The sequence below is a fragment of the Acinetobacter sp. NRRL B-65365 genome (genome assembly GCF_001605865.1).
In the GTDB taxonomy this organism is placed as follows: domain Bacteria; phylum Pseudomonadota; class Gammaproteobacteria; order Pseudomonadales; family Moraxellaceae; genus Acinetobacter; species Acinetobacter vivianii.
Window position 1 is genome coordinate 1 of the sequence record NZ_LRPD01000046.1, and the last position, 57,671, is coordinate 57,671.

54 protein-coding genes, 1 other RNA gene and 1 pseudogene (1 of these 56 running past the window's edge) are annotated in these 57,671 nt (G+C 40.9%); 28 read left to right on the plus strand and 28 right to left on the minus strand.

Translation table 11 applies throughout. The features are described 5' to 3' along the window. The first annotated feature begins 188 nt into the window (after positions 1 to 188). Positions 189 to 605 carry a hypothetical protein gene (locus AWW72_RS15460; protein WP_062847927.1) on the plus strand — a complete coding sequence of 139 codons (417 nt, stop codon included), beginning with the start codon at positions 189 to 191 and terminating at the stop codon, positions 603 to 605. A gap of 101 nt (positions 606 to 706) precedes the next feature. Here AWW72_RS15460 and AWW72_RS15465 read toward each other — a convergent pair whose 3' ends face one another. Then, positions 707 to 1,438, minus strand: coding sequence for a histidine phosphatase family protein (locus AWW72_RS15465; protein WP_004771683.1), 732 nt, complete (start codon positions 1,436 to 1,438; stop codon positions 707 to 709). A gap of 51 nt (positions 1,439 to 1,489) precedes the next feature. Next, a complete protein-coding gene (locus AWW72_RS15470) occupies positions 1,490 to 2,347 on the minus strand; it encodes a 3'(2'),5'-bisphosphate nucleotidase CysQ family protein (RefSeq protein ID WP_004771682.1) in 858 nt (285 codons plus the stop codon). 11 nt (positions 2,348 to 2,358) lie between these two features. Between AWW72_RS15470 and AWW72_RS15475 the strand changes: the two genes are divergently transcribed. The 4 genes from AWW72_RS15475 to AWW72_RS15490 all read left to right on the plus strand — a co-directional run bounded on the left by AWW72_RS15475 (position 2,359) and on the right by AWW72_RS15490 (position 5,210). Then, positions 2,359 to 3,063, plus strand: coding sequence for an HAD-IA family hydrolase (locus AWW72_RS15475; protein WP_062847928.1), 705 nt, complete (start codon positions 2,359 to 2,361; stop codon positions 3,061 to 3,063). Next, positions 3,047 to 3,475: an RNA-binding S4 domain-containing protein gene (locus tag AWW72_RS15480; protein ID WP_004771680.1), complete on the plus strand. Its 429-nt coding sequence runs from the start codon at positions 3,047 to 3,049 to the stop codon at positions 3,473 to 3,475. Before AWW72_RS15475 ends, AWW72_RS15480 begins: the two co-directional genes overlap by 17 nt. 159 nt (positions 3,476 to 3,634) lie before the next feature. Continuing rightward, positions 3,635 to 4,681 carry a recombinase RecA gene (gene recA / locus AWW72_RS15485; RefSeq protein ID WP_004771679.1) on the plus strand — a complete coding sequence of 349 codons (1,047 nt, stop codon included), beginning with the start codon at positions 3,635 to 3,637 and terminating at the stop codon, positions 4,679 to 4,681. 46 nt (positions 4,682 to 4,727) lie between these two features. Continuing rightward, complete coding sequence (locus AWW72_RS15490) at positions 4,728 to 5,210, plus strand: regulatory protein RecX (protein WP_004771678.1); 483 nt, start codon at positions 4,728 to 4,730, stop codon at positions 5,208 to 5,210. Positions 5,211 to 5,220: 10 nt separating this feature from the next. On the opposite strand, the gene ffs is transcribed toward AWW72_RS15490, so the two are convergent. After that, positions 5,221 to 5,317, minus strand: an RNA gene (gene ffs / locus AWW72_RS15495) — signal recognition particle sRNA small type. Positions 5,318 to 5,640: 323 nt separating this feature from the next. On the opposite strand from ffs, the gene AWW72_RS15500 reads away from it, so the two are divergent. Next, entirely contained in the window at positions 5,641 to 6,498 is an 858-nt protein-coding gene (locus AWW72_RS15500; protein ID WP_062847929.1) for a YbgF trimerization domain-containing protein, read from the plus strand. A gap of 67 nt (positions 6,499 to 6,565) precedes the next feature. On the opposite strand, the gene AWW72_RS15505 is transcribed toward AWW72_RS15500, so the two are convergent. From AWW72_RS15505 to AWW72_RS15515, 3 genes are all read right to left on the minus strand, one after another. Beyond that, positions 6,566 to 8,437, minus strand: a complete 1,872-nt coding sequence (locus AWW72_RS15505; RefSeq protein WP_062847930.1) for a SurA N-terminal domain-containing protein — start codon at positions 8,435 to 8,437, stop codon at positions 6,566 to 6,568. Positions 8,438 to 8,576: 139 nt separating this feature from the next. Next, complete coding sequence (gene hbs / locus AWW72_RS15510; protein WP_004639426.1) at positions 8,577 to 8,849, minus strand: non-specific DNA-binding protein Hbs; 273 nt, start codon at positions 8,847 to 8,849, stop codon at positions 8,577 to 8,579. Positions 8,850 to 9,017: 168 nt separating this feature from the next. Next, the gene (locus tag AWW72_RS15515) at positions 9,018 to 9,473 is read right to left on the minus strand and encodes a phasin family protein (protein WP_004771675.1); all 456 of its coding nucleotides are present in this window, start codon (positions 9,471 to 9,473) and stop codon (positions 9,018 to 9,020) included. A 209-nt stretch (positions 9,474 to 9,682) separates the two neighbouring features. On the opposite strand from AWW72_RS15515, the gene AWW72_RS15520 reads away from it, so the two are divergent. The 8 genes from AWW72_RS15520 to fdx all read left to right on the plus strand — a co-directional run bounded on the left by AWW72_RS15520 (position 9,683) and on the right by fdx (position 15,807). After that, the gene (locus AWW72_RS15520) at positions 9,683 to 10,321 is read left to right on the plus strand and encodes a hypothetical protein (RefSeq protein ID WP_004771674.1); all 639 of its coding nucleotides are present in this window, start codon (positions 9,683 to 9,685) and stop codon (positions 10,319 to 10,321) included. Positions 10,322 to 10,428: 107 nt separating this feature from the next. Next, entirely contained in the window at positions 10,429 to 10,902 is a 474-nt protein-coding gene (locus tag AWW72_RS15525; protein WP_004771673.1) for an Rrf2 family transcriptional regulator, read from the plus strand. 1 nt (position 10,903) lies between these two features. Beyond that, positions 10,904 to 12,121, plus strand: coding sequence for an IscS subfamily cysteine desulfurase (locus AWW72_RS15530; RefSeq protein WP_004771672.1), 1,218 nt, complete (start codon positions 10,904 to 10,906; stop codon positions 12,119 to 12,121). A 90-nt stretch (positions 12,122 to 12,211) separates the two neighbouring features. Next, on the plus strand, positions 12,212 to 12,598 hold the full coding sequence (gene iscU / locus AWW72_RS15535; protein WP_004639432.1) for a Fe-S cluster assembly scaffold IscU: 387 nt from the start codon (positions 12,212 to 12,214) through the stop codon (positions 12,596 to 12,598). A gap of 29 nt (positions 12,599 to 12,627) precedes the next feature. Then, positions 12,628 to 12,948 carry an iron-sulfur cluster assembly protein IscA gene (iscA, locus tag AWW72_RS15540; RefSeq protein ID WP_004661460.1) on the plus strand — a complete coding sequence of 107 codons (321 nt, stop codon included), beginning with the start codon at positions 12,628 to 12,630 and terminating at the stop codon, positions 12,946 to 12,948. A gap of 86 nt (positions 12,949 to 13,034) precedes the next feature. Then, positions 13,035 to 13,553 (plus strand): Fe-S protein assembly co-chaperone HscB, encoded by a 519-nt coding sequence (gene hscB, locus AWW72_RS15545; protein WP_004771671.1) that lies wholly within the window; start codon positions 13,035 to 13,037, stop codon positions 13,551 to 13,553. 38 nt (positions 13,554 to 13,591) lie between these two features. Beyond that, positions 13,592 to 15,451, plus strand: coding sequence for a Fe-S protein assembly chaperone HscA (gene hscA / locus AWW72_RS15550; RefSeq protein ID WP_005256993.1), 1,860 nt, complete (start codon positions 13,592 to 13,594; stop codon positions 15,449 to 15,451). Between the two features lie 17 nt (positions 15,452 to 15,468). Further along, positions 15,469 to 15,807, plus strand: a complete 339-nt coding sequence (gene fdx / locus AWW72_RS15555) for an ISC system 2Fe-2S type ferredoxin (RefSeq protein WP_004771669.1) — start codon at positions 15,469 to 15,471, stop codon at positions 15,805 to 15,807. Between the two features lie 59 nt (positions 15,808 to 15,866). Here the strand turns inward: fdx and AWW72_RS15560 are convergent, their stop codons facing one another. Then, positions 15,867 to 16,748 carry an NAD(P)/FAD-dependent oxidoreductase gene (locus tag AWW72_RS15560; protein ID WP_062847931.1) on the minus strand — a complete coding sequence of 294 codons (882 nt, stop codon included), beginning with the start codon at positions 16,746 to 16,748 and terminating at the stop codon, positions 15,867 to 15,869. A 113-nt stretch (positions 16,749 to 16,861) separates the two neighbouring features. On the opposite strand from AWW72_RS15560, the gene AWW72_RS15565 reads away from it, so the two are divergent. Further along, positions 16,862 to 17,317, plus strand: a complete 456-nt coding sequence (locus tag AWW72_RS15565) for an Rrf2 family transcriptional regulator (RefSeq protein WP_062847951.1) — start codon at positions 16,862 to 16,864, stop codon at positions 17,315 to 17,317. 12 nt (positions 17,318 to 17,329) lie between these two features. Here AWW72_RS15565 and AWW72_RS15570 read toward each other — a convergent pair whose 3' ends face one another. From AWW72_RS15570 to aceI, 5 genes are all read right to left on the minus strand, one after another. Then, a complete protein-coding gene (locus AWW72_RS15570; RefSeq protein WP_004771664.1) occupies positions 17,330 to 18,766 on the minus strand; it encodes an adenylate/guanylate cyclase domain-containing protein in 1,437 nt (478 codons plus the stop codon). Positions 18,767 to 18,818: 52 nt separating this feature from the next. After that, complete coding sequence (locus AWW72_RS15575) at positions 18,819 to 19,253, minus strand: HIT domain-containing protein (protein WP_004771663.1); 435 nt, start codon at positions 19,251 to 19,253, stop codon at positions 18,819 to 18,821. Positions 19,254 to 19,451: 198 nt separating this feature from the next. After that, positions 19,452 to 22,910, minus strand: a complete 3,459-nt coding sequence (gene mfd / locus AWW72_RS15580) for a transcription-repair coupling factor (protein ID WP_062847932.1) — start codon at positions 22,908 to 22,910, stop codon at positions 19,452 to 19,454. A 137-nt stretch (positions 22,911 to 23,047) separates the two neighbouring features. Then, entirely contained in the window at positions 23,048 to 23,551 is a 504-nt protein-coding gene (locus tag AWW72_RS15585) for a hypothetical protein (RefSeq protein WP_062847933.1), read from the minus strand. A gap of 218 nt (positions 23,552 to 23,769) precedes the next feature. Next, positions 23,770 to 24,198: a chlorhexidine efflux PACE transporter AceI gene (gene aceI / locus AWW72_RS15590; protein WP_004771659.1), complete on the minus strand. Its 429-nt coding sequence runs from the start codon at positions 24,196 to 24,198 to the stop codon at positions 23,770 to 23,772. Positions 24,199 to 24,286: 88 nt separating this feature from the next. On the opposite strand from aceI, the gene aceR reads away from it, so the two are divergent. From aceR to leuE, 3 genes are all read left to right on the plus strand, one after another. Then, positions 24,287 to 25,177, plus strand: a complete 891-nt coding sequence (aceR, locus tag AWW72_RS15595) for an HTH-type transcriptional regulator AceR (RefSeq protein WP_005256980.1) — start codon at positions 24,287 to 24,289, stop codon at positions 25,175 to 25,177. A 113-nt stretch (positions 25,178 to 25,290) separates the two neighbouring features. Continuing rightward, on the plus strand, positions 25,291 to 26,280 hold the full coding sequence (gene tal / locus AWW72_RS15600; protein ID WP_062847934.1) for a transaldolase: 990 nt from the start codon (positions 25,291 to 25,293) through the stop codon (positions 26,278 to 26,280). A 74-nt stretch (positions 26,281 to 26,354) separates the two neighbouring features. Further along, positions 26,355 to 27,005 carry a leucine efflux protein LeuE gene (leuE, locus tag AWW72_RS15605; protein ID WP_004771654.1) on the plus strand — a complete coding sequence of 217 codons (651 nt, stop codon included), beginning with the start codon at positions 26,355 to 26,357 and terminating at the stop codon, positions 27,003 to 27,005. Positions 27,006 to 27,110: 105 nt separating this feature from the next. Here leuE and AWW72_RS15610 read toward each other — a convergent pair whose 3' ends face one another. The 6 genes from AWW72_RS15610 to pepN all read right to left on the minus strand — a co-directional run bounded on the left by AWW72_RS15610 (position 27,111) and on the right by pepN (position 34,749). Beyond that, positions 27,111 to 28,943, minus strand: coding sequence for a monovalent cation:proton antiporter-2 (CPA2) family protein (locus AWW72_RS15610; protein WP_005256967.1), 1,833 nt, complete (start codon positions 28,941 to 28,943; stop codon positions 27,111 to 27,113). Between the two features lie 116 nt (positions 28,944 to 29,059). Next, entirely contained in the window at positions 29,060 to 29,779 is a 720-nt protein-coding gene (locus AWW72_RS15615) for an MgtC/SapB family protein (RefSeq protein WP_005256964.1), read from the minus strand. A gap of 56 nt (positions 29,780 to 29,835) precedes the next feature. After that, positions 29,836 to 30,531, minus strand: coding sequence for a PA4824 family protein (locus AWW72_RS15620; protein WP_062847935.1), 696 nt, complete (start codon positions 30,529 to 30,531; stop codon positions 29,836 to 29,838). Between the two features lie 309 nt (positions 30,532 to 30,840). After that, positions 30,841 to 31,278 carry an RDD family protein gene (locus tag AWW72_RS15625; RefSeq protein WP_062847936.1) on the minus strand — a complete coding sequence of 146 codons (438 nt, stop codon included), beginning with the start codon at positions 31,276 to 31,278 and terminating at the stop codon, positions 30,841 to 30,843. Positions 31,279 to 31,343: 65 nt separating this feature from the next. Continuing rightward, positions 31,344 to 32,030: a dienelactone hydrolase family protein gene (locus AWW72_RS15630; RefSeq protein WP_062847952.1), complete on the minus strand. Its 687-nt coding sequence runs from the start codon at positions 32,028 to 32,030 to the stop codon at positions 31,344 to 31,346. Positions 32,031 to 32,142: 112 nt separating this feature from the next. Continuing rightward, on the minus strand, positions 32,143 to 34,749 hold the full coding sequence (gene pepN, locus AWW72_RS15635; RefSeq protein ID WP_062847937.1) for an aminopeptidase N: 2,607 nt from the start codon (positions 34,747 to 34,749) through the stop codon (positions 32,143 to 32,145). A gap of 342 nt (positions 34,750 to 35,091) precedes the next feature. On the opposite strand from pepN, the gene AWW72_RS15640 reads away from it, so the two are divergent. After that, positions 35,092 to 35,349: a hypothetical protein gene (locus AWW72_RS15640; RefSeq protein ID WP_004652954.1), complete on the plus strand. Its 258-nt coding sequence runs from the start codon at positions 35,092 to 35,094 to the stop codon at positions 35,347 to 35,349. Between the two features lie 59 nt (positions 35,350 to 35,408). Here AWW72_RS15640 and AWW72_RS15645 read toward each other — a convergent pair whose 3' ends face one another. Then, positions 35,409 to 35,882, minus strand: coding sequence for a DUF2147 domain-containing protein (locus AWW72_RS15645; protein WP_004771644.1), 474 nt, complete (start codon positions 35,880 to 35,882; stop codon positions 35,409 to 35,411). A gap of 212 nt (positions 35,883 to 36,094) precedes the next feature. Then, positions 36,095 to 36,568 (minus strand): DUF2147 domain-containing protein, encoded by a 474-nt coding sequence (locus AWW72_RS15650; protein ID WP_005256950.1) that lies wholly within the window; start codon positions 36,566 to 36,568, stop codon positions 36,095 to 36,097. 348 nt (positions 36,569 to 36,916) lie between these two features. Between AWW72_RS15650 and AWW72_RS15655 the strand changes: the two genes are divergently transcribed. Beyond that, a complete protein-coding gene (locus tag AWW72_RS15655) occupies positions 36,917 to 38,077 on the plus strand; it encodes a hypothetical protein (protein WP_047432573.1) in 1,161 nt (386 codons plus the stop codon). A 33-nt stretch (positions 38,078 to 38,110) separates the two neighbouring features. Continuing rightward, complete coding sequence (gene thiM, locus AWW72_RS15660; protein WP_062847938.1) at positions 38,111 to 38,926, plus strand: hydroxyethylthiazole kinase; 816 nt, start codon at positions 38,111 to 38,113, stop codon at positions 38,924 to 38,926. Between the two features lie 57 nt (positions 38,927 to 38,983). Here thiM and AWW72_RS15665 read toward each other — a convergent pair. From AWW72_RS15665 to AWW72_RS15690, 6 genes and pseudogenes are all read right to left on the minus strand, one after another. Further along, positions 38,984 to 39,975: pseudogene (locus tag AWW72_RS15665) on the minus strand (hypothetical protein). 69 nt (positions 39,976 to 40,044) lie between these two features. After that, on the minus strand, positions 40,045 to 40,500 hold the full coding sequence (locus AWW72_RS15670) for a hypothetical protein (RefSeq protein WP_062847939.1): 456 nt from the start codon (positions 40,498 to 40,500) through the stop codon (positions 40,045 to 40,047). A gap of 15 nt (positions 40,501 to 40,515) precedes the next feature. Then, positions 40,516 to 41,244 carry a hypothetical protein gene (locus tag AWW72_RS15675; protein ID WP_047432563.1) on the minus strand — a complete coding sequence of 243 codons (729 nt, stop codon included), beginning with the start codon at positions 41,242 to 41,244 and terminating at the stop codon, positions 40,516 to 40,518. Then, on the minus strand, positions 41,237 to 44,011 hold the full coding sequence (locus tag AWW72_RS15680; RefSeq protein ID WP_062847940.1) for a type VI secretion system Vgr family protein: 2,775 nt from the start codon (positions 44,009 to 44,011) through the stop codon (positions 41,237 to 41,239). Before AWW72_RS15680 ends, AWW72_RS15675 begins: the two co-directional genes overlap by 8 nt. A gap of 228 nt (positions 44,012 to 44,239) precedes the next feature. Continuing rightward, on the minus strand, positions 44,240 to 44,602 hold the full coding sequence (locus tag AWW72_RS15685; protein ID WP_062847941.1) for a 5-carboxymethyl-2-hydroxymuconate Delta-isomerase: 363 nt from the start codon (positions 44,600 to 44,602) through the stop codon (positions 44,240 to 44,242). Between the two features lie 12 nt (positions 44,603 to 44,614). Further along, positions 44,615 to 46,327, minus strand: a complete 1,713-nt coding sequence (locus AWW72_RS15690; RefSeq protein WP_047432877.1) for a DEAD/DEAH box helicase — start codon at positions 46,325 to 46,327, stop codon at positions 44,615 to 44,617. A gap of 195 nt (positions 46,328 to 46,522) precedes the next feature. On the opposite strand from AWW72_RS15690, the gene AWW72_RS15695 reads away from it, so the two are divergent. Further along, entirely contained in the window at positions 46,523 to 47,488 is a 966-nt protein-coding gene (locus tag AWW72_RS15695; RefSeq protein WP_062847942.1) for an alpha/beta hydrolase, read from the plus strand. Positions 47,489 to 47,508: 20 nt separating this feature from the next. Here the strand turns inward: AWW72_RS15695 and AWW72_RS15700 are convergent, their stop codons facing one another. Beyond that, complete coding sequence (locus tag AWW72_RS15700) at positions 47,509 to 48,687, minus strand: sigma-54-dependent transcriptional regulator family protein (protein ID WP_005256917.1); 1,179 nt, start codon at positions 48,685 to 48,687, stop codon at positions 47,509 to 47,511. A gap of 122 nt (positions 48,688 to 48,809) precedes the next feature. On the opposite strand from AWW72_RS15700, the gene exaC reads away from it, so the two are divergent. From exaC to AWW72_RS15725, 5 genes are all read left to right on the plus strand, one after another. Continuing rightward, positions 48,810 to 50,321 (plus strand): acetaldehyde dehydrogenase ExaC, encoded by a 1,512-nt coding sequence (gene exaC / locus AWW72_RS15705; RefSeq protein ID WP_004771624.1) that lies wholly within the window; start codon positions 48,810 to 48,812, stop codon positions 50,319 to 50,321. A 263-nt stretch (positions 50,322 to 50,584) separates the two neighbouring features. Further along, positions 50,585 to 52,015 (plus strand): ethanolamine permease, encoded by a 1,431-nt coding sequence (eat, locus tag AWW72_RS15710; RefSeq protein ID WP_062847943.1) that lies wholly within the window; start codon positions 50,585 to 50,587, stop codon positions 52,013 to 52,015. Between the two features lie 23 nt (positions 52,016 to 52,038). Beyond that, complete coding sequence (locus tag AWW72_RS15715; RefSeq protein WP_062847944.1) at positions 52,039 to 53,424, plus strand: ethanolamine ammonia-lyase subunit EutB; 1,386 nt, start codon at positions 52,039 to 52,041, stop codon at positions 53,422 to 53,424. A gap of 9 nt (positions 53,425 to 53,433) precedes the next feature. After that, entirely contained in the window at positions 53,434 to 54,246 is an 813-nt protein-coding gene (gene eutC, locus AWW72_RS15720) for an ethanolamine ammonia-lyase subunit EutC (protein ID WP_062847945.1), read from the plus strand. Between the two features lie 118 nt (positions 54,247 to 54,364). Next, on the plus strand, positions 54,365 to 55,078 hold the full coding sequence (locus AWW72_RS15725) for a glutamine amidotransferase (RefSeq protein WP_062847946.1): 714 nt from the start codon (positions 54,365 to 54,367) through the stop codon (positions 55,076 to 55,078). A gap of 473 nt (positions 55,079 to 55,551) precedes the next feature. On the opposite strand, the gene AWW72_RS15730 is transcribed toward AWW72_RS15725, so the two are convergent. Further along, positions 55,552 to 57,279 carry a glutamine--tRNA ligase/YqeY domain fusion protein gene (locus AWW72_RS15730; protein WP_062847947.1) on the minus strand — a complete coding sequence of 576 codons (1,728 nt, stop codon included), beginning with the start codon at positions 57,277 to 57,279 and terminating at the stop codon, positions 55,552 to 55,554. 168 nt (positions 57,280 to 57,447) lie between these two features. Here AWW72_RS15730 and AWW72_RS15735 point away from each other — a divergent pair, with 168 nt between their 5' ends. Next, a protein-coding gene (locus AWW72_RS15735) for a peptidylprolyl isomerase (RefSeq protein ID WP_004771615.1) crosses the window boundary here: on the plus strand, positions 57,448 to 57,671 show its 5' end (the start). 286 nt of this gene lie beyond the right edge of the window; only the first 224 of its 510 coding nucleotides appear in the window; its start codon is at positions 57,448 to 57,450; its stop codon lies beyond the right edge, outside the window.

Genomic DNA, 57,671 nt, shown 5'->3' on the forward strand with positions numbered 1-57,671 from the left:
ATTGAAATAGTATGCTTAATTTATTGTAATTTTAAAATAATAAGCGCTGATACAGAATCAAAGCCACAACAATGCCAGACCGATGTACAACTACATTTTTATAACTCAAATAAGCTATTTTATGAAAATAAAATTAATTTAAATTGAAGTGTATATAAATAATTAAATAACGCATGCTGGAGAGCATCATGAATAAAATCTGGAAAGTTATCATTCCCATCAGCTTTGCTTTATGCAGCAGCCTTTCCTTTGCTGCAACATGTAATAGCGCCATCGATAACAATACGCTCAGCGATCTTACCATTCCAGCTGGCGCCACCTGTACTATGAATAACTCCTCCATTGAAGGAGATGTAAATATTCAGAAAGATGCCAGCCTGATTCTAAATAGCTCCTCCATTCAAGGTAGCATACAGGCCAACCAAGCCAAAGCAGTACGCTTAATTAATTCAAGCGTAAGTGGTGATGTCCATGCCGCACAGGCAGCAACCATGATTCATTTAGAAAAATCGGTTATTTCTGGTGATGTCCATTGCTCGGCATCAACTCGACTGCAAACAAATCAAAGTAGCATTGAAGGACAAAAAACTGGTAAATGTCGCTAATTCTTTGATCCTGCCAGATCATTTAAAACAAAACCCAAATAAAAATCTATTTGGGTTTTATTGAATACAATCATTGTTCGGGCATTTAATCTACTCGTACATTACTTGCCTAAAAACTGCTTTATATTCAAAACATTTTTCTCACCACGCCAAATCCATTTTAACTGGCTATCGGCAAAATCATCTCCCTCAAACCAGACAAATAAACCTTCCATCATTTCTGGCCAATCTGTTTGCTCAATTTGGTTTTTACCTGAAATCACGGCAATGATTGCAGCAAGAATCGTGTCATGACTGACCGCCAGACTCAGACCATTTTGTTGGGTTGGATGGGTATGGTAAAGCAGCTCCAATACATCAAATACACCTGTGATCGGATGTTTCATACCAGGCAGCGCATTATTCACAAAACTATTAATAAAGCCTAAAGCGCCCTGCTTACGAAAATAGGGAGCGGCCTGTTGAATATCCAGCACAAAACTGCCTGGCTCAACCAATAAGCGCTGTTCCACAATTTCAATACGATGCGTATTCACAGCCTTACGTGTCTGATCTGCACCTTCAATCATTAAGGCTGCGGTATCGACACAACGTTGAATTGGACTTGAAATACAATGCTGAATCGCCCGATCACTATGTTGGCTTAAGTATTCACCCCAAGCATAGGCCAGATCACGTCCTGGTTCTGTCAATTGCAGATCATAACCCGCCAAGCCCTGCCCATTCACCAGCTCACGTAGAGAATGTCGAGTAAACAAGGTTACAGGTGTTGAAGCATCAGGTAATAAATCAATTGCTTCAAGCATACTTTTCGGCAATAAATGCAGCGCCATATTCACACACAAGTTCGGATTTACCCCACTATAGCATGAGCTGAATGACTCTCAATCCAAAATGCCAGAAAGCGCCAAGGCCTCATAAGCAATTTTTTTGCAATGCTGATCTCGAAATGCGATAAAACCGCCATTTAAAACCGTTTCACGCTGATTATATAAAAAAGGTTTCTTATCCAAGGTCAACAAACCACCGCCAATGCTTTCCAGTAAAGCCTGCCCTGAACTGGTATCCCATTCTGAAGTAGGATGGAATCGAGGATAAATATCAATTTCACCTTCCAGCATCATACAAAATTTATAGGCGCTGCCCGCTTCGCGTCGCTCTATCGCACGATGTTGCAAGATCGGCTCAATAAAGTTTTTATATTTGGGATTTTTGCTGTTATGACTCAGACCAATTTGTAATGGTGCAGAAAAATCATGTTCTTCAATCTGGTACTGAAACCATTCTTGTCGACTAAAACTATATTTATAAGGCAGTTCCGAAGTATAGCCAATGTACATCACCTGCTCGCAAGGCACAGCAATGATCGCAAATGTGGTTCGATCACCCTCAATCAAGCTGAGATTAATCGTAAATTCATCTCGTTCATGAATAAACTCCTTGGTGCCATCCAAAGGATCCAACATCCAGCAACGCTGCCAAGCTGTTCGCGCAGAATAATCGCTCTCTTCCGACAACACCGGCAACTGCGGAGTGACAGTCGCTAAATGCTTCAATAAGAAATGGTTAACTTTGAGATCGGCCTGTGTTACTGGTGAATCATCACTTTTTTCCTGAATATTAAACTCGCACCCAGCACAATAACTTTGGTATTCTTCCAGCAATATTTGACTAGCCTGCGCCATGATGGGAACAAGTTGTGAAATTAACTGATCTTGTGGGGCAAGCGTTTTAATAAACATAGACCAACCTTATGTCATATTCAGATTTACAGCAGCAGCCGATTGCCATGTTCGACATGGATGGCACATTACTCGATTTAGCATTTGACGACTTTATCTGGAATCACTGTTTGCCTGAGCGGCACGCTCAAGTTCACCAATGCAGTCTGGAACAAAGCCAACAAACACTATTTCAATTTTACCAACAACATAAGCATACACTATCTTGGTATTCTTCGGCGCACTGGACGGCTAAAGTCGGAGTCGATGTATTAAAACTTCAGTACGAGCATCGCGACAAAATCGGCCCGCGTGCTGGCTGCCATCAATTGTTAGAACAACTTAAAGCCAAAGGTTATCGTTGCTGGTTACTGACCAATGCAGATCGTGCAGGCCTGCAATTGAAGCTTGAAAATGTGGAACTTAGCCCCTATTTTGAACTTATGATCAGTAGTGAAGAACTTGGGCACGCCAAAGAAGAAACTGCTTTTTGGCAAAAACTTCAGCAACTGCATCCATTTGATCCAGCACAGGCTGTATTTATTGACGATACCGTTGCCGTACTCAAAAGTGCAGAAGATTTCGGTATTACCCAGCTGTTTAGTATTTTACAGCCTTCAAGCAGTAAAGCTGCCAGAGCGGCAACCGAATTACCCTATCCTGCCCTTGATCACTTAACTGAACTTTTTGATTATCTTGAAACCAACCTACAGGTAACAGATGCCAAGACAGCATGAACCAGAAAGCATGGAAGCCATGCGTATTGATAAATGGCTTTGGGCTGCACGTTTTTTTAAAACACGCTCAATTGCCAAAGCTGCGATAGAAGGCGGTAAAGTCCACCACAATAATGATCGTGTTAAGGTCTCCAGAGACGTGCGTATTGGTATGGAACTGACCATCCAGCAAGGTTTTGAGAAAAAGACCGTGGTTGTGAAGGCGCTTTCAGCCGTACGTGGTGGTGCGCCAGCTGCACAACTTCTGTATGAAGAAACAGCTGAAAGTATTGCTCGTCGAGAGTTGCATGCATCACAACGAAAAATGCATAATCTAGCCCGACCAGATCATCGACCAAGCAAAAAAGATCGTCGTGATATCAATCGTTTTAAACAGGAAAATGTTCAATCATGGTCTTATCATGATGAATAAAATTTTCTAATTTTGGGTGCGTCATCTTGTGTCGCATAGACAGAGATCAGATGTAGAATAAACAATGAGAATCTGCCACTATACTCAAGTCCCAACAAGTTGAGATTCAATACATCCACTTGGGTTAGTCGTTAAGAAATAAAGTTTTGAGGTTTTGAGATGGATGATAATAAAAGCAAGGCGTTACAAGCTGCGTTAAGCCAGATTGAAAAACAATTTGGTAAAAATACAGTCATGCGCTTAGGTGATAACACTGTACAGGCAGTTGAAGCTGTTTCTACAGGTTCTTTAACACTAGATATCGCATTAGGGATTGGCGGATTACCTAAAGGCCGTATCATCGAGATTTACGGTCCAGAATCATCAGGTAAAACGACCATGACATTGCAAGCCATTGCGCAATGTCAGAAAAATGGCGGTACATGTGCATTTATCGATGCGGAACACGCATTAGATCCAGAATACGCACGTAAGCTTGGTGTGGATATTGATAACCTGTTGGTATCACAGCCCGATCACGGTGAACAAGCGCTAGAAATCGCAGATATGCTGGTACGCTCAGGTGCAATTGACCTGATCGTTGTCGACTCTGTTGCTGCGTTAACCCCTAAAGCCGAAATTGAAGGCGAAATGGGTGATTCACATATGGGTCTACAAGCACGTTTAATGAGTCAGGCATTACGTAAAATCACAGGTAATGCAAAGCGTTCTAACTGTATGGTGATCTTCATTAACCAGATCCGTATGAAGATTGGTGTGATGTTTGGTAGCCCAGAAACCACGACTGGTGGTAACGCACTTAAATTCTATGCGTCTGTACGTCTAGATATCCGTCGTATTGGTGCAGTGAAAGAAGGCGATGAGATTACTGGTAACGAAACTCGCGTTAAAGTCGTAAAAAATAAAATGGCACCTCCTTTTAAAGAAGCAGTGTTCCAGATTATGTACGGCAAAGGTACCAATCAGCTAGGTGAAGTGGTTGATCTTGCAGTTCAGCAAGATATCGTACAAAAAGCGGGTGCATGGTATTCATATCAAGGCAACAAAATTGGCCAAGGTAAAAACAATGTGATTCGTCATTTTGAAGAGAATCCAGCCATGGCTCAAGAGATTGAAAAACAGATTCGTGAGCAACTTCTAACTAAAAATAATGTTGAAGCTGCCCAAACTGAAGATGAAGAAGAACCAGACTTTTTAGAAAGTTAAGCTAAAACGCCCTTCGGGGCGTTTTTCTTTCATGAGGAAATCGATTTTGTTTAATAACGAAAAAACAGAGAAACCCAAAACCCTGACGGGAACAAGACTACGCTCTTATGCCTTTGCCCTGCTCACACGTCGTGACTATTCGCAGGCAGAACTGATTGCCAAGCTGAATCAATATGCGATCAATCCAGAAGAAGTCGATAAACTGGTAGAAGAACTAGCGCAGAACAACTATCAAAGTGACCAGCGTGTGGCTGAGCTAACTTTGGCGAGTCAACTAAGAAAAGGTAAAGGCCTACAACGCATTAAGCAGGCATTAAAAGCCAAGCAGCTAGATGCAGAATTGATTACAGAGGAATTACAAGAGGTCGACTGGCTTGATCAGGCTTATCAACTGAAAATAAAGAAATTTGGAGAAGAAGTCGCAACAGATCCGAAAATCAAGGCAAGACAAATCCGGTTTTTACAATACCGTGGCTTTGATATGGGTGTGATTATGAAAGCGATTGCTCGAACGAGCGGAGAAGAATAAATGGTGGCAGCCCTACCAGCATGACTTCGGCACATCATAGTTCTACTACCGTTGCTACCTTCCGGTCCTGGCGGGGTTCGTAGAGTACAATTGCGAAGCTACCAGCAGGGCTACCATTGCCTGACAAAGTATAGAGATTTTTGCCCGAGTTGCAAGACTTGTCTCTGTTTTTCAGTGAGTTTTTAGCTCAACTGCCTAATTCATCATCAACCAGTCTGTATTTGTTATCTTTTTACTTTCAATATGTGCAAACATTCAACAAGAACAGATTAATTTCTTCAAAAGTGCTTGAAGATTGTAAATGCTTATTGCATTTAAATGAGTTGCTGTTTTAATGGCTAAATCAAAAATCTATATCTGGTGTGTTGCAAGTAAACAGTGAAGACTTGTTCGGCCACAGCTTTATATTTCAACTTATGGATGAATTTTTATGCTAAAAAAGCATTCCGTACTTTTTATTGCCCTGCTGAGCAGTGCGCATTTATATGCCAATGTTCCCATTGAATCTCGCGCTTTAAGCCAACAACAAGCCAATAATGTTGTTGCAGGTACACCAAGCTTAAACTGGGAAATCATGCAAAAGAACCAGAAGCTTGAAGAGGAAATCCGCAAGTTACGTGGTCAGCTTGAAGAACATGACAATGCAATTGAGCAATTAAAAAAAGAACTGACCAACCGCTATACCGATCTGGATCAACGCTTAGAGCTACTTTCGCAAAAAATTGATCCGCCTGAGGATAATCCTGAAGCACAAGATGCCTCTGCTGCAACAGCATCAACAAATGCAGATACCAGCACTCCTGCGATCATCCCAGCTGCACCAGCACCGCAACAAACCACACCTGCAACCACTCAAGCCCCAGCTGCTCAACCGCAAACGAATACCGTAGCAACTAACAATGCGACCAATGATCAAATTGAGCTAGAAAAAGCGGCTTATACGGTTGCGCTTGATGCCTACAAACAAGGTGGTGCAAAAAAAGCGATTCAGCCAATGCAGAACTTTATTAAAAACCATCCAAATGGTATTTATATTGGTAATGCATACTTTTGGCTTGCCGAGTTTTATTTAGCGGTTGATCCTGTCGATTATAAATCTGCAAAGCAAAACTATAATATTGTGGCGACCCGCTACCCGAATTCAGCAAGAGCATCGCGTGCCGTATACCAGCTTTATAGCATTGCGAAAGAAGTTGATCGCAACGATGCTTTAGCAAATCAGTACAAAAGCAAACTGTTAAGCCAATACCCTCAATCTGAAGAAGCAAAATTTATTCAGAAAAAATAAGTTTTCTTCTCTCAATAAAAAAGCCAGTTGATATCAACTGGCTTTTTTTATGCTGGGATCAAATTAACTATTTGATCTTCGCCTTCGATTTTAAGTATTCAGTGTAGTCTTCAAGGATCTGTTGCCCACGGAACTGCTGGTAAAGCTGATTCAACTCGTGTACCTGTTCTGCTGGCAATGTACTTGCAACACTGCTGTTCACATTTGAAACTGCAACAATCACCAACTCATTTGGTAGTTTTGCAGTTGTGGCAGACCATAAGCCTTCTTTTGCTGGCGCTGGAATACTAAATGCAGCACGCTCAATCGGACGTTTTAACCCTTGAGAACGCGCAAATGTACCTGCATTTTCAAAGTTCACTTGAGATTTTGCAACCACTTGTGCCGCCGGTTGAGTTTTAAAATCAGTCAGGATTGTGGCAATTTTCGCTTGAGCTGCTTTATACGCCTTCGCTTCGATCACTTTTGCTTTTACTTCAGCAGTTGCTTGATCTAAAGGTTTAACGCCCGCCGCATGGTAGTTACGAACTTTAATCCAGATCGTATCGCCATTTGCCAACTGAATATTTGAAGACGCGTTACGGTCACCATTTTTCACATCATCATTAAATAATTTTGCTTTAACGCTTAAATCACTGAGATATGGGTTATCAGTTGCTAAAGTCACGCCATTTGCAGACTCAATACGCGCGCCCTTCACTTCCTCAGCAACAGCATCTAGAGAATCATTACCGACCACCATTTCATTTAAGCTGTTTACGGTATCGCTAAACTGGTTAGCCAGTTTGCTTTTCTCAACCTCAGCAGTTAAACGCGCTTTTTCCGCTTCAAATGAAGGTAATTTCACCATTGGAGATTCAGCTTGGATAATGTGATAACCATACTGAGTCTTAACTGGTTTAGAAATTTCACCATTCTTTAATGCATTCACTGCATTATCAAAATCAGCCGAGAAAACACCTGGCGCATAAGCATCCACTAAACCGCCTTGTGTTTTAGAGCTCGGATCTTCAGAGTATTGAGCTGCTGCCTGAGCAAATGACTCACCTGCCTGAATTTTTGCATAGACTTCATTGGCAAGCTTCTGAGCTGCCGCATCATCACGCGCATCAGTTGTAATGAGAATATGTTTAACCAGAGGTTTAATTGCTTTTTTCTTCTCATCAACAAAAGCCGTATAGGCTTGTTGAAGATCAGCCTCTGTAACCGCAAGGTTTGCTTTAGGCAGCAAAGCAGGTGTAAGCACGACATAATCAACGTCAACACTTGCAACTTGCTTAAATTCATTTTTATGCTTGTTGTAGTAGTCAGCAATTTCCTGATTAGAAGCCGTTACGCCTTTCTTATAGTCATCTAGCTTAATACTTGCCAAATGCAAAGTACGCTGTTCAGTCTGTAAATTTGCCAACTGCTGTACATCAGACTTGCTCACTAGAGCATAATCCATCAATGATGTTGAAATCATTTTCAGCGCATGATCTTGGCGTAAGCTGGTGATCAAGGCCTGATTGGTCATTCCCACAGAACGTAGATAGTTCTCATATAAGGTTTGAGAGAACTTGCCATTTTCCTGAAAACTCGGTTGTTGTGCCAACATTTGCTCAAGTTGTACATCGCTTAGCGTCATACCTAACTTTTCAGCTTGTTGTTGTAGCAATGAACGAGCAACAAGTGCATCCAATGCTTTTTCTTGAATAACAGGCAAATTCAAAAGTGATTCATCACCCTTCACCAGTGATAAATATTGATCTTTATAGTTTTTGGTTGCACTTTCTAATTCTTTATTAGAAATATCTTGACCGTTTACTGATTTTGCAACGTCTGCTTTATTGCTACCACTAAAATACCCTTCTATACCGACAAGTGCTAAAGGAGTCAAAAACAAAACTAACAGGACTTTGCCAAGCCAACCCTTAATGAGAGTACGAAACGATTCCATAAGAATTCCAATATTTTATTTCGGGGCAATTTTAACTGAAAAACAAAAGTGAATGAATGCAGAATAAGGATCAAATTAACTTTTTCATTCAATAAATAAAAAACGCACCCAAAATGGTGCGTTTATTGATTTAAAAAGATTACGCAACCGAATCTTTTAAACCCTTACCAGCTTTGAAGCTAGGTACTTTGCTTGCTTTGATTTGTAACTCTTCACCAGTTTTAGGATTACGACCAGTACGAGCAGCACGTTCTTTAACGCTGAAAGTACCGAACCCAACTAAAGTAACCGTATCACCCTTTTTAAGTGCTTCAGTGATTGATGCAATTGTCGCATCGAGTGCCTTACCAGCATCCGATTTTGACACGCCCCCTTTTTCAGCAATCGCATCAATTAATTCTGATTTATTCATGATAAAAAATATCCTCTTAATATCGTTTGTTAAGATCCAAGGCTATAGTTTAAAAGGCCATGACGCCTTTATAGCAATGCTTTAGGGGAGAACGCAATACTAGAAAGGCCTTTTAATTAAAATAAATACTGAAATACGACATAAACAGACGAGTTACCTGCATTTTTTTTACTTTTTATTCAATTTGGCCTTCAATTGATTATTTTCTTCGATCAACGCATCAACCTTGATATGGAGCTGTACAAGCAGCTGTTCGATGTGCTGAAGATCCTTCGGTGTCACCAGACCAATACGGTTAAGCGAGTGATTCACACTGGTATCTAAAATCTTCTCAACCTTGTCTTTAGTGTCGGTCACCGACTCTTTCGCTTTTTCTGTCACCTTGCCTACCGTGTTGTCGGCAAAATCAACCGTTTTTGATTCTAACTCTTCGCCCACCTTGACCAGTGAGTCAAACAATTTATTTCCTTCTTCTTCTGCACGAGAAAAAGCACCTAAGCCAGCCAGCCAGATTTGTTGTGTATATTTTTTGAAATCTAACGCAGATTTTTTAGAACTCTTTGATTTTGGCTTAGTTTTTACCTCAGCTTCCTCGTTGGGATTTTCTATATTTGAGTTATCCATTGACCATTACTCCTAAGCACTTTACAAACAGTATGTCGTATTCGACCATAAAAATGTTTTTATAATATCAAAGTTAAGACTTGATCGTTTTAAAAAACTGTTCTACAAAGCAAGAAAGTCCTGTAAATTATTTTTAACAATTGAGTAAGGATACTCAGGTTTACAGATTTTTTGTTTTTATTGATTGATTGGCAAGGAAAAAGAGACTTATGAGTGATACGCAACAAAGACATAAACATCCGCATTTGTTGCTCAACATTGTCATCATTGTTTTAGAGACTTTTTTCTCTTTCATCCTGACGCATGATGCGGGATTACGCCTGCAAGCCAAAAAGTTAATTGATCAAAAAATCACGATCCGTATTAACAGCTATATCCCTTTCTTCGACTTTTATATCCAGTTTACCGAAAAAGGTCTTTTGTTTGATATGAAAGCGCTGGATCGCACCATTGATCTGGAAATTAATAGCACATTGATCGATCTGATCAAGATTTTTGTGTTTAACAATCAGCGTAGCATTGCCAATATGCGCATTCTGGGTGATGCCACTCACACTGAAGAGTTTATGGATTTACTTCCACACCTCACCCTGTCGAGTATTCTGGCAAACTGGAAACAATGGTTTAGCGATGAAGCTGAAGCCGTTGCTTCACAACAGCGTATTGCCCCATTGCTCGATAAAATCGATCAGCAGCGTTCAGAAATAAATACTTTATTGGTTGAAGTTAAGCAGTATCAAAACCGCATTCACCGTCTGCAAAAACGCCAACGCCTAATCAATATCAGCTTTGCTGTTTTAAGCTTTATTTTCATCGCCTTTTTTGTTTATAATACGTGGATACAATAATTCCAATATATTTCACTTTTCACGCTCAGATTGGCAATTTAAAACTTGACTATTTTAGTCGGAATTCATAAAATTTAAACATCTAGTCTAACCATGTGTACCGAATCATGCGTCTTACAACTCGCGGTCGTTACGCAGTGACTGCTCTACTTGATTTAGCTTTGCAGCCAACTGAACAAACGATCACGCTTGCGGAAATAGCAGCACGCCAATCCATCTCAGTCGCTTATTTAGAACAGTTATTCGCGAAACTTAAACGTCATGGGTTAGTTTCAAGTGTACGCGGTGCAAATGGTGGTTATCACCTGGCGCGCAATGCAAGTGAAATTACTGTGCTAGAAATCATCGAAGCTGTAAATGAAACTGTTGATGCAACTCGTTGTGACCATAAGGGTAACTGCCAAAATGGTGCGATGTGTTTAACACATGACTTATGGCAAGAACTCTCCCACCATATTGCCGATTATCTCGCAAAAATCACCCTTGCTGATTTGATTGCGCGTGACAACGTTCAAACTGTTGCATTACGCCAGAATTCACCAAGTTTAGATTCAGCCCTTCTATCGGTTACAGGTATTTGACATGAAACGTCCAATTTATCTTGATTACGCAGCAACCACTCCAGTACTGCCAGAAGTTGCAGAACGCATGATGGAATGTTTAACGTTCGAGGGAACTTTTGGTAACCCTGCGTCACGTTCACATGCATATGGTTGGCAAGCCGAAGAAAAAGCTGAATATGCGCGTGAGCAAGTTGCAAATTTAATTAAAGCAGATCCACGCGAAATCGTTTGGACTTCTGGTGCAACCGAATCTGACAATCTGGCATTAAAAGGTATTGCTCAGTTCTACGGTTCAAAAGGCAAACACATCATTACAAGTAAAATCGAACACAAAGCTGTGTTAGATCCTTGCCGTGAACTCGAAGAACAAGGTTTTGAAATTACATATTTAGAGCCAGAACCACGCACTGGTTTAATTACACCAGAAATGGTTCAAGCGGCTTTACGTCCAGATACGATCCTTGTTTCACTTATGATGGTGAACAACGAAATCGGTACTGTGACAGATGTTGCTGCAATTGGTGAATTAACACGTGCGAACAAAACATTCTTCCACGTCGATGCAGCTCAAGCCGCTGGTAAAGTTGAAATTGACCTTTCAACAATGAAAATTGATTTGATGAGCTTCTCTGGTCATAAAGTTTATGGCCCTAAAGGTATCGGTGCCCTTTACGTTCGCCGTAGCCCACGTGTTCGCTTAAAAGCACAAATGCACGGTGGCGGCCATGAGCGCGGTATGCGTTCTGGTACTTTAGCGACTCATCAAATTGTGGGTATGGGCGAAGCTTTTGAAATTGCTGGCAAAACTATGCAAGCAGAACAAGAGCGCATTCGCAAGTTACGCGACAAGCTTTGGAATGGCTTACAAGACCTTGAACAAGTGTTCTTGAATGGTCACCCAACACAAAACGTTGCAAACTATCTAAATGTCAGCTTCAACTTCGTTGAAGGTGAGTCACTGATGATGGCATTGAAAGATGCAGCTGTTTCAAGTGGTTCAGCATGTACATCTGCAACTTTAGAGCCGTCATATGTATTACGTGCTTTAGGTTTATCTGACGAGTTGGCACATAGCTCTATCCGTTTCAGTTTTGGTAAATACACCACTGAAGCAGATATTGATTACGTGTTAACAATTACCAAAGCTGCTGTTGAGAAATTACGTGAACTTTCTCCGCTTTGGGATATGTACAAAGAAGGTATCGACCTTTCAACAGTTGAATGGGCTGAACACTAATCATAAAGTGCTCTTTTGAGCACTTCATTGAAAAGTATGTTTTAACCCTCATATTAATATTAGGCTGACCCCGAGGTTTGGAGAAGCGACATGGCTTATAGCGAAAAGGTAATTGATCATTACGAAAACCCTCGTAATGTTGGTGTTTTAGACAAGAATGCAGAAAATGTAGGTACAGGTATGGTCGGTGCACCTGCTTGTGGCGACGTAATGCGTTTACAAATTCAAGTCGATGACAATGGCGTAATTGAAGAAGCTCGCTTCAAAACTTACGGCTGTGGTTCTGCAATCGCATCAAGTTCACTTGTAACCGAATGGTTAAAAGGCAAAACACTTGATGAAGCTCAAGCGATCAAAAACATTGATATCGCAACTGAGCTTGCACTTCCACCAGTAAAAGTACACTGCTCTGTATTGGCTGAAGATGCAATCAAAGCTGCGATTGAAGACTATCGTGGTAAGAAAGCGAAAGCTTAATTGATGACCGAAATAACATTGGAGTTTTCATGATCCATTTAACTGAAAATGCTGCGACTCACATCAGCAATTACCTGCAAAACCGAGGTAAGGGTGAAGGCATTCGTATTGGTGTGAAAACTTCGGGTTGTTCCGGATTGGCTTATGTACTTGAGTTTGTTGATGATATTGACACACACGACCAAGTATTTGAACAACTCGGCGTTAAAGTCTTTGTAGACCCTAAAAGCTTGGTTTATCTCAATGGTTTAGAGATGGACTATGTTAAAAATGGTCTCAATGAAGGCTTTGAGTTTAACAACCCAAACCAAAAAGGTGAATGTGGTTGCGGTGAATCATTCACTGTTTAATCTCAACCACTACTCTCTTTCTTTTCGTCAAAACAGTGTGTTCCGCACTGTTTTAACGTATTTATCAATAGCGGAATCCATCTCCCATGAATCATTTTGAGTTGTTCCAATTACCAGAAGCACTCGATATAGATTTAGCAGCTTTAAAAAAACAGTTTTTAAGTTTGCAACAGCAATATCACCCAGATAAAGCAAGTGACAAGGATCAGGCGCTGATCAAGTCAAGCGAAATCAATCAGGCTTATAAAGTGTTATCACTGGTTGATAGTCGTGCTGCCTATCTGCTTGCCCTCAAAAAACAAGATCACCATCTTGATCAGTCCATCAACGATTTTGAGTTTTTGCAATCAGCACTCGAAATGCGTGAGCAACTTGACGAAGCTACCTCAACCGAGCAACTTCGCACCTTAAAAGTTGAAATTCAGCAATGGATTGATAGTTTAGTTCGCGAGTTCAAACTCGATTATGCGGATGAAGACTGGGCTGAGGCACGTGATACTGTTCGTAAGCTACGCTTTTTCCAACGTGTCATGAATGATATTGATAAAGCTGAAGATCGTATGCTGGACGAAGAAGATAGCTTCGATCTGGACGATGATTTTTAATCCGCTGTTACCGATTATTTTCAAGGGATACCGTACGCATGGCGCTTTTGCAAATTGCTGAACCAGGTCAATCTACCGCACCGCACGAACATCGTATTGCGATCGGGATTGACTTAGGGACAACCCACTCTTTAGTGGCGACAGTGCTATCGGGAAAACCGAAAGTTCTACATGATGACAAAGATCGAGTTCTACTCCCGTCTATTGTTCATTATGCAAAAGATTTGACAACGTTTGGTTATGAAGCCAAACCGTTTATGATGACTGACCCCAAAAACACGGTTGTTTCCGTGAAACGCTTTATGGGTCGTTCACAAGCTGATATTAAATTCCAGCACCCCTATACACTTGTTGGCGCAGAAAATGAAATGCCAGCATTTGAAACGGCTGCTGGACGTAAAACACCTGTCGAAATTTCTGCCGAGATCTTAAAACAATTAAAAGATCGTGCTGAAGCAAGTCTGAATAACCCTGTGAATGGCGCTGTGATTACCGTTCCTGCTTATTTCGATGAAGCACAACGTCAGGCAACACGTGATGCAGCACAGCTTGCTGGTCTTAATGTTTTACGCTTATTGAATGAGCCAACAGCCGCTGCGGTTGCATATGGTCTGGATCAAGAGACAAATCTCAGTACAGACCGCAACTATGTGATTTACGATTTAGGTGGTGGTACGTTTGACGTCTCAATCTTGCGTTTTTCACAAGGTGTATTTGAAGTCCTCGCTACAGGCGGACATACTGCACTGGGTGGTGATGACCTTGATCGCTTAATCGTAAAATGGGCTAAAAAGCAGCTCAATATTGAAACATTAAGCGATGAAGAATATGCGGTATTCGTTGTTGCTGCACGTCAAGCCAAAGAACATTTAACAGATCACGAATCTGCCGAATTAAAATTACTGGATGATCGCTTAACACTCGACCGCCCTACTTTTGAATCGATTATTCAAGTCGCACTCGACAAAACCATGAGTGTCTGCAAACGTGTATTACGCGATGCCAAACTTGAACTCGATGAAATTGAGCACGTGGTCCTTGTAGGTGGTTCAACACGTTCTTACGCCGTACAAAAAGCTGTACGTGACCTATTTGAACGTGAACCGCTATGTACCATTAACCCAGATGAAGTCGTTGCAATTGGCGCATCAATTACCGCCAACCAGCTCATTGGCAATAGTCAAGATGGTTCATTATTACTAGATGTGACTCCACTCTCTCTTGGTTTAGAGACTATGGGTGGTTTGGTTGAACGTCTGGTTTCACGTAATACAGCCATTCCTGTTGCACGCCGTCAAGAATTTACCACCTATCAAGATGGTCAAACTGCCATGTTGATCCATGTGGTTCAAGGTGAGCGTGATTTGGTTGAGCATTGCCGTTCATTAGGTCGCTTTGTCTTACATGGCATTCCACCAATGACTGCGGGTCAAGCGCGTATTGAAGTGACATTCCAAGTGGATGCCGATGGCTTACTAACTGTCTCTGCGAAAGAAACTACCTCTGGTGTGCAAGCCAAAATCGACATCAAACCGTCGTATGGCTTATCCGCATCAGATACTGAACGTTTACTGGTAGAAGGTTTCCAGCATGCGGAAGAAGACAAACAACTTCGCCACTTGCAAGAAACTAAAGTTGAAGCACAGCGTGAGCTAGAAGCGTTAGAGCAAGCTTTGAAAGCGGATACAGATTTACTTTCTCAGCAACAGGCTCGCGACTTGATTCTTGCCGCTGAAGCGTTAAAAGCTCGTCTTAAAACGGATGACCTTGCAGCGATTGAACATGCTGTTCAGCAACTTAAAATTCACAGCGATGCCTTTGCTGCGCTTCGCATGAACCGACATATTGACCATGCCTTAAAAGGTACGAAACTTGAAGATTGGTCAAACTCAAACTAAAGGTATAGGTGATCAATATGCCACGTATTAAAGTTCTTCCTCATGCACAAATTTGCCCTGAAGGTGCAGAATTTGAAGTCGAACAGAACGCCAATTTATGCCAAAGTTTATTAAAACAAGGCATCAAAATTGAACATGCTTGCGATATGTCTGCAGCATGTACGACCTGCCATGTGGTTGTTCGTAAAGGTTTTGACAGCTTAGATGAGATGAATGACGTTGAAGCAGACTTACTGGATCGTGCTTGGGGTTTAGAGCCTGACTCACGCTTGTCTTGCCAAGTGAAAATTGTAGATGAAGATTTAGAAATCGAGATTCCTAAATACACTATCAACCATGCTTCAGAAAATCATTAAGCTGAGTGGTTCATCCAAAACGCAAAAAAAGCTAGAGTAAATCTCTAGCTTTTTTATGGTTAAGCAAAAATTAAAGAACGATGCGCAGCGACGCCTGCCATAGTACCATCACCGACTGCTAAAGAGACTGAGCCGCCTAAACGTGCAACATCTCCACAGGCAAAAATTCCTGTCACAGATGTTTCCTTCATTGCATTGGTTTTAATGGCTCCTCCCATCGCACTCTGTTCAATTTCACAACCCAACTTAAAAATCCACTCTTGAGCAATGGTGCATTTGGTCGTTGCAAAAATACCCGCCAGTTGAATCACAGTGCCATCAGCAAGCAAAACATCACTCTGCCCCATAATTTCCTGAATCAGTCGCTGCTCAATGACAACGCCACGAACCTTTAATTGCTCAAGTAATTCAGCATCGACAGGATAATTATTCAAGAAAAGTGTAGTTTCGCCCCAATCTGGGAGCATCATCGCTAAATGAGCGGCATGTTCTGAGCTGGCAATGATGCCAATTTTACCTTGATTCAATTCATAACCATGACAATAAGGACAATGAAATACTGTCTTACCCCAGCGTTCCGCCAGACCAGCAATATCAGGCAATTGATCTGTAATACCAGCAGCAATGATCAGGCGCTTGGCCGTAATTGAATGTGTCGCATCGATACATACCGCAAAGCCCTCTTCAATTTTTTCTACGCGCTTTACATTGCCATTCTGCCAATCCACAGTCTTATAAGCCAAAACTTGCTGCTTCGCAATTTGCGCAATTTCACTTGCCTGCGTTCCATCCTGAGTTAGAAAACCATGTGAATACTCGGCAAAGCGATTTCTGCGTTGTCCAGCATCGATAATAACCACTTTTCTTCGTGCTCTCGCCAATGGCATTGCCGCAGCCAAGCCTGCATAACTTCCACCAATAATCGCAACATCATATTGCATAGGATTCACCACTTATATGTAACTTTTAAAGTTACATTAATACTTTTTATTTTAATTTGCAACTTTTGATGTTACATTTAAAACTATTCTCTTATTTTGTTTGGATTGATCAGATGCGTACTGACAGTAAACTTTCCCGAATGCTGCATGTGCTTTTACACATGGCCAGACAACATAAGACTTTTACCTCAGATGAAATCGCACAAATGCTATCAACCAATCCGGTCGTGGTCAGACGGACCATGTCGGGTTTAAAGAAAGCGGGATTTGTCCATTCAGAAAAAGGCGCTGGCGGTGGCTGGCAGCTAACTGGAGATTTAGAAAAAATTACCTTGTGGGATATTTATCAAGCTGTGGGTGAACCCACTATTTTTGCGATAGGCAATGAAAGAGAGAATCCAGAGTGCTTAGTTGAGCGTGTGGTAAACGCCGCTTTAGATCAGGCCATTCAGGATGCGCAGCACATTTTAACCCGACAGCTAAAATCCACCACGCTGGCAGCACTCGCTTTAGAATTTGATCATTTATATGAGTTACATGAACATCAGAATCGTCATACTCAACATTGAGTATTGAGTTGTCTATCTCACTTCATCATCTAAAGTGAGTTTAGGAATGCCCTGCGCATTGGTAATCTTTTGCTGGGTCTTGATACGTTGAACCATGTTTTCCAGAATCTCAACCAGTTCTGGGTATTCATAGTTTTGTACTTCTTCCAGGTTGAGAACCAAATGGAAGCCTTTATAATCAAAATCAAACCATTGTTGCGTATCAGATTTTTTGCCTGTGAATTTTTCCATCACCTGCCAGGTTTTCACTGGGCCTTGAATACCTTTTAAATAGATCGGCACTTTCGGCACACATAAAAACTCATTTTTAATCAGTTGATGTGTGTCATCGGCAATCAGGATTTCATCAACTTCAGCAGCAGACTGCAAACGTGCAGCCAAATTCACATCACGCCCGACAATGGTATATGCCATTCGATGTGAAGCGCCGTAGTTACCTACGTGACAATAACCCGTACTAATTCCCATGCGGATATGCAAGGCTGGATAGCCCATTTTCTTCCAGCGCTCACGCAACAATTTCATTTGTTGACGCATCGCAATCGCCATTTCCACACAAGATTTTGCATCTTGTTCAACGCCTTGCGAATTTGGATCACCAAAGAAAATAAGAATCGCATCGCCCATAAACTTATCGACTGTCGCTTCATACTGCTTGGCAATCTCAGTCATATGACTCAAGTAATCGTTCAGTAAGAAGGCTAAATCGTCTGGGATCAGGGTTTCTGAAAGCTCCGTGAAACCTTGAATATCAGAGAAGAAAATCGTGAGTTTTTTACGCTTATATTCAATTTTTGCTTCCGCTTCGCCACGCATAATCGATTGCCATAATTGCAGCGGCGCGTAACGACTGAGTTGGTTTGCAAAAGCAATATAGCGCGTCATCTGATTATGATAATGCTGGCGTTGCTGTCCGAGAATATTCAGGCGACGATGCTGGTAATAGTTACCTATCACTATAAACATCATCAAGCCGAGCAAACTGACAACGGTCAATTCAGGATTGGTCGGTTCAAAATACTCTTCTGTACCGAAAATAATATAGGTACTAAAGTAGAATGTAATTACACCAATCAATCCGATCAGACATGAGACAGGCAAGGAAATTTTATTGTTCAGACCGACATAGAGCAATGCAAATAAGATCGTAAATGTCGGCACTAAACTTAAATGTAATGCGGCAAGAACAAGCGCAATAATGATGGCTTCATTGGCAAATAGAACGTTTTTTTCTATTTTTTTATCAAATTTATATTGCAGCCATTTTTCCAAACGGGGACAAAATAGAAAATAAGCCAATAATAATGGAAGGAGATAGAGCTGATAGCTAGCACTGGTAGAGGTAAATGTATAAATTACCAAAATCAGTGACAGAATCGAGTATCCCATCAAACGATGGAAATAAGCGAACTGTCTAGGTTCTTTATCAATCAACCTATCTAGTGGCACTCTGTCCTCCTTTTCTTATTATAGAATACTGTTTTTTATTCTATTTTCTGGATCAGTCCATGCGCCAGTCAAATGGCATATCACCTTGACCGCGTAGCGCAAGCATCAATGTTTGACGCATATGCGCGAGTACATCATTACTGTATGGTACTGCTGGCGTTCCCCACACTGGTTTCGGCCATGCCACATCGTTTTGATAACGTACAACATGATGGAAATGAAGCTGAGGAACGACGTTCCCTAGTGCTGCCACATTCATCTTGTCTGCACGGAACACACGTGAAAGTTGGCTTGATAACCAGCTTGATTCACGTAGAAATTGTTCTTGATCTGCTTGGCTTAATTCATATAGTTCTGTAACGCCTGGTACACGAGGTACAAGGATTAGCCAAGGAAATTGCATATCATTCATTAAACGACATGTTGAAAGCGGAAAGTCGCCTACAAAAAATGTATCTTGAGCAAGTTGTGGATGCAAACTAAACATATCTTTATAAATGATGCAGAATAATGATGATCAATACTATCACATCAGTTTTGATGTGAATATTATTAGTCACCCGTTTGCTTACAAATAACAATGATTTTCCTCATTTATTGCAGGAACATCTGATCAAAAACATGTAGCGATCTTGCAAAAAACCAAACTTGCTCAATTAACACTCAATTATCAATTTTCAAGGCACTAATTCAACTCACTCACCAGCTTGTTGAGCAGATCAATAATGAACTGGATTCGTTTGTCATACTCAGCCAGTTGAACCATGACTTTCAAGCGTTGCCCGCCTTCCATCCGATAATACGTTGGCTGCTTCTGCATCAGCTGAATGATACTGATCGCCTGTACAGGTGTATCTGGAGAAAACTCGATATAACCGCCATTACTATTGATATCAATCTTGGTGATGCCCAGTTGTTCAGCCTTTAAACGCAACTGATGAACGCTAAATAGCTGTTTTACAGGTTGTGGCGGAATACCAAAACGATCAATCAGCTCCATACGAATATTGTCGAGCTTCTCCTGACTATCGGTATTACTAATGCGCTTATAAAACAATAGGCGCTGATGTACGTCACCCAGATAATCATCAGGAATCAACGCTGGCATATGTAAATTAATTTCAGCCGTTAATGACAATGGTGCATCAAAGTTTGGTGTTTTACCTTTCTGAATTGCTTTGGTCGCTTTCTCAAGCATTTCCATATACAGGCTATACCCGATAGCCTGCATTGAACCGCTTTGCTGCTCACCGAGCAACTCACCCGCACCTCGAATTTCCAGATCCTCTGTAGCCAGCATAAAGCCCGCACCGAGCGTTGAAGCACGTTGAATGGCATCTAGACGTTTTTCAGCATCACCTTTTAGATGCTTAATCGACGGAACCAACAAATAGGCATAGGCTTGGTGATGTGAACGCCCAACACGACCACGCAACTGGTGTAATTGTGCGAGGCCAAGCTTATCTGCACGCTCGATAATAATGGTATTGGCATTCGGCACATCAATACCGGTCTCGATAATAGTCGAGCACACCAATACGTTATATTCCTTATGGTAGAACTGCTGCATCACCTGCTCAAGTTCACGTTCACGCATTTGTCCATGCGCTACTGCAACACGTGCTTCGGGCACTAGATGGCGTATATTTTCCGCAGTCCGTTCGATGGTATCAACTTCATTGTGCAAGAAGTACACCTGCCCACCACGTAACAATTCACGCAGAATCGCTTCTTTCACCGAATCATCGGTATGTTCCTGAACAAAAGTTTTCACCGCTAAACGACGTGCTGGCGGTGTAGCAATAATCGAAAGATCACGCATACCAGAGAAAGCCATATTCAAGGTACGCGGAATTGGTGTCGCTGTCAGCGTCAGCATATCCACATCAGCACGTAGCGCCTTGATTCGCTCTTTGTCACGCACGCCAAAACGATGCTCTTCGTCGACAATCATCAGACCAAGATTTTTAAATTGCACGTTTTCTTGCAGAATTTTGTGCGTCCCAACCACGATATCGACCTTACCTTCGGCCAAATCTTCAATGATTTTTAAATGGGCTTTATTACTGCCGAATCGAGACAATACTTCGATACGTACTGCCGTATCCGCAAAACGGTCTTTAAACGACTCAAAATGTTGCTGAGCCAATAAGGTCGTTGGAACTAACACAGCCACTTGTTTATTATTCTGTACCGCAACAAATGCCGCACGCATCGCCACTTCTGTTTTACCAAAACCAACATCACCACACACCAGACGATCCATCGGTTTGGCAAGCTGCATATCATGAATAGTCGCTTCAATCGCATTGGCCTGATCAAGCGTTTCTTCATAGGCAAAACCGCTGGCAAATTGCATATAACCCGTATGATCAAGTTCAAAAGCAAAGCCGGGTTTAGACTGGCGACGCGCCTGAATATGCAGTAATTCAGCCGCCACATCATGAATCTGCTCCAAAGCCTTACGTTTTGCTTTGCTCCAAGTATCTGTACCCAGCTTATGTAAGGGTGCCAGATCGGGATCACCACCACTATAGCGACTGATTAAATGTAAATTGGTGACAGGAACGTAGACTTTTGCGCCATCGGCATAATCTAGTTGTAAAAACTCATGGTCCTGCTCATCGATTTCCAGCGTCACCAAACCCGCATAACGCCCAACACCATGATCAATATGCACGACAGGCGCACCAATACTCAGCTCAGTTAAGCTGCGAATAAGAAATTCTTCAGAAACTTCCTGCTGACGCTTACGGCGACGTTGTACCACCCGATGTTCATACAGCTGATTTTCTGAAATGACCGATAACTGATCTGTAAGCAACAAACCACGGTCTAGAGGCGCACTGGTAATCGCGACTTGTAATTTATCTTTCTGGAATTGAGCAAAACTTTCTACATTCTGAATTTCGCCCAATACACCACGCAACGCATCTTTTAAGGTTTCACGGCGACCTGCACTCTCTGCCACCAACAAAACAGGATGTTTAACCTGATCAATATAGTGTTTAACTGCTTCGAAAGGTTGTTCCTTTTTTGGATCAACAGGCAATTTTGGTGGTTGCTCAGCAGCAAGATTTAACACACCCGCTTTAGCTTCAAATGCCTCTGCTGAAGCCACAATTCTTGGAAACTGATTCAGTGCCTGTAACACATGATTGGGCATCAAGAACAGTTCTTCAGGCGGCAGAATCGGTTGGTCGATGTTATGACGACGATCTTCATAGCGACGCACAACTTCTTTCCAGAAATTGATTAATTCGTCTTCAACCTCATTATTTGTAATTACAACGCAATTCGTTGGTAAGTATGTCGTGAACATACTTTGCGCTTCCATTACCTTCTTATCAAAGAATAATGGCAGGTAGAATTCCAATCCAGGCGTCGAAATACCTTCAAGCACATCCTGATAAATTGGATTTTTCTTTGGATTTGCCGTTGGAAAACTTTCCGCATAACGGTCTCTGAAAATAGAACGCCCTTCTTTCAAAGGAAATTCTTTCGCAGGTAAAACCGTGAAGTTTTTTAATGATTCTGTCGTACGTTGTGTTTCCGGATCAAAGAATTTTAAGCTTTCAATTTCATCATCAAATAAGTCAATCCGAATCGGCTGATCTTGTCCAGAAGCAAAAATATCCATGATACTACCGCGAACAGCAAATTCACCGTGATCATAAACCGTATCCACCAAACGATAACCCGCTTGTACCAACTGCTTTTTTTGTACTTCTAAATCTAGCTTTTGGCCAACCTTAATATCAAAGTGTTCCCCCACCACCCATGAATAAGGTGCAACACGCTGTGCTAGCGTACTCGCCGAAATCAGTAGAATACCCTTTTGCGGCATATGCGACAAAATGGCCAAACGCTCAGACACAATATCCTGATGCGGAGACAAACGGTCATAAGGCAAAATTTCCCAATCAGGAAAAATCGTTGGCTTAACACCATAAAACTCAAGCTCACTTTCCAACTGAGCAAGGTGCTGATTATTCCGAGCCACAATGACATAGAGATTCGAGCTTTGGGTTGCGATTTCTTTGAATAATAATGCTGCCGATGATCCCAACAAGGAACCAATCCAGCGTTTTTCGCCCGCTTTAAATTGTTGTAGGTTTAATTGAGAGATTTCTTGTTGGAACATAGAGAAAATCATGCAATCTAAAAAGATAAGTTCCCTATTTTAGCATGATGTTTTTTATGAATAGGAATTTTTTGGCTTATCCTTAATGCAAAATTGTCTATGCAGTAGTTCAAAGAGAATTGCCATCAAAGTCACTATTATTTAAAAACAGGGTTTGATAACCAATCTTTAATATTCTGGATTTGCTTGTCTACCTCAATAACAAGATGAGGACTATTTTCATGTGTCCACTCTTCATCACACCAGTCACAAGCACCATATAAATCACCTAACCATGAGGGATAATATACAATTTTCTCATCAAGATGACGCGGAGCTCCGATAAAACCCGCCTCTATATTGTTAAAAATTTCACATAATTCAAAAGGACGTATTTCACCCACTTGGTAACGCGCAAGAATATTTAGGAAGTAATGAGCAGCTAAAACTTCTGCCTCAACACAATCTACTGAAAAACTGGGATCTGTTGCTTGAATCAGTTCAAATAGTAAAGCTTTCTGATCTACCCTTGTATCTAATAGTTCAAAAAACTCCATCTCTATAGTTTCACTGTTTTCTATATATTCATTAATTTTTTTGGCGATGATTTCTTTAGGGTACTCACCATAATGAATCTCAATAAAAAGCGCTTTAAAAGTCATAAAAACCTCTACTTTTAAGTCTAAAACAAGATCAGTTCATTTTCTTTGTCTTAGACATTTTTATGTTCCTATGAAATCATAATTTTGATCGCATTAAAGAATTCAACTTACTTAGGCTATTTTATCATCACACATTAAGTTAATTACAATACAGACAATAAAAAAAGCACTTTTCATCAAATTCTGAAAAGTGCTTCTTTATCCATCTTAATTATAAATTATGATGCAAGTTTGGCATTTGGAAAGAAACGTCCTTCAATCATGTCGTAGCACCATTGGAAGATGAATGTATAAACCAGAATACACATCGTCAAACCGAAGTCTAAAATAATTGCTTCAATAATTGTCATTTTCATTAAATAAGCAATGATTGGAATGGTTGCGAGCATCAAGCCGCCTTCAAATCCGATCGCATGCAGAATACGCACAGGAACTGTTCGTTCCCAATGATATTTCTGTTCCACTTTTTCAAAGTAATGGTTGAAAATCATATTCCAGAATACAGAAATCACCGCCATGATCGTACCTAAAACACCCGTTACTTCTAGTGGCATACTAAAAATAAAACTTAACGCAATAGCGATGATGACCAATAAAATCACTTCATAGCTGATCGCATGAACGAGTCTTCTTTTGGAAATCAACATTTTTGTAACACTCTCTTGTTTGGATAGTTGCCATTTTATTTTTATAATATTGATTAATCCAATCAGATTCTTTCAGTTTTTTTGACAAATGAATATTAACCAAGAACAACTCCTCATGTTTCAGACGGTCATTGAAACAGGCTCCTTTTCTGCTGCTGCCCGTAAATTAGGCAAAGTACCCTCAGCAGTCAGTATGTCGATTGCTAATCTGGAAATTGATCTCAACCTGAAACTATTTGAGCGGATCGGACGAGAACCAACGCCGACCGCCGAAGCATGGGTTTTATATGAAAAAACCCAACAATTATTGATCGAAATGAATCAATGGAAACAGCACGCCCATGCGTTAAGTACAGGTTTGGAATCCACTTTAAATATTGTGGTTGTATCGGAACTGCTCCATACCAACTGGACAGATTACATCACCCTGCTCGATCAACATTTTCCGAGCCTGTCACTCAATGTCGTTTCAGCACCGCAAGAAGATGCACTGCAAATGTTACTTGATCAAACCGCGCAGCTTGCCCTGATGTTTGAACGGGAACAATTAGATAGCCGTGAGCAGTTCGTTGAGTTAAAAAGTGAAGCGCTTGTTCCCGTGATTGCGAAAACGAATCCTTTGGCACAACTGGATAAGGTTTCATTTGAGCAGATGGTACAGACCCGTCAGATTGTCGTCGCCAGTCGAGACAATACCATTCGACCTGAATTGCTTTACTCAAAAGATTATTGGCGAACAGACAACCATCACTCCGCATGTATGATGATCGTTCGGAATTTAGGTTGGGGCGTTTTACCTTTAGAAATGTTTAATGAAAATCCTGAATTGCGTAAAAAATTAAAAATTCTGGATCTTTATGATTTCACACCGAAATTTGAATACTACGTCGATCTGGTCTGGAGTCGAGAAAGTGAACTGGGTGCAGCAGCGCGATTCCTGATTGATCATATCCGTAAACAACGTCAACACATGAAGTAATAAAACATAACTTTAAGGAATAACTCCATCAACAAAAGCGATGCTTTGCTTTTATCCAGAGTATGCTATAAAAGAAATTACCAATAATATGTTTAAGTAAGAACGCTATATCAATGACTCAGACTGCCTTACATCAATTAAAAGATTTAACAACCGTTGTTGCCGATAGTAGTGACCTAGAAGCAATTGAAAAATTTCGTCCACTTGATGCAACAACCAACCCTTCACTCATCACTGCGGCTGCGGAATTACCAGAAAGCAGAGCGCTGATTGAAGATGCCTATACCCAAGCAAAACAAGAAGGTTATCAAAGCGACGAGTTAATCGAGCGCACGATTGATATTCTGACTGTAAAATTCGGTGTTGAAATTTTAAAACTCATTGAAGGCCGGGTTTCAACTGAAGTCGATGCTTCTTTGTCTTATGATACGGAAGCGACCATTGCCAAAGCACGCGAATTGTCTAAGCTGTATCAAGGTTATGGCATTGAACAATCGCGTATCCTGATCAAGATTGCTTCAACATGGGAAGGTATTCAGGCTGCGAAAGTGCTTGAAGCCGAAGGTATCCCGTGTAACCTTACCCTGCTATTTGGTCTACATCAGGCACAAGCCTGTGCAGATGCAAAAGTTACGCTGATCTCACCTTTTGTAGGTCGTATTCTTGACTGGTACAAAAAGGCTGAAGGTGTTGAGCAATATCCAATTGCTAAAGATCCAGGTGTCCTTTCGGTCAAGAAAATCTACAATTATTACAAACAGCAAGGCATCACAACTCAAGTGATGGGCGCCAGCTTCCGCAGTACAGCTCAAGTATTGGGTTTGGCAGGTTGTGATTTACTAACAATTGCACCAAACCTGTTGGCTCAACTTGGACAGGATCAGCAAAATGTTGAAGCCCAATTGAGTATTGAGTCAGCCCAGCAAGCTGAAAAAATTGATCGTCCCGCTCAAAGCAAAGAAAGCTTTAAGGCTGAACTTGAACAGGATTTGATGGCATTCCAGTTATTGCAAGGTGGTATCGACGGCTTTATCAAGGCTCGTGATCAACTGAGTTTATTGCTGCGCCAATCTTTTGGAATTGATGCTGAAATCAAACCATAATTAGTCGAATTTTCACCAATAAAAACCGATTTTTGCTATATTAGCGAAAATCGGTTTTTTAATGAGTTTCTATCGTGTTCGGTATAACAGATTTAACCACTTATATTATTGGTACAATCTTAATTGTGTTATTACCTGGCCCCAACTCATTATATGTAATGTCTGTGGCATCACGTTATGGCATTCGCACAGGCTATGCGGCAGCATGTGGTGTCTTTACAGGCGACTTTATTTTAATTCTCTGTACCGTGCTAGGTGCAGCCTCTTTGTTAAAAGCCTTCCCAATCTTGTTTGTAATTTTAAAATTAACAGGCGCATGTTATCTGGCATATTTAGGTTTTAAATTACTACAAGGCGCTTATCAGACATGGAACAAGCCGCCACATCATGCTGAACTGGCAGCGCTACCAAATTTAGACCAGATCCATCCTTACCGCACCGCTTTGAGCATTAGCCTACTCAATCCGAAAGCGATTTTGTTCTTCCTGTCCTTCTTCGTGCAGTTTGTCGAGCCAAGCTATGCCTATCCTGCTTTAAGCTTTTTAATTTTGGCTATCATCTTACAAATAGTTAGTTTTAGTTATCTGACTGCATTAATTTTTTCAGGTATCAAACTTGCTGGCTTCTTCAAACATAATTATAAATTAGCAGCCAGCGGCATTTGTCTGGTGGGTATTTTATTCTTTGGCTTTGGTTTAAGACTAGCGACCTCAACGCTGTCTTAATGCAACCTGCTATTTTCTCGATATTTCATTTAATTTATATCTAACTTTTAAAATAAAAAGCCCTCATCAAAATGAGGGCCGAAAAATCTTGAATCGCAATGATCGCTATTTTTCTTCTAAATCTTTTTGCGTTTCTTCTTCATTTAAAATACGTCCTGTCTGTTTAGGGCGAATCAATGGTGCTGTTGGCCGTGGATGCGTATGGGTATATTGTAAACCCACCCCTGCATAGACATCATCTGCGGCAATTTCGGTTTCAAAACGTTCTTCGTCACGGTCACGAATTTCATCAGTAATACGTTGCACTTCATCTTGCTCAACCCCTAACTCTTGCAGAATCACGCCACCAAACTTGATTGCAGATTCAAAAGTTTCGCGGATCATATAATCTACTTTCTGTTTCACGAGATAGAGTGAATGTTCACGGTCATAAGAACGAACCAGCAGCTTGGCGAGTGGGAACTCATGAGTCACCAGTTCGACAATACGGTTGGTGGTTTCCTTACTATCCACGCAGACAACAATGGCTTGTGCTGTCGCAGCACCAGATGCATGCAAAATATCCAGACGGCAGCCATCACCATAATAAATTTTAAAACCAAATTTCTCTGCGTTTTGAATCATGTCGATATCATTATCAATAATGGTCACATCGACACCACGTGCCAGTAACAACTGACTGGTAACCTGACCAAAACGACCAAAACCAATCATTAAAATACTACCACTCAAGCCTTCGGCAACAGTGACATTGTCCAGATTAATCGAGTCTTTGGTTTCAGTGAAACGTTTAAAGAGAATTCCCACAATCGGGGTCAGCACCATAGAAAGCACCACAATCGCAGTCAAATTAGACTTAACCGTGTTATCAATTACCTGAGCACTAACTGCAGCGGCAAAGAGAACAAATGCAAATTCTCCCCCTTGTGCCATCAGCAACGCGCGATCTAAAGCTTCGGTATGCGGGCTTTTGGTTACACGCGCAACGATATAAATCATGAGCGCCTTAGCAAACATCATGGCGAGAACACCACTGATGATCAGTTGCCAGTTTTGTGCAACCACAGATAAATCGAGAGACATCCCAACGCCGAGGAAGAACAAGCCCAGTAATAATCCACGGAAAGGCTCAATATCGGCTTCAATCTGATGTCTAAAGGTTGATTCTGATAATAATACGCCTGCGAGGAAAGCCCCCATCGCCATAGACAGTCCACTGACTTGCATCAACAATGCAGCGCCTAAAACCACCAGAAGTGCAGCGGCAGTCATCACTTCACGTGCTTTTGCAGCAGCAAGCAACCTGAACAAAGGATTTAATAGCCAATAACCCGCAGCAATCAGACCCGCAATTGCAATTAAACCGATGCCGATACTTTCAAGACGCGTAGAGGTACTTTCGACCACGTGATTCGGCGCCATAAAGGCAACAATTGCAAGTAATGGAACAATCAATAAATCTTCAAATAATAAAATAGCGACAATCTTCTGACCATGTGGTTGGGTAATATCACCTCTATCCCCTAATAATTGCATCACAATGGCAGTCGAAGTCAGCACAAATCCAGCAGCACCAATAAAAGCCACCTGCCAGCTAAAACCAAACAGCAGACCGACACCGGTTAAAGCTAGACCACAAGCCACGATCTGCAAGGTGCCCAAGCCAAAAATTTCCCGCCTTAAACTCCAGAGATGGGAAGGCTGCATTTCCAGCCCGATCACAAACAGGTACATCACAATACCCAGTTCTGCAATATGCAAAATCGAGGCTGAATCGTGGAAGAATGCAAACCCGAATGGGCCAATAATCAATCCTGCAATCAAATATCCCAGTACCGAACCTAATCCGATGCGTTTAAAAATCGGGACGGCAACCACAGCCGCAGCCAGCAAAACCACTGGTGCAATTAAACTGATTGAATGTGCTTCTGAACTCATACTGTTCTCATTGTTATCATGCTGGTTTCATTTTAGGTGAAACAATTAAGGCTATATATATCATTTTTAGGACAATGCATCCCAATTCAATCATTTAGGAAACGATTTTCCTAAACTTAATTTATTGTATTTTTGTCCCAGAATGCCTGACGAACCTGAGGCATAGCATTGAGGTGGTTAATGATATGTTGAGCTTCTTCCGCTTCAATTGAGGTGGCAATGAGCGTAACTTCAATTTCCACTTCCTTCTCACCAAAAGGCGTGACATCAATATCTTTGGCAGGATAATTATGATGCTTCAAGGTCAGATTCAGCTCATCCATGACGGCTTTGCTGTGACTACGATCACAAATAATATAAATCACATGCATAACCTCAGTATCATCATCCAGCGGACGGCGGTCAATAGCATGTACGATAGGCCGCAGCAATGTATTTGCGGCTAAAATAAATAAAGTTGCCAATATCGCTTCAATCACCAGATCTGCCCCAGCGGATGCTCCAACTGCTGCTGAGCACCACAAAGTCGCCGCGGTATTGAGACCATGAATATTACCTTCCTGACGCATAATCACACCTGCGCCCAAGAAACCAATACCCGAAACCACATAGGCAATTACCCGAACCGCACCATCGGCACCCGTCAGATTAATTGCAATATCTACAAAGATAGCAGCACCCACTGCTACTAAAACATTGGTGCGTAGCCCTGCTGTACGCTGCCGATACTGACGTTCAAAACCGATCAAGGCACCTAAAACAAATGCCACAGAAAGACTGATTAAAGTATCCAGAATATTAGAAAAATCGGTATGTTGCAGAAATTTTAATTGCATGTTTCACCTCTTTATTATCAATGATTTTTAATGAAGGATAATGTGAAATACTGCAATTATGATGACGGCGTAAAACTCAGTCCTAAACCGAACCAATGCTGTTTCTCTGCATGCAAGCGGTCACCAAATGAGGCTTCCAGACTTAACACATTCGGAATAATACTGTACTGCACTGCGGTCTGAAAAAACGGTGCCTGACGATCCTGATTGTAGGTTTCAAGAATTAGCCCCACCCGATCCGTTACATTATAGGTTGAAGCCACGCCCCAACGAACAAGTTGCTCATCGGCATGTTGATAACCAATATTGGTATCTATGGCTAAACGCTGATCTAAAAATTCAAAACTCACCGGTACATTGAAAAACCAGTCCAGTTTGCCACCATGATGCGAAACATCATCACGTGAGAGCAACAAACTAGAACCAACCGCCCAATCATTTTCCATCGGTTTTAATATGGTTTTGGCCTGAGCTGAAAATCCATGAATCTGATCAATATCTTTGCTCGAATGATAACCTAAAGATATTTCTAAATTTTCATTAAGATTACAGGCAGGCACGACTTGATAACCCCAACTGCCATCTTTATTACGCGTATAAGTACTTTCCAGCTGACAATGCTTTGCTGTTGTAATCGAAACATCATCAGTATTGATCAGCGGACCAGCGTTACTTTTTTGTGTCAGCAATAAACCAGATAAAACAAATACATGAACAACAGCAATCCATTGAATGGAAGCGTGAAAGAACATAGGCTTCTCCCCATTTTAGGTGAGAAACTAAACAGGTTGCAGTCAATACAATAAATTTTGTGAATACAGCAAAATTTTATAGAAGGGTTAAAAAATTTATATCAAAGCTATCTCATTGCAAGACAGCCAACCTAACAGGCTATCTTGTTCAGTATTTGCTTTGATTTAATCGATGATTAAACCCGAACCTCGAACAACTACCCATTTAGGATCTCCGTGAATAAATTCAAAGGCATTATAGGACATGCGAATTGATTCACAAGTCCTATCGTATGAATTTTTTATTACATGATAAAATTTCGGTCTAAATTAAAGCTCTCTTACCACAACTGTTTTTGCCATTTTGTCGTGCCAGCCCTGTTTCTTGGCATCGAAAGCCACCCAGATTAAACCAATGAAAAACACCAATGTTGCAGGAATATAGCCAATGTAGCGAATAATCCCTTGCCCGACAGTTACATTTTCACCAGTTTTTTCATCCAGCACTTTTAAACGCAATAAACGCTTACCCGGTGTACCTGCAAATTTAATCCAGCAGAAAATATAAAAGACGGCGGTGATGATTTGCCAGATCCAGTCAGAGGTCGACATGAACTGGAATGATGAAAATCCATCAGAAGCCACCGTAGTTTCTCCACCACCAAAAATCATGGTTAGTGGAATCATCGCCACAATCACGATAATTGAATCAATAATTGCTGCGCCAACACGGATCCAGAAGCCTGCATACTCGTATTTATTAGACATTTTCCCCTCACTTTTTTATTTCTAAAAGTTAATATTTATCAATAATAACCTGTTGTTCCAATGATTTATATTATGTTTTGTTTTAATTCCCGATCAAAAAAGTCAAGCGTACGTTGCCAGACCACTTGGGCCTCAGGCAATCCACGACTGACGCTACGAAAACCATGCGGCATATTATAGGTATAGGCTTCGACCCGATCTCCCAATTGCTGGATCAGTTGCTTACGCTTGGTTGCTGGACAAAATGGATCTACATTCGACCAGTGCCCCTGTAAAATACGAACCTCATCCAGAGATTCTTTTTTCGGAATTCCTGCTCCTTCAATACCTAAAGAATGATGATAAACCACAGGTGCCAGCATATCGTCACGTTTCGCCATCTGGATCACATAGCCACCTGTTAAGCATTGTCCCAACATACCTAAACGACCATTTGAACGTGGATCTGCTTTGAGTACATCTAGCAATACATGGATTTCCTGATTGACCTCACTATCCGCTGCGTTACTGCGTCCTGCTTTGCTCACCATTGCGCGAATACAATATTTAACTGCACCGCCACTAAACAGATTAGGCACATAAACCAGATAGCCACGTTCTGCCAAGTCTTGAGCATCTTCCCGATACACATCAAGGATACCGAATAACTCGTGTAATAATAAAATCGCAGGCGCTTTTTCCGAAGCCTGCACTGGTACATAAACTTCTACTTCGATTTGACGTGTCGGTAATGTGATTGTTTTTATTTCCATTGCAGTCATCCATTGCATTCGAATCGTTTCCATACTATTTATGACAATTATTATTGTCAAATAAAAAAGGATGCCTGACGACATCCTTTTTCCAATGTATTTGAAGCTTAAATTAAATACTTAACAAGCTATTTAATGTCTCTGCTACATTTTTAGATTTTACTTTCGGTTGCAATGCTTTAAGCGCTTGCTGGACTTGAGTGCGTTGCGGTTCAGCCAAAGTGTACCAGCGAGAAAGCACTTGCAGTAAACGCGAGCCTAAGATTGGATTTTTCTCATCCAGATAAGCTGCCAACTCAATGAAATGATCAACACCAAAGCTCCACGTATTGACAGGATTAGCTGCCAGACCACCGCTGACTGAACGGATACGGTTTGGTGTACCTAGATCATAATCCACATGCTTGGTGAGATATTCAATGGTTTCAGCTGTCGCATTTGGATTAGATGCCTGAATGGTAAACCATTGATCCAAAGACAAGGCTTCATCTTTAAAACGGTTATAGAAATCCGCTAATGCAGCTTGCGCCTGTGGTGCATCATTCCAGACCAAAACACGTAATGCGCCTAAACGTTCAGACATGTTGCCCGTATTTTGGTATTGCGCATAAGCCAGCTCAAATACCGCATCATCACCCTGACGCGCCAGCATATTTAACATGATATTTTTGAGCGCACGTACCCCCATTGCCAAAGAAAACTCTTTTTGCAATGCAGGATCTAAGGCCAGATAAGTGTCTTTCCAGAATGAACCCAATTCGCGTGCTAAACGATTCAACACTGCTTCGCGCTTTTCCAGCACCAGCTCAGGTTCATAGTCCTGATCAATACGGCTACCTAAATAATTCTCGCTAGGCACATCAAATAAACGTGATGCCAACAAAGGATCCTTATTCACTAGCTCAGGTAAAGTGTTTTGAATGGCCTGAATATAAATATCAGCTTTGTGATCTGCTAATAAAATCCGTTCCAATAAGGTTTGTGTGGCTTGCCACTGGTTAAAACCATTGGTTTCATGCTGGATCAGGAAGGCAAGATCTTCATCAGAATAATCAAATACCAAATTCACAGGCGCAGAGAAATTACGCAATAATGATGCGACAGGTTGTTCAGTCACACCAGTAAATTCAATGGTGGCTTGATCCTGATCAAATAAATACACACCATCTTTCACATCATTTACAAACAGATCAGCACTGTGCAAGGTGTATTGCTCACCTGTATGGGCATTAAATAACGCCAAAGCTACAGGAATCGGCACGGCCTTCAGGTCTGGATATTTAGGATGCGCTTTTAGGCTTTGTTTTAAGCTGAGACGATAAGTTTGTGCAGTCGCATCATACTCACCTTTGGCTTCTAGCTTTGGCGTACCTGGCTGGTTATACCACGTCAGGAAGTTGGAGAGATCTACGCCTGAACCTGCACTCAATGCAGCAACCCAATCTTCAACCGTAACTGCTTGTCCGTCATGACGGTGGAAGTATTCATCTGTACCCTGACGATATTTTTCTTTACCGAGTAATGTCGCCATCATGCGGTTGATTTCCGCACCTTTCTCATACACGGTCGCCGTGTAGAAGTTATTAATTTCGACGAAATGGTCTGGGCGTGGTGGATGTGACAATGGACCCGCATCTTCTGGGAACTGATGCGATTTTAATACGGCTACGTCGTCAATACGTTGTACCGCAGCAGATTGTAAATCCTCAGAGAAAGACTGATCACGGAAAACCGTTAAGCCTTCTTTTAAGCACAGTTGGAACCAGTCACGACAAGTAATTCGGTTACCTGTCCAGTTATGGAAATATTCATGTGCAATGACTGACTGAACCCGCATAATCGCAGCATCCGTGGTGTATTCTTCATCGGCTAGCACACATGAAGTATTAAAGATATTTAAACCTTTATTTTCCATTGCGCCCATGTTGAACTGACTTACCGCAACGATCATGTAGTTATCGAGATCGTAAGGACGACCATAGTGTTCTTCGTCCCAACGCATTGAATGCTTTAAAGCTTCCATTGCGATGTGACATTTTGGAATGTCTTTTTCAATTGCATAAATTTCTAATGCAACATCTCGGCCTTCCGAAGTGGTATAACGGTCTTTCAATACGGCCAGATCACCAATCACGCACGCAAATAAATAGCTTGGCTTTTTGGTTGGATCTTGCCAGATTGCAAAGTGACGGCCATTACCTGCATCGCCTGTTTCCAATAAGTTCCCGTTTGCGAGCAATACTGGATATTTCTTATCGGCTTCTACACGGGTGGTGAATTCAGCGAGCACATCTGGACGATCTGGATAGAAGGTAATTTTACGGAAACCTTCAGGTTCATTCTGGGTCACGAACAAGTCACCTGCCTGATACAAACCTTCAAGCTGGGTATTTGATTCGGGATGAATCACGACCTGAGTTTGAATAATGACCTCATCTGGTGCATCGGTGATCACCAACTGCTCACTGTCTAAACGATACTGATCTGGATTGAGCAACTGACCATTTAATTGGATAGATTTTAATTCAAGATCACGACCCAACAGGATTAAATCACCTGTAGTTTGGCGCTTCATCACCAATGTTGAGTCTACAAGGGTATGGTCATCATAAACCTGAATATCCAGGTTGATCGATTCAACTAAAAAAGCTGGCTTTTGATAATCTTTTAAATAAATGGTTTGGTCTGCTTGTACAGGAGGCTGTGCCGCAATATTCATCAGTATTCCTTATCTTTCATCATGTCGTTTAGATGGTCTTGTTGGCAAGACTTCTTGATCAATCGATCATACGCCAACTTAAGCAACCTGTCTTTAGACGCATACATGGGTTTTAACAGTTTTATTGGGCTTAATCTTCTGCTTTTCAAATTGAATGCGTACAGAACATGGACGTTTAGACAGAATTACAACACAGTTTTCTATTCTTAAATAAAAACTACAGAACCCATTGCCTTATATCGCCTAACTTACATTTTTTGGCTGAGTTTTACATTTTGTGCACGGTTATTGCTTAACCAATTATGCCAATGTAGGTAAATAAAATAATAGAGGGCTATGACGATGGAATTAAAAGCACATCTTTATCGTTTAGAAAATATCAAGGCGATCCATGATCTCGCAAAAGCAGGTGTGGATCATCATGTCATTTCCGTTTTTTTAACAGCAGAAGGAATCGAGCTGACCACACTAGAAGTCACCAATATTGTGAATACTTATGATGCGCTTGGCAAAGAAAAGCTGCCAAGTAAAAAAGTACAGGCATTGATTGCCGCTAAAAAAATTGGACAGGAGGACGAAAACTTACCATGCCCTGTTTAGCCATTCACTTTAACCATAAAAAAAACCTCGAAAATCGATTCGAGGTTTTTTTATCACACTTAAGGCGTAGCACTATCTGTACGAAGCCAGACCACAGTACGTCCCAGTGCGGAAACGCCCATATAACCACGCATACGTAAACGTTTGCCTTCGCCAGTGACAACACCTTTGCCTTTATAGACACGACCAGATGTTGGCTCTAATACACGCCCATCTATATAAGAATCTGGTTTATTTGGATCTTCTCTAAAACCAGAGAGAATTTCCAATCCCAAAATCGGTTTATTGGTATTCGGTGCCGGACATTTGGTACAGTTTGTTAGCGCAATTCCATGCGAATTTGGATAACGATAAATAATTTTTCCATGATAACGTCCGTCATTTCCTTTACGGATTTCGACAATAGAGAGTTGTTCTCCCGTACGTTCTTCGATACTTTTCCAGTAACCTTCAATTGAAGCTGAAAATGATGCTGCGCTCGCGCAAGCAAATGTGAGTCCCATGATTCCTTTCATGAGCATACGATTTAGCATATTCACCCCGTCTAAAAAAACAACCTATTCAAAGAGATAGGTTTAAAGCACGAAAATTATCACAATTTTCATAAAGTTACACTGTACGCCAGAGTTCATTTGTATAAGAAATAACGGATTTTATGCATTAATTTCATAGGATAATGAGTATTCTTTAGACAAATAAAAAAGCCCAAACCAGTCGTTTAGGCTTTCTTAAAAATCAAATACAGTTATGGATTTGCACTATCGGTACGAAGCCAGACTTGTGTGCGCCCTAGCGCAGAAACACCCATATATCCACGCATACGCAGACGCTTACCATCCGCACTAAGTTGTGCTTTTCCTTTATAAATATTGCCGCTTTTTGGCTCTAGCACCCGGCCATCAATAAATTGATTCGGATTTTTTGGATCTTCCTTCAATCCCCATGCAATTTGCAGCCCCAGAATAGGTTTATTCTTAAACGGTTCAGGACATTTCACACAATGGGTCAATACCGTACCGCCGGGCACTGGATAACGATATACAATCGTTCCCGTATAAGTATTGTCTGCTTTCTTCTTGATTTCAACGATTGAAAGTTGCTCCCCAGTACGGTCATCAATACTTTTCCAAAAGCCTTCTGGTGTTGTGGCAAAGCTCATAGTGGCGAATACAGCCAAGCAACTTCCCATGAGTCCTTTCATGAGTGCATTTTTTTGCATAATAATCTCCGTAATGCAAAATAGATCCATCTATAACTTCATTTTTATGCGATCGTTTACAAACAGTCAACACAACTCAGCATTATTTAATTCATTAAAATAAAAGAAAATTTTAAGCAATTCACATATTTTATAATTAGTGATTATGGCTTGGCACAGTCTATTGGGTTCCTATTCACGCAATCGTGATGAGTGACCCTTAACATCCGTCCACTTTAGCTTGAGAATAAAAAACTCAGATTTTTCGCCCTGATTTGAATACGACATTTTAACTGTTTATAAACTTTGCATCACTCTAGCAATGGAGCATGTATAATTCCCTTTTTAATGGTCATAGGTTTAACATCAATGGATTTACAGATTCTACAAAAACAGTTAGATGAAAGTAGCCATTGCCCTCTATGCCAAGCTTCAATGAACTGGATAGAAGCTGAACAATACTCACAAGAATTCCAGTTCCATGAATGTAGTCATTGCCAGCATCGGGTATTTAAAAGCGATAGCAAACTAAATTGTCATTGTGCGCAATGTACCGCAAGTCGTAAAAAACAGACCCAACAAACCATTTTACAAGAACAACGTAAAAATAAAATCAAAGATGAAGTGGTGTATAGCCTCAATCAACTGAGCTTCTTGCATAAGCTATTTTTGCTAAGCTTGTTAGATCGCTATGCTCGTGAAGATGTACAACACGATGAGCTGATTCATTGGCAAAATATTAAATATCATGACTTTACCCCTAACTACTTATTTCAACATCAGCTCGTCCAAGAGCTACTGAAACTTGGGGTGTTAAAGTCGCAAGACAGCAATATCGAAACCGAACATTTTTATTTGAATATTCGACTCGATGGATACGCAGACCCAAGCCTATTCAGCATTACTCAACAATTACGGCAATGGTTTTATGAAAATCTGAGTTTAGGAATTCCCTTTAAAAGCACAGATGAAGTAAAAGATGCGCTGTATCTAGTGTTGTACCAAGAAATCGTACAGTTTATGCAGTTCTATTGCCGCACCTGGGGCATTCAGATTGCGGGGAATCGTCCTTTTCAGGCATTCTGTTATCGCCTCATGGAAGGACTTGCGGTCGGACAGATTTTCTATTTGATTCAAACTGCTTTGGAATATCTGCATAAACAAAAAGCCTTGCAGCCAAGAAATGATAAATTTATCAATACCAATTTGTTGAAAAAGACATTGGAACAATATCGTGAACGGGCATTGAATGAACGTTGGGAAACCACAACCTTGCCACGCCCCTACACCATTCCATTCAGTAAAATGAGTGAAGTATTATTATTTAAATTTTTGGGTTATGACGAAAGTATTTTTATCCAGCCCGTCTGGAAATCATGGCGAAAAATCGAGCCACGTTTAAATTTTTATTCAGTGAAACGTTGTATGTATTGTGGTTCAAATGACCTGATCGTAGATTATGATGCTCAAGATTATGTCTCTTTAATCTGTCGTAAATGTAAGCATCAAGATCACTATTTCACACGTTAATTCCTAGATTCAAGCCTGTATGAAGGATGTATTATGTCACAAAAACAACAATTGATTGATCAAGTCATTGAAGCTTGGCATGCTTTACAACAACAAGCTCCTTTAGTGCAATGCATGACCAACAGCGTTGCCAATAATTATGTTGCCAACATTTTACTGGCTGCGGGTGCTTCACCTGCCATGATCGACAACCCTTTTGAAGCAGAAGATTTCACAAAAATTAGTGCTGCACTCAGTCTGAATATCGGTACACCAACCACTGAACAAACCCAAGCTATGTTAATTTCGGCTAAAACGGCACAGCAGCATCAGGTGCCTTGGGTGCTTGATCCGGTAGGTTATGGCGCTGTTTTGAAATGGCGTAGTGAAACCGTTGATCAGCTTCTGCAGTTTCATCCAAGTATTATTCGTGGTAATGCTTCAGAAATCAGTACACTGGCTGGTAACAACATTCAGTCTAAGGGTGTAGACAGCACCTTGAATAGTCAGGATGTTTATGCGCAAGCTAAAAGTTTATTGCAATATACTGAATGTGTAGCGATTTCTGGTGAATCTGACTTCATCATTTCCAAGCCGTTAAATGCCGTGATTCAGGTCAATGGTGGTTGTCATTTACAGCCTAAAATTACCGCAACCGGTTGTGCCTTAGGTGCTTTAACAGCGGCCTATCATGCCGTTGCTCCCGCTACGATTGCAGCACTGGCTGCTCATATTCATTTTGCCATAGCGGGTAAACTGGCATTTGAGCATGCACAAACTGTCGGTAGTTTTAATGTCGCATTTTTGGATTATGTGCATATGCTTGATGATAATTTAATCCAGCAATATGTTGATATTGAGGTTATTTAAGGCAACATATGTACGGGATAAAACGCACTGCATAGTGCGTTTTCTTTATAGGAAAGATTATTCTCCGCTATCCCAATACCAATAGACTTCACCCCAATCTGTTTCAGTAAGTGTTGGCAATATTCCACCTTGGGTGAACTTGTATCAGGTTGTGCAGGAGTAGACCAGTAACCTGCTTTCTTTACTTTTTCCCCACCTTTTTGAGATATTCTTTCTTCATTAAACACCGAACTGCTGCCACCATCCTCAACTACTTTTTCCACCAGTATCCATGTCGTTTCTACTTCTTCTGAATTTTCAATTGTATCTGGTGTCGTAAAAAGGTCTGGATTGGTTTTAAAACACTGAACCGCTGGAGCTAATTTCCAGTCTTCAGGATGCTTGGCTGACATTTTTTCTTCATGTACCAGAAACTTACATGCTGAATATGATTCAGTAGATCGATAAAAACCTGTCACCATAATTGGTTCATTAGTTTTTACACTTATATTAGGATTTAAATAATATTTAGGTAATATTGGAGGATACTCTATACCCACATCTCTTTTATATAAATCATTTTTTAATAGATCTTTATAGTCCCATTGCGAGTCATAGTAATCACTTGCAATAAAGGTATTATTAGCTCTTATTGATACAATATCCTGTTTAGCTTTATAAATAGCAGCCGAGCCTTTTTCAACATGATCCATCCAGTCATAGGGATAATCTCTCCATTGAGCAATAAGAGCATTACGAATGCCACTCATTCTTCTTAATATAGGCAAAAAGCCCTCTTTTAAGTCATCCAAGCCATCAACTAAATGATGTAACACTCCTTTAAAATTTGGTAGTACAATGGTTCCCCAGACATAGTTGGCTTGATGAGATGGATGTTGGGCACGATGATCGGGTGCTAAATGAGCACTATATTTATCTAATAGTTCTTCTGCATATTGAATCAACTCCTCCCATAGCTTTACTGTTTCATAGTAATAATCATACGAAAGAAATTGTTCCAATAAATAGATTTCTTTTGGAAATAATTCTAGCTTATTTAAATCAACCATTTAAATTCTATAAATCTCAAAACCCTAAACTTCTATTACTTCACTGCCAATAGACTTTACCTCTAAATATCACTCAAACTCTAAAGGATCTATTTTATATTTCTTGAATAACATTTCACGAACTTTTGGATTAATATCCTCATCATGCTTAACAATTAAGAATATATCTTTCTTAGTTAAAGGGATAGATTTTAACACTCTAGGTAAATCAACAGTTCTAATAGCAGATATTTCACTAGGTTGCTTTAATATATCAGCATCTTGATCAACAAAGTTAAAATCAACACCTTGCAGATTAAAATAAACCATCACTCTTCTGTTTAAAGAATCACTATCATCATATAAAACTGTACCTGCTGGCAGAACAGTATATTCAGAATAATTATCAAAATTTGAAGCTATCTGCAAAGGTCGTTCTAAGACATGAATTTTAGGCACTTCTTTATTTCTCCAAAAATATAAATTAAATATAAGTTGAGTTGATACCAACACAATTAAGATAGCAATAATTACATTTTTCCTCATATTTCTATCTCCATTTTAATGTCGATATGTATTTTTAATATCTACTTTTACATCAGGTGATACTAGCAAATAGTCATTTAAGTTATCAGGTAAAAATAAATATTTTGGCATTTCATAACTACTTGCCTTAAATGCCAATTTGACTGTAGTTGGTAATACTTTCTCTGCATTAACAAATTTATAACCAGTCTTCGCCATACTTGGGATTGCTTTTTTTGTTGCTTCGAGACTTTGAGTCGTACAATTAGGAGCTAATGCAAAATAATCTTGAGCTAATATATAACTTTTAAAGTGCGCTCTTGCTTGGAAAGGACGAGAGTTTTCAATTAACTTATTGTAATAATTAAGAACATTAATTGCCTGACTATCAAATATTCTATAGCCATAAGCATATGTTGTCCTAGACTTTGCAGTACCTAATCCCTGTCTATTTTCATCAGCAATATAAGCTTGAAAATCATCCCAAACTCTGAGTACCCCTTCACCTCGGGGGCTATTAGATCCCTCTAAGGTAAATGGTCCGATACTTTCTGGCTTAGTTTTACCATAGCGACCGAAATCATAAATATAGTCTTTACCTTTTAATTTTATATAGACAGCAGTATGCCCATATGGTGATTCAGTTTTTCCCTCACCATAAGAACTACCCACCAACAAGTGCAGCTCTGCCTCTGGTTTTAATATAACTTTTTGAGTAGGCGGGTTTGAAGTACTTGTTGTTGTACTTTTTGTTACTTTAGTCATTATCTAGGCTATCCTGCTGGTCGAACCATTTAACTTCTAACTCATCATTTTCAGCAGATTTTATTGTTTTTGTCATACCATTTTCATCAGTAACTCCATAGATCTTTATACCAGTTCTTTTATTTAATATTGAGTAAGAGATTTCTTTTAAAACTTCACTACTGTTAGCATCTACTGCTTGAAAGTTCCTATGTTCATTTTTAATTCTTATATCAGGCATAGCCATTCTAATCATATTAACTTTTCCCCCACCCATAAACAAATGCTGCCCTGCTTTCACCTCAAACTTGCCACCTGTGGTCGGAAAAATCCCCGTTCCATTCAGCTTGATTTGAGAACCACCCGCTGTAATTACAATTTCTTTTGGACTAGTAATTTCAATACGATCTTCGGTCGAAATAATTTGAATCCCTTGCTTGGCAAGTAAATCCATGCCATCCGATTGGGCATGCGCTTCGAATTTTCCTTTCGCTGCAACCTGCTTGATCCCATTCTGTGCAGCAAACAGACTGATTCGGTTTTGAGCATGCGTAATCAGATTTTTTTGTGTGCTGAGATTAATACTATCGCCCGCTAGCTGATTAACTTGTCCATCTGCAGAAACATGAATATCTTCATTGGTACTCAGACCAATTCCTGCAGGTGAGCTCAGTAGCAATAAGGCTTTATTAAATCTAGCAATTTTTTCTTCGATCTGTTCGGCAAATTCTTTTAATTGTTCAACTGATTCAATCTCATCAGTTTGCTGATTCTTGGCAACTTCGCTTAACGCTTTGGCATTACTTTGATTGCCTTCAAGCTGCTGTTTGGCAGGCTGCGCATCTAAATGCTCGCCTTGCGCCTGATCCTGGTTCTGCGTACTCAACAATAAACCTTGACCTGCACGCACTGCGCCCCATTGGTCAGTACGCAGTTCAAAGCCTTCACCACGGTCTTCACTTTCAGCCTTATCCTTTGGATGGCTGAGTTTACCGAGATTCAGTTGGCTGACAGCATGACTACTTTGCAGTTGTGTACTGATCTGTCCCGTAGTGTCATCAAAGCGCAGCTGGTTAAAGCCCTCACCTTGGTATTCTTTGGATTTGATCCCTGCGAGTTTTTTGGTATCAGGTAGCTTGCCAGCATTGTCAAACTTGGTCGGACTACGTTGCGCCTCATGAATCCGCCCGACGACATAAGGACGATCAATATTGCCATCAAAGAAGTCAATCACCACGATTTCACCGATACGCGGTAAAAAACGTGCGCCATAACCTTCACCCGCCCACGGCGTCAGTACATCGACCCAAGCAGAATCGGTATCGTTATTGTTGGCGCCTGCACCCCCATCATGGCTATGATCATCTGCTCTCGTGAACAGGAATCTGACTTTAATCCGTCCCCATTCATCAACATGGATTTCATCACCACTCGGCCCGACCACTTTAGCACGTTGTGGATGTGCCGCTGGTCGATGTTGCAACGGATTATATTCTGGCACCAATGCAATATTACGGCGTTGTAGCGTCAATTGGTTCGCTTGGCGCTCATCCGTCTGCTCAGCATTTAAGCCTTTTAAATGCCACTGACTGTGTTGAAGCAAAGTTTGAACCTGATCCGTCAAGTCCTTAGGCAAATTGTTCTGGTTATAAAAGCTTTTTGAGGTAATTAAAAACTCTTTATCTGCCCCCTGATGCTGATCAATTTCAGGATGCTCATTCAACTCGAACCAATAACCCACCTGCGTATCCCGAACTGTAGAACTTGCAACAAACTGCTTGGCTTGAGCGTCGTAGTATTGTCCCAAATTCTGATTCAGTTTTTCGATCTGGGCATTGCCCGCTTTGGTCGTGCCATCTTCACCATTCAGGTCTTGAATCCACGCGGGTGAAAAGTGCCATGCCTGTTCCAATGCAAGCTGTTGGTTATCATGTTGATCACTATGATGATGCTTGCTCTGAACACTACCAGCACCTTCTTCCTGTTCCAAAGCATCGGCTTGCCAACGTTGTACATGTACCGCATTGGGTTGCAATGAACGCTGTGCGACGAATGCAATGATGCTGTCCTGAGTTTCCGTGGCGCTACTACGATGAAAACGAATATTATGGCGATCTAAAGCGTTATATTGAGTGTTGTCATCAATTAATCTGAGTTTCTGTGCCTGAATCTGCTCACTTGAGCTAGCAACTTTTAACTTGGCTTCATCAATCAGCCAGTTTATTCCTTCACTCCGCATCAAACGGGTAACAAAGTCATAATCGCTTTCATTGCTCTGCATGATAAAAGGACGGACATCATAGTCTTTGCTGAGTCCACTGATATCCAATGTCAAACTCGCTGCAAATAATGGACTTTTTGACTGCCATTCTTTAAAAATGGTCTGGATCACATCAACGACTGATTTCGCCATAAAAACACGGCTATTGCGTCGATGCTTCCATAGTGCAGTTGGATCTTGGACACGAAGTTTATAAAGGGTGAGCGAACCATCGCTTGCACCGACATCGGCTTGGGTCACGATGCCTGAGATACGGTTCAGTTCAGCTCTGTCGGTTACAATATCAATCGCAACCTGACTGCCAATAAAGCTTTTTAACGGAATGACGGCACTGGTCGAAAGACAGACCAGTTGAAGGTCAATGCCCTGATTGAGCTGATGAGTGCCTTCTAAATATTGTAAGAATACTTGATCATTTAAAGATGAGTTGGAGAACTGAGCATGGATCGCACGTTTTTGCGCGCTCAGCCCTAAAGTCTCTAAAGCTTGAAAGATATTATTCAGCATCTTTTTATAGATTATTTAATAAAATTTGGCGCATTTTATAAACAGCATACATACTTGTCTATATTTTTAATGTTACGCACCCACCAGCTTTTTCCTTGTAGGAAAAATCATCTGAGAAAATAAAAATATAGCTCACAGCGAGCTCATTATCACCAAACAAGGAATATTTTTTATTCAAAACCGAATCAACTTCACCTCTCCAATCAAGTGAAGTTGATTCAGATAAAATTAAACGCTTGCCTTAAAATAATACTCACTTGGCATATCAATCACTTCGACACAAAGTTGTAGCGGCAATTGATTTTCTACAGGCAGATAGGCTTTTTGTTCAAGTATAGCCAATAAGACCTTACCTAAATTCTGCTTTTGCACCTCGGTTCTACCGCTCAGCAAATACAGCTTTAAATGAATATAAGCATGTTGAGATTCGCCCATACCAATCAGAAAAGCGTCATCTTTAAAAATACGAGACTTCACATCATTTGGGCTAAACAGATCTGTTTCAATCAATGCCGAATTGACGCTGCTGAGTAATGTTTGCTGATCAAGTTCAGTGAGATTAGCTGAATAATTGGCAACGAGATGAGGCATTTTTTATTTTTCCTATTCAATAAATAACAACGCTAAACGGACTTGATCGTAGGCCATACGCGGACTGGTGGCTTCCACGATGGGACGTAATTTAATTGAACCATCATCAGTAAAATGTTCTGGATTCTTACGTTTATGTAACCGTTTATAAATCTTGCGCACTTCTTCAACCACTTCCTCACCAGGATTAGCCACCGAAATATCCAGTCCCTGTTCCTTATGCAGTCGTGCCAGATGGTTGATAATCGTAGCTGGTGTTAAACCTCGCTCATGCGCAATGTCTTCAATTTCATAACCGCCTTCGAATAAAGCACGAGTTTCATCTAAAGTCGCAGCAGCGTAATTCTGTTTGCCACCTTTGGCAATTTTCTTCTCATTGCGTGCAATTTCAGTCGCGTTAAGCGTACCACCGCAATGACGAATAAAGGCATTGTGCTGGGTGGTGAGATCGATATTTTCAAAGTTGGTTTCCGCTTCGGTTGATAACTCCTGAAAACGGCGGTCTGCTTTAATAGCCAAGCTATCCAGTTCTAAGGCCTGCTCATTAAAGCCCAGTAATTTCAGTCCCGTAAGTGACTTCAATCGGGATAAAGCAACATAGCCCTGACCTTTCTCGAAGGTATGACTTAAATTGATTTCTGCTGCCTCCAGCGTCATGCCCTGACTTTTATGAATAGTAATCGCCCAAGCCAAACGTAAAGGAATCTGCTGATAACTGGCAATCACCTTACCCGCTTCATTTTCGATTGACCATGTTTCTGGCTCAACCAGAAAAGTGGTGCCATCGGTCAGTTTTACTTTAGGTAAAATGCCTTGCTTATCATCTTCTTCAAAGCCAATGACTTCGCCCAAGCTGCCATTGATATACCCCATATCAAAGTTATTTTTTACAAACATCACTTTGGCATGTTTTTTCAGGGTCAATTCTTCTGGCGCACGTACTGAAGATTTCAGTGTTTCAATTAACTTTTCATTACCATCCAGCACTGCATTAAATTGATGGCTTTCATTGTCAATTTCATTGAGATGCTGATAATTAATATTATCTACATCCATATTATGTGTGTACAAACGGGTAAATGTTTCACCAATATCATGCTGGCGTGACTGGTGTAATGCCGAGATATGATTGTCCTGAATACTTTGCGCCCGAATCGCATTCAAAATCTGGTTGAGAATCTCATCATCCTGACGATGTTGTTCAGTTAAATAGCAAACTCTGAATTTGGCTTCCACCCAAGCATCGGACATAAAACAGAATTTATCACGATTGTTTTCATCTTTTCTGCCCACAGGCGGTAACTGGAAAAAATCCCCTGCTACAATAACTTGAATACCACCAAAAGCTTCATCACTTTCTTTAAAGTATTTTAAAACCTGATTTACCAGATTTAGTTGCTTAGCATGCAACATGGAAATCTCGTCAATAATCAGGACTTGGGCATTTTCCAAATGCTCTTTTAAATATTTACGCTCTTTCATACGCTTGAGGTCATCATCACTCAAGCTGTCTTTAATGCCGATACCTGCCCAAGTATGAATTGTCATCCCATTCATATGCGTCGCCGCAATACCAGTCGATGCCGTAATTGCAACGGGAACTTTGCGTGCTTTTAAATAATGAATGTACTGATTAAGCGTATAGGTTTTTCCTGCACCAGCTGAACCCGTCAAAAAAACATTTTCCCCAGCTTTAAGTAACTTCAGTGCAGTCTCTTGTTTCATAATTTCTTCAGTCAAAAACAACAGCACATAGCTTAACGATTTTTTGGCAAAAATAAAAATGCAATCCAGTACCAATCTGCTCTCTAACATCAAATGACGATCAGTGATTCAACTGGTGCGATCGTATATTTACGTTGACATCCAGATGTTTTCATTTAAGGTATTTATTAATGAATTCAGACTTGATCTATAAAAATGACTACTTCAAATCTTTATACTTATCAGCCAGATATACTAGGTGAAGATTATCAGCAACTGACCTTAAATTTCGCTGATGATTATGATGGAAAAGTTGTAGCCACTTTGGTAAGAAAGAAGGCCGCTCAAACCACAAAAAAAGCAGTTTTATACATTCATGGTTTTGCAGATTATTTCTTCCAAAAAGAAATGGCAGAACAATTTAACCAGCATGGTTATGATTTTTATGCGCTCGACCTAAGAAAATATGGGCGTTCCAGACTGCCCCATCAGAAATTCTACTACGTGCTTGATTTACGCGAATATGATGCCGAAATCAGCAAAGCGCTAGAAATTATTGGACAAGAAAATCATCAACAGGTTGTACTGGCTGGACATTCGACGGGCGGTTTGATTGCAACACTGTATGCTGCACATTATCCAGATCACCGTTTAATTAAAGCAGTTTGGGCCAATAGTCCTTTTTATGATTTCTACAAAAGTACCATCGAGAAAAAACTCGGCATTCCCTTGCTCAGTGAAGTTGGTAAACGACTACCAAAAGCGAAGTTCCCAAGTGGTCTCAATCAATGGTATACCCCAAGCTTACATAAGGATTTCTATGGGGAATGGGAATTCAATTTAGACTGGAAACCAAAAACCATGCCATTTGTGAATTTAAGTTTTGTGACGGCAATTCATGAAGCACAAAAAGAAATTCATCAAGGTGTGACCTTAAGTGTTCCCACCTTGATCATGCACTCACATCAATCCAACAATCCAAGAAAATGGGGTATTGATGCACAGCAAAGTGATGTCATTTTGGATGTAAAAGATATGACTCATAATGCTAAAAAAATGAAAGGTGACGTACAAACGCTAGCAATTCACAATGGTTTACATGACCTTGTGCTTTCAGCCCCACCCGTACGGGAAAAAGTTTATCAAGGACTTTTTGACTGGCTGGCAGAAAAACTTAAATAATCACCATGACCTTTCAATGCTCAACCGTCTTGATAGCGTTTGAGCATCTGCTTGGCGGGATGATCTATAGGTAATAATTCCATCAACCTCTCCACAGCATCAATTGCTTCAGGGCTATATGCCAGATGCTTTAATAAAATATCACTTTCCTGCGCCTGAAAAATAGCATGACTCAACCGCGATTCGATGCAGTCACGCCATGTACACAAAAATGGACTCTCGGTTTTCGCTAGAAAAATGCCTGTATAACATTGTAAAGCGGTATTTAAATATCCCGCATCCAGTGCCTGCTCCAGTTGCAGAAAATCCGCTTCAACTGGAATTTTCAACTGATAAGGTCGTGAACCTAAGGCATTCCCTAATCGTTCTCTCAGATGGGACATCTCAGCCTTTAAAGTTCCAATACTGACTTTGCGCTCACCATATAGTGCTTGATGTAAGTGATCGAGGCTCATGCCTTGGGGACATAACGCTAAAATCGTCATAATTTCAATCTGCCGTGGGGTCAGCATCAGATTTTTACCATTCAATGTGGCTTGAGGAGCAGAAAAAGTACGTAAATAAAGCGATTGCTGTTGTAACTCCTGTATAGCCATTTGAATAATTGAGGCACAACGTTCAACAGCCAGCAGACCTAGACTATTATGATTTTTCCAAGTCGTTGATAAATCCACTACACCTAAAATCTGCTTGGAATGAGGATCAATCACAGGAGCCGCATAACAAACCCAGTCATGTACGGAAGCCATGTAATGCTCATTAGAAAACACACAACTGGATTGACGTGTTTTCAAAGACAATGCCAGTGCATTGGTTCCAACCAGTTCTTCCTGCCACTGCCCACCTGCAACAAAATGCACCCGTTCAGCAGCATTGCGCATTTGCGCACTGGATGCCGTCCAGATAATGGTACTTCCCGCATCACCAACTGCCAGCACCATCGACGATTGTTCTGCAATATGCTTTAGATCTTCTTTGCAATATTCCAATGCCTGCATTAATGAACTTTTACTTTCAGCACTTTGATCTTGTAAAGGCGCAGCATCGCGCTCTTTAGGAATATTGGCTTGAGTTGAACGCTCCCAAGAGCTTGCAATGCTTTGTCCAAGTTTTTCTGCATGTTGCGGATTTAAAACACTTTGTGTACGACATTGCTCGACCAGCATCCGTTGCTGGATTAGCTCTTTTTTTGTGAACATTTGTAATTTCCTTGTTCATTCACAGGCGGTTCCAACCTTTTCCCAACCTAGGGTTATTTAAGCTCTGTTCAATAACGTACTTGGTACTTTATTCAAAATTACACACATAAAGGAATATGTTTATGCGCTATATCGATCCTAACCAACCTGATTCCAAAATACACTTTAAAGCCCAATATGAAAACTTTATTGGTGGACAATGGGTGGCACCAGTCAAAGGAGTGTACTTTGACAATATTTCCCCTGTCGATGGCAAAAGCTTTACTCGCATTCCACGCTCAAGTGCAGAAGATATTGAACTAGCACTTGATGCTGCTCATAAAGCAAAAAAAGAGTGGAATAAATCATCTCCAACCACCCGCTCAAATCTGTTACTGAAAATTGCAGACCGCATGGAAGCCAATCTGGAAATGCTGGCTGTTGCTGAAACGTGGGACAATGGCAAACCAGTCCGTGAAACACTTGCAGCAGATATCCCCTTAGCCATTGATCATTTCCGTTATTTTGCTGGCTGTATCCGTGCTCAAGAAGGTGGAATTTCTGAAATTGACGAAGATACCATTGCCTACCATTTCCATGAACCACTGGGCGTTGTTGGGCAAATCATTCCCTGGAATTTCCCTATTCTCATGGCTGCATGGAAGTTAGCTCCTGCTTTAGCAGCAGGTAACTGTGTAGTGATCAAACCTGCCGAGCAAACGCCTGTTGGCATATTACTGGTTGCAGAACTTATTCAGGATCTATTACCAGCTGGCGTATTGAATATTGTGAATGGCTACGGCGCCGAGGTGGGCCAGCCACTGGCAACCAATCCTCGTATTGCCAAAATTGCTTTTACAGGTTCTACACAGGTTGGGCAACTGATCATGCGTTATGCAACTGAGAATATCATTCCAGTCACCTTAGAACTCGGTGGGAAATCACCCAATCTGTTCTTTGCCGATGTGATGGATCAGGATGACGATTTTCTGGATAAAACCCTTGAAGGTTTTGCCATGTTTGCCCTAAATCAGGGCGAAGTGTGTACCTGCCCGTCTCGTGCTTTGATTCAGGAAAGTATTGCTGATCAATTTATGGAAAAAGCCATCGAACGAGTGAAACGCATTAAACTTGGACATCCGCTTGATACAGAAACAATGGTAGGCGCGCAAGCGTCATTGGAACAACAGCAAAAAATCTTACGTTGTATCGATACAGGTAGACAAGAAGGTGCCGAAGTACTGTTAGGTGGTCATGATCGTAAAGAAGTTGGTAATGGTTATTACATCGAACCAACGATTTTTAAAGGCCATAACAATATGCAGGTCTTTCAGGAAGAAATCTTTGGCCCGGTCCTCTCTGTAACGACATTTAAGGATTTCGATGAAGCCATTCAGATCGCCAACGACACCATGTATGGTTTAGGCGCTGGTGTCTGGTCACGCTCCACCCATACAGCCTATCGTGCTGGCCGTGCAATTGAAGCTGGTCGCGTCTGGACAAACTGCTACCACATTTATCCTGCCCATGCTGCTTTTGGCGGCTATAAAAAATCAGGTGTAGGTCGAGAAAATCACAGAATGATGCTTGATCATTATCAACAAACGAAAAACCTTTTGGTGAGTTATTCAACCAAAGCAATGGGCTTTTTCTAAGCGAGATATTCATCATATCCACATAAAACAGCGAGCATAGGTTTCTTGTTAAAGACCTACGCTCGCTGCGGAAGTAAAAGTCACTTTGCCCAGACTTATCAATCCCTTTTTCTTAAACAAGCATCTTTTGAAACAGAGAATTCCCTTTCATTGATATGACAACAGATTAAAAACACAGACATTCACAATCGAGTTTTGCACAGGGTGTGCAAATCGGCATTGCTTTTGCATCTTGCTGATTAAACGAATACATGGAGCTTTGTATGAACAATCAAGAACCCATTTCTGCATTGTCAGCATCCCCAACCTCTTCTGAGGATTATTTTGCCCAAAGACAGCTCAAGCAAGGTGCAGTTGGCTGGTTATTACTCATCGGGCTGGGTGTGGCCTATGTAATTTCTGGCGATTTTGCAGGCTGGAATTTCGGTATCGCTCAAGGTGGCTGGGGCGGTATGTTTGTCGCGACCACGATTGTCGCCTTTATGTATTTATGTTTATGCCTTTCCATGTCGGAAATGGCGACGATGTTGCCAACAGCAGGTGGCGGCTATAGTTTTGCACGTACGGCATTTGGCCCTCTGGGTGGCTATTTAACAGGTACGGCAATTTTGATCGAATATGCAATTGCTCCTGCCGCAATCGCCACCTTTATTGGTGCTTATTGTGAATCACTATTTGGCATCGGTGGCTGGCAGGTCTATTTGGGATGCTATCTCATTTTTATGGGTATTCACCTTAAAGGTGCTGGAGAAGCACTTAAAATTATCTTTGGTATTACACTGGTTGCAGCCATTGCACTGGCTGTTTTTATTGTTGCCATGTTTCCGCATTTTAGTCTACAGAACCTGTTTGATATTCCCGCTGGACAACAACGCGGCGCCAGTGCTTTTCTACCGCACGGGTATCTCGGAATTTGGGCTGCTGTTCCCTATGCAATCTGGTTTTTTCTAGCTGTTGAGGGTGTCCCTCTTGCTGCCGAAGAGGCCAAAGATCCAGCCAAATCACTACCTCGCGGATTGATCGGTTCCATGTTGATTTTAACAGCCTTTGCCATGCTGATTTTATTCTTGGGTGTAGGAGCTGCTGGTGCAAGTTCATTGCAACATTCTGGCGCACCACTGGTCGATGCCTTAGTAAAAGTTTACGGTCAAGGCACATGGCTCGCCAACTTTGTAAATTTTGTGGGACTTGCAGGACTGGTCGCCAGCTTCTTCTCGATTATCTATGCCTATTCAAGACAGATCTTTGCCTTATCCCGTGCTGGTTATTTGCCAACTTCACTCTCACTCACCAATCAGAATAAAGCCCCTTATTTGGCCATTATTATTCCAGGCATTATCGGTTTCTTACTGTCTTTAACTAAGGAAGGTGATTTACTGATTTTAATTGCTGTATTTGGAGCAACCATTTCCTATGTATTGATGATGCTTTCACATATCAAATTACGTCTATCCCGCCCAATTATGCATCGTCCTTATAAAACGCCTGGTGGCATTTTCACTTCAAGCATTGCTTTGATACTTGCTGCAATCGCTGTGATTGCTGGCTTTCTGGTCAACCCTAAAGTCTGGTGCATAGCCGCAGCAATCTATGCACTATTTATTGGCTATTTCATGTTTTACAGTCGTCATCATTTGATACAAGGCACCCCAGAGGAAGAATTTGCTCATCTTAAAGCCGATGAACAGAAATAAATCATCAGATTAAGGAGAATCTAATGCGCTATCGTCAAATCGTGGCTCAACAACAATACAATTTTGCCGACTTGAAAACCTTAATGGCTAAAGCCACCCCTTTACGTTCTGGTGATCAGTTGGCGGGTGTTGCAGCACAAGATGCCACTGAACGCGTCGCTGCACAAATGACACTTGCGGAAGTACCACTCAAGAATTTTTTAAATGAAACGGTCGTGGACTATGAAACGGATGAGATTACCCGACTGATTATGGATGAACACCGGTCAGATCTCTTTGCACCTGTTGCACATTTTACTGTAGGTGATTTCAGGAACTGGCTCTTAAGTGAAGATGCAACGACAGAAAAACTGCAACAGCTTGCTACTGGTTTAACACCTGAAATGGTCGCTGCTGTCAGTAAAATCATGCGCAATCAGGATTTGATTTATGTTGCCAGTAAATGTGAGGTGATTACCCAGTTTCGCAATACCATTGGTTTAAAAGGTCATTTATCCACCCGCCTGCAACCCAATCATCCAACAGATGATGTACTCGGTATTTCTGCCAGTATTCTGGATGGATTAATGTATGGCAACGGTGATGCTGTCATCGGTATTAATCCAGCAACAGACAACCTGCATAACTTATCTGAACTGCTCAAACTCATCGATCATGTTATTCAGGAATATCAAATTCCTACCCAGTCTTGCGTCCTGACTCATATCAGTTCAGGTATTCAACTGGCAGAAAGAAATGTCCCGATTGACCTGATGTTTCAATCCATTGCTGGTACACAAAAAGCCAATGAAGGCTTTGGTATTTCTCTAGCCATGTTGCAAGAAGGCTATGAAGCCACGTTGGCTTTAAATCGAGGCAGCATTGGAAATAACGTGATGTACTTTGAAACAGGCCAAGGCAGTGCCCTGTCTAGCAATGCACATCATGGTGTTGATCAGCAGACTATCGAGACACGTGCTTACGCCGTTGCACGTAAATATAATCCTTTGCTGGTGAATACTGTCGTCGGCTTTATTGGTCCCGAATATCTTTACGATGGCAAACAGATTATTCGTGCAGGCTTAGAAGATCATTTTTGTGGAAAATTACTTGGCGTTCCGATGGGTTGTGATATTTGCTATACCAACCATGCCGATGCTGATCAAAATGATATGGATGTGCTGTTAACCTTATTTGGAACAGCAGGCATTAATTTTATTATGGGAATTCCAGGTTCAGACGATGTCATGTTGAATTATCAAACCACCTCTTTTCATGATGCGCTTTATCTGCGTCAACTACTTGGACTAAAACCTGCACCTGAATTTTCACACTGGTTAGAACAACAAGGGATCCTACGACAACAGCAGCATCATATTCATTGGGCAGAGCAAGTGCCTGCTCAATTTTCCAAACTGTTTATGCACTAAGGAAGGCACATGAAACTTTCTAAAGATATTCAATATCCTGCTCAGGCTCATCAAGATCAGTGGGAAACGCTAAAACAGTTTACTGATGCCCGCATTGCGATTGGACGTGCGGGATGCAGTATTCCGACTCGTGCATTGCTCGATTTTCAATTGAGCCATGCTCAAGCAAAAGATGCAGTTTTCCAGTCCTTAAATGTCGAATTGCTGGCTGAGCAGCTACAACAACTGAGCTTAAATCCAATCCATGTAAAAAGTCAGGCTGAGCATAAAGAGCTTTATTTAAAGCGGCCTGATTTAGGTCGTCTACTCTGTAGTCACTCTATTGAACAACTTCAGAAAATTAAAACAGATCAACAGCACTATGATGTCTGTATCGTGATTGGCGATGGTCTATCGGCCCGCGCCATTGAAGAAAATGCTCTCCCTTTTATTCAGGCACTTATTCAGCCCTTTGCAGAGCAACAATGGTCTGTAGCACCTATTGCAATCGCTACAGGGAGTCGGGTTGCCTTGGGAGATAAAATTGCTGAGATTTTTAAAGCACGCATGCTCATTATGCTGATCGGAGAACGTCCTGGACTGAGCTCTCCTGACAGTATGGGACTTTATTACACATGGGAAGCCCATAGTGATTGTCTGGACTCACAACGTAACTGTATTTCAAATATTCGTCCTGCAGGTTTAAGTATTCCTATCGCAACCCAACGCTTATTGGCGTTAATGCATAACTCGAAACAATTGGGTCGTTCTGGTGTTGATCTCAAAGATGAGCATGTTATCCCTGTATTAGAAGAGTCTCAAAACCGTAAGCTACTATTTTAAAATGATTTTTAAACAACAACGCGCTCTTCTTTATTCAACTTAGGTCAGGATTAAGACATTGACTGTATAAATGCTTTAAGATGCGGTATTTTCCTATATCAATCATGGGTACGCGATAATGACAAAGTCCACCTTTATGAAAACAGTCAATGTTATTCAACACCTTGCTTTTGAAGATCTGGGTTCTTTAGAAGATGTTTTTTATCAGCTCGGTTTTCGCGTACGTTATTTTGAAGCTGGTGTCGATGATCTGAGTCCCGCCCTGAATTATGAAGGACTCACAGTGATATTAGGTGGGCCTATTGGCGTATATGAAACAGAGGACTATCCATTTCTCGTAGATGAAATTGCTGGACTTAAACAACGCCTTAAAGCCAATAAACCAACCATCGGCATTTGTTTAGGTGCACAATTGATTGCACATGCATTAGGTGCAAAAGTCTATGCAGGACACCAAAAGGAAATTGGCTGGAGTCAGTTAGAGATTAAAGCGGTTGAAAATAATCCATTAGCAGCCCTCGAAAATGTAGAGGTTTTACACTGGCACGGCGATACTTTTGATTTGCCAAGCAATGCCACCTTACTTGCCAGTTCAGCCATTTACCCAAATCAGGCCTTTTCTATAGGAAACAATATTCTTGCCTTACAGTTCCATCTTGAAATCACTGAACAAAGCTTTGAGAAATGGTTAATTGGTCATACCTGTGAAATACGTCATGCAGGGCTGTCGATTCCGCAGTTAAGAGCAGATAATTTAGCTTATGCAACGCAACTGGAGAGTCAGACTGCAAAAGTCATCCAGCATTTCCTTGCGCATTTAGAGCAAGAATAATTTTCAAAGGCTTAAAAGAAATCCTCATTTCCAGTGCTTTAATTATTTAAAGCACTTCTTGCTACGCCTAAAAATAAGACAATATGAATGAGAACACATAAAAAATACACTTTAGGTAGCAAAGGAATACGCTTTAGGACAAATACTGTCATCCAATCACTGAAATATTGAAAGAAAATCTAATTCATTCTACTGTTCAAAGAATGTGCAGCACATTGCAAAGTGATTAATAATATTTTTGTGATTGAGAAAAATGGTTATTTTAAAATTTATCAAAAGTTTTCATACGCTGAATACGTATTTAGTTCTGTCTGCTCTTGTACTGATGGTTCTCTTAATCTATTTCTATCAAATCAATCCGCTTTAATTGGAAATTATGAAAATTCCATCATAAGAGAATCATCGTCTATGATTTTCTAATTGTATTTTTATTTAAAGAAAAAGGGCCTAATAAATATTAGGCCCTTTTCGTATTACTTCTTATCTGCTTTAAAGCTATCTTTCAGATCAAGGATACGGTTAAACACAGGTTTTTCCGCTTGATGATCATACTGATCCGCAACAAAATAACCTTCACGTTCAAACTGGAAACGATCTTCAGGTTTTGCTTGAGCCAAAGCAGGTTCAATCACCGCTTGAACGATTTTTAATGATTCTGGATTCAGATGTGCAAGGAAATCATCATCTGCATCAGGCGCAGCTTCATTAAATAAACGGTCATAGATACGAACTTCCGCAGGTAGACCCTTGCTCGCCGATACCCAATGCACCACCCCTTTCACTTTACGCCCTTCAGGATTCTTACCTAAAGTTTCAGGATCAATTGAACATTTAAGCTCAATCACTTCACCATTAGCATCTTTAATCACTTCATCGCATTTGATGACATAAGCATGGCGTAAACGCACTTCACCATCAGGAATCAGACGTTTAAAGCCTTTAGGTGGCACTTCTTCGAAATCTTTACGATCAATATAAAGCTCACGTGTTAAAGGAATAATACGCTCGCCCATATCAACGTTTGGATGACGTGCATGAGTTAAATCTAATTCTTCTGGTAAGTTGGTGAGCGTGACTTTAAGTGGATTTAATACTGCCATGCCACGTGCTGCTGCATTTTCCAATGACTGACGTATACAGAATTCAAGCATAGCCACATCGACAATACCATCAGTCTTTGAAACGCCAACACGCTTACAGAAATCGCGTAAACCTTCAGGTGTAAAACCACGTCGACGCATACCGACTACGGTTGGCATACGTGGATCATCCCACCCCTGTACATAGTTGCCTTCAACCAATTTACGCAATTTACGTTTAGAGGTAATCGTATAGTCAACATTTAAACGTGAAGACTCATACTGACGTGGTACTGCTTGCGAGTGAACTTTCTCTACAATCCAGTCATAGAAAGGACGGTGATCCTGAAATTCTAAGGTACAGAGTGAATGGGTAATGCCCTCAATCGCATCTGACAATGGATGAGCATAGTCATACATTGGGTACATTTTCCATTTATCACCAGTTTGGTGATGCTCTGAATGCAATACACGATAAAGAATCGGATCACGCATATGGACATTTGGGCTAGCCATATCAATTTTGGCACGTAGAACAGCACCGCCTTCCTGAATTTCACCATTACGCATTTGTTCAAAGCGTGCTAGGTTCTCGGCAACCGTTGCATCACGGTATGGAGAGTTTTTACCAGGTTCAACGAAATTACCGCGGTTCAGCTTAATTTCTTCTGGGGTTTGCAAATCAACATACGCATCACCTTGTTCAATCAACTGAACTGCCCATGCATAAAGTTGATCAAAATAACCCGATGCATAACGCGGCTCACCATTCCAGTTAAAGCCTAACCATTTTACGTCGTTGGCAATACCATCAACATATTCTTGTTCTTCAGCATCCGGGTTGGTATCGTCAAAACGTAAATTACATAAACCATCGAATTCTTCGGCAATACCAAAGTTCAAACAAATCGCTTTAACATGACCAATATGCAAGTAACCATTTGGCTCAGGCGGGAAACGTGTGACAACTTTTTGGGTACGACCTTCTTTTAAATCATCAGTAATGACTTGGCGAACAAAATCTAAGCCTGCCTGTTGTTCTTGCTGCGCAGCATCGACAGAGGCTTGAGTATTCGGCGTCGGGGTCTTTGGCAGTTCTGAAACAACATCATTTGGCTTCATAGGGTGTAAATCACTTCTTACAGTTAAAAAATAGGAAATAAAAACGCAATCTTTACTTTTTCTGAAAGATTTTAACGTTTTTTACTTGCCTTGTAGTTTACAGTTTGCTTATGCTTCTCTCAACCAAAAACCCATGGTCAATTTGCCCATGTTTAGGAGATTAATGTAATGAGTTTTCCTCAAGTCGAATTAAATACCAACAAAGGTCGTATTGTTCTTGAGCTTAACGCTGAAAAAGCACCAAAAACGGTTGCAAATTTCTTAGAATATGTACGTGACGGTTTCTATGACGGCGTAATTTTCCACCGTGTGATTGATGGTTTTATGATCCAGGGCGGTGGCATGGACGAAAACTTCAAAGAGAAAGCAACTCGTGATTCAATCGAAAACGA

Excerpts from the sequence above, each read along its gene's own strand:
- AWW72_RS15460 (WP_062847927.1), top strand. The coding sequence starts at position 189 with ATGAATAAAATCTGGAAAGTTATCATTCCCATCAGCTTTGCTTTATGC.
- AWW72_RS15465 (WP_004771683.1), bottom strand. The coding sequence starts at position 1,438 with ATGGCGCTGCATTTATTGCCGAAAAGTATGCTTGAAGCAATTGATTTA.
- AWW72_RS15470 (WP_004771682.1), bottom strand. The coding sequence starts at position 2,347 with ATGTTTATTAAAACGCTTGCCCCACAAGATCAGTTAATTTCACAACTT.
- AWW72_RS15475 (WP_062847928.1), top strand. The coding sequence starts at position 2,359 with ATGTCATATTCAGATTTACAGCAGCAGCCGATTGCCATGTTCGACATG.
- AWW72_RS15480 (WP_004771680.1), top strand. The coding sequence starts at position 3,047 with ATGCCAAGACAGCATGAACCAGAAAGCATGGAAGCCATGCGTATTGAT.
- recA (WP_004771679.1), top strand. The coding sequence starts at position 3,635 with ATGGATGATAATAAAAGCAAGGCGTTACAAGCTGCGTTAAGCCAGATT.
- AWW72_RS15500 (WP_062847929.1), top strand. The coding sequence starts at position 5,641 with ATGCTAAAAAAGCATTCCGTACTTTTTATTGCCCTGCTGAGCAGTGCG.
- AWW72_RS15505 (WP_062847930.1), bottom strand. The coding sequence starts at position 8,437 with ATGGAATCGTTTCGTACTCTCATTAAGGGTTGGCTTGGCAAAGTCCTG.
- hbs (WP_004639426.1), bottom strand. The coding sequence starts at position 8,849 with ATGAATAAATCAGAATTAATTGATGCGATTGCTGAAAAAGGGGGCGTG.
- AWW72_RS15515 (WP_004771675.1), bottom strand. The coding sequence starts at position 9,473 with ATGGATAACTCAAATATAGAAAATCCCAACGAGGAAGCTGAGGTAAAA.
- AWW72_RS15520 (WP_004771674.1), top strand. The coding sequence starts at position 9,683 with ATGAGTGATACGCAACAAAGACATAAACATCCGCATTTGTTGCTCAAC.
- AWW72_RS15525 (WP_004771673.1), top strand. The coding sequence starts at position 10,429 with ATGCGTCTTACAACTCGCGGTCGTTACGCAGTGACTGCTCTACTTGAT.
- AWW72_RS15530 (WP_004771672.1), top strand. The coding sequence starts at position 10,904 with ATGAAACGTCCAATTTATCTTGATTACGCAGCAACCACTCCAGTACTG.
- iscU (WP_004639432.1), top strand. The coding sequence starts at position 12,212 with ATGGCTTATAGCGAAAAGGTAATTGATCATTACGAAAACCCTCGTAAT.
- iscA (WP_004661460.1), top strand. The coding sequence starts at position 12,628 with ATGATCCATTTAACTGAAAATGCTGCGACTCACATCAGCAATTACCTG.
- hscB (WP_004771671.1), top strand. The coding sequence starts at position 13,035 with ATGAATCATTTTGAGTTGTTCCAATTACCAGAAGCACTCGATATAGAT.
- hscA (WP_005256993.1), top strand. The coding sequence starts at position 13,592 with ATGGCGCTTTTGCAAATTGCTGAACCAGGTCAATCTACCGCACCGCAC.
- fdx (WP_004771669.1), top strand. The coding sequence starts at position 15,469 with ATGCCACGTATTAAAGTTCTTCCTCATGCACAAATTTGCCCTGAAGGT.
- AWW72_RS15560 (WP_062847931.1), bottom strand. The coding sequence starts at position 16,748 with ATGCAATATGATGTTGCGATTATTGGTGGAAGTTATGCAGGCTTGGCT.
- AWW72_RS15565 (WP_062847951.1), top strand. The coding sequence starts at position 16,862 with ATGCGTACTGACAGTAAACTTTCCCGAATGCTGCATGTGCTTTTACAC.
- AWW72_RS15575 (WP_004771663.1), bottom strand. The coding sequence starts at position 19,253 with ATGTTTAGTTTGCATCCACAACTTGCTCAAGATACATTTTTTGTAGGC.
- mfd (WP_062847932.1), bottom strand. The coding sequence starts at position 22,910 with ATGTTCCAACAAGAAATCTCTCAATTAAACCTACAACAATTTAAAGCG.
- AWW72_RS15585 (WP_062847933.1), bottom strand. The coding sequence starts at position 23,551 with ATGACTTTTAAAGCGCTTTTTATTGAGATTCATTATGGTGAGTACCCT.
- aceI (WP_004771659.1), bottom strand. The coding sequence starts at position 24,198 with ATGTTGATTTCCAAAAGAAGACTCGTTCATGCGATCAGCTATGAAGTG.
- aceR (WP_005256980.1), top strand. The coding sequence starts at position 24,287 with ATGAATATTAACCAAGAACAACTCCTCATGTTTCAGACGGTCATTGAA.
- tal (WP_062847934.1), top strand. The coding sequence starts at position 25,291 with ATGACTCAGACTGCCTTACATCAATTAAAAGATTTAACAACCGTTGTT.
- AWW72_RS15610 (WP_005256967.1), bottom strand. The coding sequence starts at position 28,943 with ATGAGTTCAGAAGCACATTCAATCAGTTTAATTGCACCAGTGGTTTTG.
- AWW72_RS15615 (WP_005256964.1), bottom strand. The coding sequence starts at position 29,779 with ATGCAATTAAAATTTCTGCAACATACCGATTTTTCTAATATTCTGGAT.
- AWW72_RS15620 (WP_062847935.1), bottom strand. The coding sequence starts at position 30,531 with ATGTTCTTTCACGCTTCCATTCAATGGATTGCTGTTGTTCATGTATTT.
- AWW72_RS15625 (WP_062847936.1), bottom strand. The coding sequence starts at position 31,278 with ATGTCTAATAAATACGAGTATGCAGGCTTCTGGATCCGTGTTGGCGCA.
- AWW72_RS15630 (WP_062847952.1), bottom strand. The coding sequence starts at position 32,030 with ATGGAAATAAAAACAATCACATTACCGACACGTCAAATCGAAGTAGAA.
- pepN (WP_062847937.1), bottom strand. The coding sequence starts at position 34,749 with ATGAATATTGCGGCACAGCCTCCTGTACAAGCAGACCAAACCATTTAT.
- AWW72_RS15640 (WP_004652954.1), top strand. The coding sequence starts at position 35,092 with ATGGAATTAAAAGCACATCTTTATCGTTTAGAAAATATCAAGGCGATC.
- AWW72_RS15645 (WP_004771644.1), bottom strand. The coding sequence starts at position 35,882 with ATGCTAAATCGTATGCTCATGAAAGGAATCATGGGACTCACATTTGCT.
- AWW72_RS15650 (WP_005256950.1), bottom strand. The coding sequence starts at position 36,568 with ATGCAAAAAAATGCACTCATGAAAGGACTCATGGGAAGTTGCTTGGCT.
- AWW72_RS15655 (WP_047432573.1), top strand. The coding sequence starts at position 36,917 with ATGGATTTACAGATTCTACAAAAACAGTTAGATGAAAGTAGCCATTGC.
- thiM (WP_062847938.1), top strand. The coding sequence starts at position 38,111 with ATGTCACAAAAACAACAATTGATTGATCAAGTCATTGAAGCTTGGCAT.
- AWW72_RS15670 (WP_062847939.1), bottom strand. The coding sequence starts at position 40,500 with ATGAGGAAAAATGTAATTATTGCTATCTTAATTGTGTTGGTATCAACT.
- AWW72_RS15675 (WP_047432563.1), bottom strand. The coding sequence starts at position 41,244 with ATGACTAAAGTAACAAAAAGTACAACAACAAGTACTTCAAACCCGCCT.
- AWW72_RS15680 (WP_062847940.1), bottom strand. The coding sequence starts at position 44,011 with ATGCTGAATAATATCTTTCAAGCTTTAGAGACTTTAGGGCTGAGCGCG.
- AWW72_RS15685 (WP_062847941.1), bottom strand. The coding sequence starts at position 44,602 with ATGCCTCATCTCGTTGCCAATTATTCAGCTAATCTCACTGAACTTGAT.
- AWW72_RS15690 (WP_047432877.1), bottom strand. The coding sequence starts at position 46,327 with ATGAAACAAGAGACTGCACTGAAGTTACTTAAAGCTGGGGAAAATGTT.
- AWW72_RS15695 (WP_062847942.1), top strand. The coding sequence starts at position 46,523 with ATGACTACTTCAAATCTTTATACTTATCAGCCAGATATACTAGGTGAA.
- AWW72_RS15700 (WP_005256917.1), bottom strand. The coding sequence starts at position 48,687 with ATGTTCACAAAAAAAGAGCTAATCCAGCAACGGATGCTGGTCGAGCAA.
- exaC (WP_004771624.1), top strand. The coding sequence starts at position 48,810 with ATGCGCTATATCGATCCTAACCAACCTGATTCCAAAATACACTTTAAA.
- eat (WP_062847943.1), top strand. The coding sequence starts at position 50,585 with ATGAACAATCAAGAACCCATTTCTGCATTGTCAGCATCCCCAACCTCT.
- AWW72_RS15715 (WP_062847944.1), top strand. The coding sequence starts at position 52,039 with ATGCGCTATCGTCAAATCGTGGCTCAACAACAATACAATTTTGCCGAC.
- eutC (WP_062847945.1), top strand. The coding sequence starts at position 53,434 with ATGAAACTTTCTAAAGATATTCAATATCCTGCTCAGGCTCATCAAGAT.
- AWW72_RS15725 (WP_062847946.1), top strand. The coding sequence starts at position 54,365 with ATGACAAAGTCCACCTTTATGAAAACAGTCAATGTTATTCAACACCTT.
- AWW72_RS15730 (WP_062847947.1), bottom strand. The coding sequence starts at position 57,279 with ATGAAGCCAAATGATGTTGTTTCAGAACTGCCAAAGACCCCGACGCCG.